The 54641-nt window shown below is 55.0% G+C and carries 68 protein-coding genes and 1 pseudogene (2 of these 69 cut by a window edge); 36 read left to right on the top strand and 33 right to left on the bottom strand.

Annotated features, from left to right (window positions below):
* The 5 genes from flhB to bglB form a co-directional block, all read left to right on the top strand.
* On the top strand, positions 1 to 12 hold the final stretch of the coding sequence (gene flhB / locus O1721_RS17680; RefSeq protein ID WP_006811100.1) for a flagellar biosynthesis protein FlhB. Its footprint begins 1137 nt before the window's first position; the window shows 12 of its 1149 coding nt (coding positions 1138-1149); its start codon lies beyond the left edge, outside the window; its stop codon occupies positions 10 to 12.
* Positions 5 to 2083, top strand: coding sequence for a flagellar biosynthesis protein FlhA (gene flhA, locus O1721_RS17675; RefSeq protein ID WP_479953253.1), 2079 nt, complete (start codon positions 5 to 7; stop codon positions 2081 to 2083). Before flhB ends, flhA begins: the two co-directional genes overlap by 8 nt.
* On the top strand, positions 2083 to 2475 hold the full coding sequence (flhE, locus tag O1721_RS17670) for a flagellar protein FlhE (RefSeq protein WP_023303901.1): 393 nt from the start codon (positions 2083 to 2085) through the stop codon (positions 2473 to 2475). The genes flhA and flhE overlap by 1 nt, the downstream gene beginning before the upstream one ends.
* A 260-nt stretch (positions 2476 to 2735) precedes the next feature.
* A complete protein-coding gene (locus O1721_RS17665; protein ID WP_023303900.1) occupies positions 2736 to 4319 on the top strand; it encodes an MFS transporter in 1584 nt (527 codons plus the stop codon).
* 4 nt (positions 4320 to 4323) lie between these two features.
* Positions 4324 to 5463 (top strand): beta-galactosidase BglB, encoded by a 1140-nt coding sequence (gene bglB / locus O1721_RS17660; RefSeq protein WP_032650070.1) that lies wholly within the window; start codon positions 4324 to 4326, stop codon positions 5461 to 5463.
* Between the two features lie 34 nt (positions 5464 to 5497).
* Here the strand turns inward: bglB and argS are convergent, their stop codons facing one another.
* The gene (gene argS / locus O1721_RS17655) at positions 5498 to 7231 is read right to left on the bottom strand and encodes an arginine--tRNA ligase (protein WP_032648767.1); all 1734 of its coding nucleotides are present in this window, start codon (positions 7229 to 7231) and stop codon (positions 5498 to 5500) included.
* A gap of 238 nt (positions 7232 to 7469) precedes the next feature.
* Between argS and O1721_RS17650 the strand changes: the two genes are divergently transcribed.
* Positions 7470 to 8030, top strand: coding sequence for a VOC family protein (locus O1721_RS17650; RefSeq protein ID WP_032648766.1), 561 nt, complete (start codon positions 7470 to 7472; stop codon positions 8028 to 8030).
* A gap of 78 nt (positions 8031 to 8108) precedes the next feature.
* A complete protein-coding gene (gene cutC / locus O1721_RS17645; RefSeq protein ID WP_017384404.1) occupies positions 8109 to 8852 on the top strand; it encodes a copper homeostasis protein CutC in 744 nt (247 codons plus the stop codon).
* Between the two features lie 174 nt (positions 8853 to 9026).
* On the opposite strand, the gene cmoB is transcribed toward cutC, so the two are convergent.
* The 5 genes from cmoB to O1721_RS17620 are packed head-to-tail and all read right to left on the bottom strand — an operon-like array spanning position 9027 to position 12607.
* Positions 9027 to 9998 carry a tRNA 5-methoxyuridine(34)/uridine 5-oxyacetic acid(34) synthase CmoB gene (cmoB, locus tag O1721_RS17640; RefSeq protein WP_032648765.1) on the bottom strand — a complete coding sequence of 324 codons (972 nt, stop codon included), beginning with the start codon at positions 9996 to 9998 and terminating at the stop codon, positions 9027 to 9029.
* Entirely contained in the window at positions 9995 to 10738 is a 744-nt protein-coding gene (gene cmoA / locus O1721_RS17635) for a carboxy-S-adenosyl-L-methionine synthase CmoA (RefSeq protein WP_003859735.1), read from the bottom strand. The genes cmoB and cmoA overlap by 4 nt, the downstream gene beginning before the upstream one ends.
* A gap of 40 nt (positions 10739 to 10778) precedes the next feature.
* Entirely contained in the window at positions 10779 to 11174 is a 396-nt protein-coding gene (locus O1721_RS17630; RefSeq protein WP_003859737.1) for an MAPEG family protein, read from the bottom strand.
* Between the two features lie 51 nt (positions 11175 to 11225).
* The gene (locus O1721_RS17625; protein WP_047719453.1) at positions 11226 to 12044 is read right to left on the bottom strand and encodes a DUF72 domain-containing protein; all 819 of its coding nucleotides are present in this window, start codon (positions 12042 to 12044) and stop codon (positions 11226 to 11228) included.
* On the bottom strand, positions 12041 to 12607 hold the full coding sequence (locus O1721_RS17620) for a hydrolase (RefSeq protein WP_032648699.1): 567 nt from the start codon (positions 12605 to 12607) through the stop codon (positions 12041 to 12043). Before O1721_RS17620 ends, O1721_RS17625 begins: the two co-directional genes overlap by 4 nt.
* Positions 12608 to 12869: 262 nt before the next feature.
* Here O1721_RS17620 and aspS point away from each other — a divergent pair, with 262 nt between their 5' ends.
* From aspS to ruvB, 6 genes are all read left to right on the top strand, one after another.
* A complete protein-coding gene (gene aspS, locus O1721_RS17615; protein WP_017384352.1) occupies positions 12870 to 14642 on the top strand; it encodes an aspartate--tRNA ligase in 1773 nt (590 codons plus the stop codon).
* A 1-nt stretch (position 14643) separates the two neighbouring features.
* The gene (nudB, locus tag O1721_RS17610; RefSeq protein ID WP_003859745.1) at positions 14644 to 15087 is read left to right on the top strand and encodes a dihydroneopterin triphosphate diphosphatase; all 444 of its coding nucleotides are present in this window, start codon (positions 14644 to 14646) and stop codon (positions 15085 to 15087) included.
* 27 nt (positions 15088 to 15114) lie between these two features.
* Positions 15115 to 15855, top strand: coding sequence for a YebC/PmpR family DNA-binding transcriptional regulator (locus O1721_RS17605; RefSeq protein ID WP_003859747.1), 741 nt, complete (start codon positions 15115 to 15117; stop codon positions 15853 to 15855).
* 34 nt (positions 15856 to 15889) lie between these two features.
* Entirely contained in the window at positions 15890 to 16411 is a 522-nt protein-coding gene (gene ruvC, locus O1721_RS17600; RefSeq protein ID WP_003859749.1) for a crossover junction endodeoxyribonuclease RuvC, read from the top strand.
* An 80-nt stretch (positions 16412 to 16491) separates the two neighbouring features.
* Positions 16492 to 17106 (top strand): Holliday junction branch migration protein RuvA, encoded by a 615-nt coding sequence (gene ruvA, locus O1721_RS17595; RefSeq protein ID WP_003859751.1) that lies wholly within the window; start codon positions 16492 to 16494, stop codon positions 17104 to 17106.
* 8 nt (positions 17107 to 17114) lie between these two features.
* Complete coding sequence (ruvB, locus tag O1721_RS17590) at positions 17115 to 18125, top strand: Holliday junction branch migration DNA helicase RuvB (protein WP_003859753.1); 1011 nt, start codon at positions 17115 to 17117, stop codon at positions 18123 to 18125.
* A 52-nt stretch (positions 18126 to 18177) separates the two neighbouring features.
* On the opposite strand, the gene znuB is transcribed toward ruvB, so the two are convergent.
* On the bottom strand, positions 18178 to 18963 hold the full coding sequence (gene znuB / locus O1721_RS17585; protein ID WP_015570280.1) for a zinc ABC transporter permease subunit ZnuB: 786 nt from the start codon (positions 18961 to 18963) through the stop codon (positions 18178 to 18180).
* Positions 18960 to 19715, bottom strand: a complete 756-nt coding sequence (gene znuC / locus O1721_RS17580; protein ID WP_023296807.1) for a zinc ABC transporter ATP-binding protein ZnuC — start codon at positions 19713 to 19715, stop codon at positions 18960 to 18962. The genes znuB and znuC overlap by 4 nt, the downstream gene beginning before the upstream one ends.
* Before the next feature lie 77 nt (positions 19716 to 19792).
* Here znuC and znuA point away from each other — a divergent pair, with 77 nt between their 5' ends.
* From znuA to lpxM, 3 genes are all read left to right on the top strand, one after another.
* Entirely contained in the window at positions 19793 to 20737 is a 945-nt protein-coding gene (znuA, locus tag O1721_RS17575) for a zinc ABC transporter substrate-binding protein ZnuA (protein ID WP_032650053.1), read from the top strand.
* 15 nt (positions 20738 to 20752) lie between these two features.
* The gene (mepM, locus tag O1721_RS17570) at positions 20753 to 22072 is read left to right on the top strand and encodes a murein DD-endopeptidase MepM (protein ID WP_003859762.1); all 1320 of its coding nucleotides are present in this window, start codon (positions 20753 to 20755) and stop codon (positions 22070 to 22072) included.
* A 117-nt stretch (positions 22073 to 22189) separates the two neighbouring features.
* A complete protein-coding gene (gene lpxM, locus O1721_RS17565; RefSeq protein WP_015570283.1) occupies positions 22190 to 23161 on the top strand; it encodes a lauroyl-Kdo(2)-lipid IV(A) myristoyltransferase in 972 nt (323 codons plus the stop codon).
* A 43-nt stretch (positions 23162 to 23204) separates the two neighbouring features.
* On the opposite strand, the gene pyk is transcribed toward lpxM, so the two are convergent.
* Positions 23205 to 24647, bottom strand: a complete 1443-nt coding sequence (gene pyk, locus O1721_RS17560; RefSeq protein ID WP_003859767.1) for a pyruvate kinase — start codon at positions 24645 to 24647, stop codon at positions 23205 to 23207.
* Positions 24648 to 24761: 114 nt separating this feature from the next.
* Positions 24762 to 25631 carry a MurR/RpiR family transcriptional regulator gene (locus O1721_RS17555; RefSeq protein ID WP_003859769.1) on the bottom strand — a complete coding sequence of 290 codons (870 nt, stop codon included), beginning with the start codon at positions 25629 to 25631 and terminating at the stop codon, positions 24762 to 24764.
* A 356-nt stretch (positions 25632 to 25987) separates the two neighbouring features.
* Between O1721_RS17555 and zwf the strand changes: the two genes are divergently transcribed.
* The 3 genes from zwf (at position 25988) to kdgA (ending at position 30189) form a co-directional block, all read left to right on the top strand.
* The gene (zwf, locus tag O1721_RS17550) at positions 25988 to 27463 is read left to right on the top strand and encodes a glucose-6-phosphate dehydrogenase (RefSeq protein WP_003859771.1); all 1476 of its coding nucleotides are present in this window, start codon (positions 25988 to 25990) and stop codon (positions 27461 to 27463) included.
* A 233-nt stretch (positions 27464 to 27696) separates the two neighbouring features.
* Positions 27697 to 29508: a phosphogluconate dehydratase gene (edd, locus tag O1721_RS17545; RefSeq protein WP_017384346.1), complete on the top strand. Its 1812-nt coding sequence runs from the start codon at positions 27697 to 27699 to the stop codon at positions 29506 to 29508.
* A gap of 39 nt (positions 29509 to 29547) precedes the next feature.
* Positions 29548 to 30189 carry a bifunctional 4-hydroxy-2-oxoglutarate aldolase/2-dehydro-3-deoxy-phosphogluconate aldolase gene (kdgA, locus tag O1721_RS17540; RefSeq protein WP_003859774.1) on the top strand — a complete coding sequence of 214 codons (642 nt, stop codon included), beginning with the start codon at positions 29548 to 29550 and terminating at the stop codon, positions 30187 to 30189.
* A gap of 74 nt (positions 30190 to 30263) precedes the next feature.
* On the opposite strand, the gene purT is transcribed toward kdgA, so the two are convergent.
* On the bottom strand, positions 30264 to 31442 hold the full coding sequence (gene purT, locus O1721_RS17535; RefSeq protein WP_032648694.1) for a formate-dependent phosphoribosylglycinamide formyltransferase: 1179 nt from the start codon (positions 31440 to 31442) through the stop codon (positions 30264 to 30266).
* A gap of 171 nt (positions 31443 to 31613) precedes the next feature.
* Between purT and O1721_RS17530 the strand changes: the two genes are divergently transcribed.
* Positions 31614 to 32264 (top strand): tellurite resistance TerB family protein, encoded by a 651-nt coding sequence (locus O1721_RS17530; protein WP_015570286.1) that lies wholly within the window; start codon positions 31614 to 31616, stop codon positions 32262 to 32264.
* A 75-nt stretch (positions 32265 to 32339) separates the two neighbouring features.
* Complete coding sequence (gene ptrB / locus O1721_RS17525; protein WP_032648692.1) at positions 32340 to 34415, top strand: oligopeptidase B; 2076 nt, start codon at positions 32340 to 32342, stop codon at positions 34413 to 34415.
* On the opposite strand, the gene exoX is transcribed toward ptrB, so the two are convergent.
* From exoX to O1721_RS17510, 3 genes are all read right to left on the bottom strand, one after another.
* On the bottom strand, positions 34397 to 35059 hold the full coding sequence (gene exoX / locus O1721_RS17520; protein ID WP_015570288.1) for an exodeoxyribonuclease X: 663 nt from the start codon (positions 35057 to 35059) through the stop codon (positions 34397 to 34399). The two genes, ptrB and exoX, sit on opposite strands and share 19 nt — an antisense overlap.
* Before the next feature lie 24 nt (positions 35060 to 35083).
* Positions 35084 to 35734 (bottom strand): carbon-nitrogen hydrolase family protein, encoded by a 651-nt coding sequence (locus O1721_RS17515; RefSeq protein WP_015570289.1) that lies wholly within the window; start codon positions 35732 to 35734, stop codon positions 35084 to 35086.
* Positions 35735 to 35845: 111 nt separating this feature from the next.
* Positions 35846 to 36076, bottom strand: coding sequence for a DNA polymerase III subunit theta (locus O1721_RS17510; RefSeq protein WP_003859784.1), 231 nt, complete (start codon positions 36074 to 36076; stop codon positions 35846 to 35848).
* Between the two features lie 137 nt (positions 36077 to 36213).
* Here O1721_RS17510 and yobA point away from each other — a divergent pair, with 137 nt between their 5' ends.
* The 3 genes from yobA to O1721_RS17495 are packed head-to-tail and all read left to right on the top strand — an operon-like array spanning position 36214 to position 37811.
* On the top strand, positions 36214 to 36585 hold the full coding sequence (yobA, locus tag O1721_RS17505) for a CopC domain-containing protein YobA (protein ID WP_032648690.1): 372 nt from the start codon (positions 36214 to 36216) through the stop codon (positions 36583 to 36585).
* A 1-nt stretch (position 36586) separates the two neighbouring features.
* Complete coding sequence (gene copD / locus O1721_RS17500; protein WP_017693249.1) at positions 36587 to 37456, top strand: copper homeostasis membrane protein CopD; 870 nt, start codon at positions 36587 to 36589, stop codon at positions 37454 to 37456.
* A 16-nt stretch (positions 37457 to 37472) separates the two neighbouring features.
* Complete coding sequence (locus tag O1721_RS17495) at positions 37473 to 37811, top strand: YebY family protein (protein WP_003859787.1); 339 nt, start codon at positions 37473 to 37475, stop codon at positions 37809 to 37811.
* 322 nt (positions 37812 to 38133) lie between these two features.
* On the opposite strand, the gene O1721_RS17490 is transcribed toward O1721_RS17495, so the two are convergent.
* The 19 genes and pseudogenes from O1721_RS17490 to O1721_RS17400 all read right to left on the bottom strand — a co-directional run bounded on the left by O1721_RS17490 (position 38134) and on the right by O1721_RS17400 (position 47442).
* On the bottom strand, positions 38134 to 39219 hold the full coding sequence (locus O1721_RS17490) for a tyrosine-type recombinase/integrase (protein ID WP_023300431.1): 1086 nt from the start codon (positions 39217 to 39219) through the stop codon (positions 38134 to 38136).
* The gene (locus tag O1721_RS17485) at positions 39188 to 39460 is read right to left on the bottom strand and encodes an excisionase (protein ID WP_023300430.1); all 273 of its coding nucleotides are present in this window, start codon (positions 39458 to 39460) and stop codon (positions 39188 to 39190) included. The genes O1721_RS17490 and O1721_RS17485 overlap by 32 nt, the downstream gene beginning before the upstream one ends.
* A gap of 159 nt (positions 39461 to 39619) precedes the next feature.
* Entirely contained in the window at positions 39620 to 40372 is a 753-nt protein-coding gene (locus tag O1721_RS17480; protein WP_032648687.1) for a methyltransferase, read from the bottom strand.
* Positions 40373 to 40421: 49 nt separating this feature from the next.
* Positions 40422 to 40634, bottom strand: coding sequence for a DUF4222 domain-containing protein (locus tag O1721_RS17475; protein ID WP_223259311.1), 213 nt, complete (start codon positions 40632 to 40634; stop codon positions 40422 to 40424).
* A gap of 26 nt (positions 40635 to 40660) precedes the next feature.
* Complete coding sequence (locus O1721_RS17470) at positions 40661 to 40876, bottom strand: TraR/DksA family transcriptional regulator (protein WP_032648685.1); 216 nt, start codon at positions 40874 to 40876, stop codon at positions 40661 to 40663.
* 91 nt (positions 40877 to 40967) lie between these two features.
* Positions 40968 to 41168: a hypothetical protein gene (locus O1721_RS17465; protein ID WP_032647498.1), complete on the bottom strand. Its 201-nt coding sequence runs from the start codon at positions 41166 to 41168 to the stop codon at positions 40968 to 40970.
* Entirely contained in the window at positions 41165 to 41440 is a 276-nt protein-coding gene (locus O1721_RS17460) for a DUF5405 family protein (protein ID WP_032647500.1), read from the bottom strand. The genes O1721_RS17465 and O1721_RS17460 overlap by 4 nt, the downstream gene beginning before the upstream one ends.
* The gene (locus O1721_RS17455; RefSeq protein WP_006176198.1) at positions 41434 to 41652 is read right to left on the bottom strand and encodes a hypothetical protein; all 219 of its coding nucleotides are present in this window, start codon (positions 41650 to 41652) and stop codon (positions 41434 to 41436) included. Before O1721_RS17455 ends, O1721_RS17460 begins: the two co-directional genes overlap by 7 nt.
* Entirely contained in the window at positions 41649 to 42200 is a 552-nt protein-coding gene (locus tag O1721_RS17450; protein ID WP_032647502.1) for a phage N-6-adenine-methyltransferase, read from the bottom strand. The genes O1721_RS17455 and O1721_RS17450 overlap by 4 nt, the downstream gene beginning before the upstream one ends.
* Positions 42197 to 42364, bottom strand: a complete 168-nt coding sequence (locus O1721_RS17445) for a hypothetical protein (protein ID WP_162875207.1) — start codon at positions 42362 to 42364, stop codon at positions 42197 to 42199. Before O1721_RS17445 ends, O1721_RS17450 begins: the two co-directional genes overlap by 4 nt.
* Positions 42365 to 42415: 51 nt before the next feature.
* Positions 42416 to 42520: pseudogene (locus O1721_RS17440) on the bottom strand (regulator); the annotation flags it as partial.
* Complete coding sequence (locus O1721_RS17435) at positions 42517 to 43197, bottom strand: lambda exonuclease family protein (protein ID WP_032648682.1); 681 nt, start codon at positions 43195 to 43197, stop codon at positions 42517 to 42519. The gene O1721_RS17435 and the pseudogene O1721_RS17440, both read right to left, overlap by 4 nt.
* Complete coding sequence (gene bet, locus O1721_RS17430; protein WP_032648679.1) at positions 43194 to 44039, bottom strand: phage recombination protein Bet; 846 nt, start codon at positions 44037 to 44039, stop codon at positions 43194 to 43196. The genes O1721_RS17435 and bet overlap by 4 nt, the downstream gene beginning before the upstream one ends.
* 18 nt (positions 44040 to 44057) lie before the next feature.
* Complete coding sequence (gamL, locus tag O1721_RS17425; RefSeq protein ID WP_032647507.1) at positions 44058 to 44342, bottom strand: host nuclease inhibitor GamL; 285 nt, start codon at positions 44340 to 44342, stop codon at positions 44058 to 44060.
* Positions 44343 to 44414: 72 nt separating this feature from the next.
* The gene (locus O1721_RS17420) at positions 44415 to 44624 is read right to left on the bottom strand and encodes a cell division protein FtsZ (protein ID WP_006809788.1); all 210 of its coding nucleotides are present in this window, start codon (positions 44622 to 44624) and stop codon (positions 44415 to 44417) included.
* Positions 44621 to 44779, bottom strand: coding sequence for a hypothetical protein (locus O1721_RS17415; RefSeq protein WP_017693159.1), 159 nt, complete (start codon positions 44777 to 44779; stop codon positions 44621 to 44623). Before O1721_RS17415 ends, O1721_RS17420 begins: the two co-directional genes overlap by 4 nt.
* Before the next feature lie 640 nt (positions 44780 to 45419).
* On the bottom strand, positions 45420 to 45608 hold the full coding sequence (locus O1721_RS17410) for a hypothetical protein (protein WP_048983716.1): 189 nt from the start codon (positions 45606 to 45608) through the stop codon (positions 45420 to 45422).
* A gap of 512 nt (positions 45609 to 46120) precedes the next feature.
* Positions 46121 to 46708, bottom strand: a complete 588-nt coding sequence (locus O1721_RS17405) for a hypothetical protein (RefSeq protein WP_032668793.1) — start codon at positions 46706 to 46708, stop codon at positions 46121 to 46123.
* Between the two features lie 11 nt (positions 46709 to 46719).
* Positions 46720 to 47442, bottom strand: coding sequence for a LexA family transcriptional regulator (locus O1721_RS17400; RefSeq protein WP_223825946.1), 723 nt, complete (start codon positions 47440 to 47442; stop codon positions 46720 to 46722).
* A gap of 68 nt (positions 47443 to 47510) precedes the next feature.
* On the opposite strand from O1721_RS17400, the gene O1721_RS17395 reads away from it, so the two are divergent.
* The 12 genes from O1721_RS17395 to O1721_RS17340 form a co-directional block, all read left to right on the top strand.
* Positions 47511 to 47738 carry a hypothetical protein gene (locus O1721_RS17395; RefSeq protein ID WP_032648669.1) on the top strand — a complete coding sequence of 76 codons (228 nt, stop codon included), beginning with the start codon at positions 47511 to 47513 and terminating at the stop codon, positions 47736 to 47738.
* Positions 47739 to 47767: 29 nt separating this feature from the next.
* Positions 47768 to 48310, top strand: a complete 543-nt coding sequence (locus tag O1721_RS17390) for a toxin YdaT domain-containing protein (protein ID WP_032648667.1) — start codon at positions 47768 to 47770, stop codon at positions 48308 to 48310.
* Positions 48311 to 48395: 85 nt separating this feature from the next.
* Entirely contained in the window at positions 48396 to 49304 is a 909-nt protein-coding gene (locus O1721_RS17385; RefSeq protein ID WP_032648664.1) for a replication protein, read from the top strand.
* On the top strand, positions 49301 to 49990 hold the full coding sequence (locus O1721_RS17380; protein WP_032648661.1) for a replication protein P: 690 nt from the start codon (positions 49301 to 49303) through the stop codon (positions 49988 to 49990). The genes O1721_RS17385 and O1721_RS17380 overlap by 4 nt, the downstream gene beginning before the upstream one ends.
* A 249-nt stretch (positions 49991 to 50239) precedes the next feature.
* Positions 50240 to 51142, top strand: a complete 903-nt coding sequence (locus O1721_RS17375) for an endonuclease/exonuclease/phosphatase family protein (protein WP_123912596.1) — start codon at positions 50240 to 50242, stop codon at positions 51140 to 51142.
* Entirely contained in the window at positions 51143 to 51631 is a 489-nt protein-coding gene (locus O1721_RS17370) for a hypothetical protein (protein ID WP_032648657.1), read from the top strand.
* Between the two features lie 412 nt (positions 51632 to 52043).
* Positions 52044 to 52499, top strand: a complete 456-nt coding sequence (locus tag O1721_RS17365) for a YbcN family protein (protein ID WP_032648655.1) — start codon at positions 52044 to 52046, stop codon at positions 52497 to 52499.
* Positions 52499 to 52669 carry a NinE family protein gene (locus tag O1721_RS17360; RefSeq protein WP_032648654.1) on the top strand — a complete coding sequence of 57 codons (171 nt, stop codon included), beginning with the start codon at positions 52499 to 52501 and terminating at the stop codon, positions 52667 to 52669. Before O1721_RS17365 ends, O1721_RS17360 begins: the two co-directional genes overlap by 1 nt.
* Positions 52662 to 52952, top strand: coding sequence for a DUF1364 domain-containing protein (locus O1721_RS17355; protein ID WP_032648651.1), 291 nt, complete (start codon positions 52662 to 52664; stop codon positions 52950 to 52952). The genes O1721_RS17360 and O1721_RS17355 overlap by 8 nt, the downstream gene beginning before the upstream one ends.
* Positions 52949 to 53311: a crossover junction endodeoxyribonuclease RusA gene (gene rusA / locus O1721_RS17350; protein ID WP_032648649.1), complete on the top strand. Its 363-nt coding sequence runs from the start codon at positions 52949 to 52951 to the stop codon at positions 53309 to 53311. Before O1721_RS17355 ends, rusA begins: the two co-directional genes overlap by 4 nt.
* Before the next feature lie 109 nt (positions 53312 to 53420).
* Positions 53421 to 54110, top strand: coding sequence for a bacteriophage antitermination protein Q (locus O1721_RS17345; protein WP_032648648.1), 690 nt, complete (start codon positions 53421 to 53423; stop codon positions 54108 to 54110).
* Positions 54111 to 54524: 414 nt separating this feature from the next.
* On the top strand, positions 54525 to 54641 hold the start of the coding sequence (locus tag O1721_RS17340; RefSeq protein WP_122008274.1) for a phage holin family protein. The gene runs 189 nt beyond the window's last position; only the first 117 of its 306 coding nucleotides appear in the window; its start codon is at positions 54525 to 54527; the stop codon falls past the right edge of the window.

Here is a 54641-nt window from a genome sequence, read left to right as displayed (position 1 = left end):
ACTGATGGCTAATCTGGTGGCAATGTTGCGCCTGCCCGGCAACCTGAAATCGACGCAATGGCAGATCCTTGCCGGACCGATTCTGATCCTGCTAATTCTGTCGATGATGGTGCTGCCGTTACCGGCATTTATCCTCGACCTGCTTTTCACCTTCAACATTGCGTTGTCCATCATGGTGTTGCTGGTGGCGATGTTCACCCAGCGCACGCTGGAGTTCGCCGCGTTTCCAACGATCCTGCTGTTCACCACGCTGCTGCGCCTGGCGCTGAACGTTGCCTCCACGCGTATCATCCTGATGGAAGGGCACACCGGCGCGGCGGCGGCGGGCAAGGTGGCCGAAGCCTTCGGTCACTTCCTGGTGGGCGGCAACTTCGCCATCGGTATCGTGGTGTTCGTCATTCTGGTGATTATCAACTTCATGGTTATCACTAAAGGGGCGGGGCGTATCGCTGAAGTGGGCGCGCGCTTCGTGCTCGACGGGATGCCGGGCAAGCAGATGGCCATCGACGCCGACCTGAATGCCGGGCTGATCGCGGAAGATGAAGCGAAAAAACGCCGTGCCGAAGTGACCCAGGAGGCAGATTTCTATGGCTCCATGGACGGTGCGAGTAAGTTTGTGCGCGGTGACGCCATCGCGGGCATTCTGATCATGGTGATTAACGTCGTCGGCGGCCTGCTCGTCGGCGTGCTGCAACACGGCATGGACATGGGCCACGCGGCGGAAAGCTATACGCTGCTGACCATTGGTGACGGTCTGGTGGCGCAGATCCCGGCGCTGGTGATCTCCACCGCGGCGGGCGTGATTGTGACTCGCGTCAGCACCGATCAGGACGTGGGCGAGCAGATGGTGGGGCAGTTGTTCAGCAACCCGCGCGTTATGCTGCTCTCCGCGGCGGTGCTGGGCCTGCTCGGTATGGTGCCAGGCATGCCAAACCTGGTATTCCTGCTGTTCACCGCTGCGCTGCTGGGGCTTGCCTGGTGGATGCGTGGCCGTGAAACGCAGCCTAAAGCAGAGCCAGCGCCGGTCAAAATGCCTGAGAACACCCAGGCGGTGGAGGCCACCTGGAACGACGTACAGCTCGAAGATTCGCTGGGGATGGAAGTGGGGTACCGCCTGATCCCGATGGTGGATTTCCAGCAGGATGGTGAGCTGCTTGGCCGTATCCGCAGCATTCGTAAAAAATTCGCCCAGGATATGGGCTTCCTGCCGCCGGTGGTCCACATCCGGGACAATATGGATCTCCCGCCCGCGCGCTACCGCATCCTGATGAAAGGGGTGGAAATCGGCAGCGGTGATGCGTACCCCGGCCGCTGGCTGGCGATTAACCCGGGCACCGCCGCAGGCACGTTGCCGGGTGAGCAGACGACCGACCCGGCCTTTGGTCTGGCGGCAATCTGGATTGAGAGCGCCCTGAAAGAGCAGGCCCAGATTCAGGGTTACACGGTCGTTGAGGCCAGTACCGTGGTGGCAACGCACCTCAACCACCTGATTGGCCAGTTCTCCGCGGAACTGTTTGGACGTCAGGAGGCGCAGCAGCTGCTCGACCGCGTAACGCAGGAGATGCCGAAGCTGACCGAAGATTTGGTGCCGGGCGTACTGACCTTAACCACCCTGCACAAAGTGCTGCAAAATCTGCTCGATGAGAAGGTGCCCATTCGCGATATGCGTACCATCCTTGAGACGCTGGCCGAACATGCGCCGCTGCAAAGCGATCCGCACGAACTGACGGCGGTGGTGCGCGTGGCGCTTGGACGCGCCATTACCCAGCAATGGTTCCCGGGAACCGGCGAAGTGCAGGTCATTGGCCTGGACACGCCGCTGGAACGTCTGCTGCTTCAGGCGTTGCAGGGCGGTGGCGGGCTGGAGCCGGGTCTGGCGGACAGGTTACTGGCGCAAACCCAGGAGGCGCTGGCGCGTCAGGAGATGCTGGGCGCGCCGCCGGTGCTGCTGGTGAATCACGCGCTGCGTCCGTTGCTGTCGCGCTTCCTGCGCCGGAGCCTGAACCAGCTGGTAGTGCTGTCGAATATGGAGCTGTCCGATAACCGCAATATTCGCATGACGGCGACCATAGGAGGGAAATAATGCGTAAGTGGCTGTGGATCTTACTTTTCCCGCTGGCGGCGCAGGCCGCAGGCGAGGGGGCATGGCAGGCCAGCAGTATCGGCTTGACGCTCAACCATCGGGGGGAGTCGATCTCCTCCCGTCCGCTGTCCGCCTCTGAGCCCGTGTCCGGGCAGATGACGCTGGTGGCCTGGAATTACACCCTGACGGGACCCACACCGGCCGGGTTGCGGGTGCGGCTGTGCTCGCTGACCCGCTGCGCGGAAATCGAGGGTCAACGTGGCACTACCCAGGCCTTCAACGGGGTGTCTGCTCAGGAGCCTTTACGCTTTATCTGGGAAGTGCCAGGCGGTGGACGTCTCATCCCGGCGCTGAAGGTTCAGCGCAACGAGGTGCTCGTCAACTACCGCTAACTGCCCGCCTTTTCGCCAGTCTCCAGGCATTTCTGAAGGCTGGCTCGCAAAAATGACCTTCCCTTTTGATACAAAAGAAACGCTGTTTTATAAATCAGTGACACGCGTATTGACACTCTTTGCGTTTTTGCCATTCACCACTTTGTGATGGCAGAAACAGAAAGGTATCAACAGGTCGATACTTTTACTGTAGCCGTGTAAAAACTCCCGGACGAGGTTGCTTACAGGGAGTCTCCCAAAACTGATTAGGGTTGACGGCAATGAAAACACGTAAAATTGGACTCGCAAATTATTTTGCTTACGGGTCAGGGGACTTCCTCGGGGCGGGGACTACCGCCCTGACGGCCGCCTGGCTTTTGTATTTTTATACCACCTTCTGTGGACTCACACCGATTGAAGCAACCTTTATCTTCGCTGCCGCAAGGGTGCTGGATGCGGTTGTCAGCCCGTTAATGGGCTTTTTAACCGATAACTTTGGCACCACCTGGCTGGGCAAGCGCTTTGGCCGTCGTAAGTTCTTCATCCTGCTCGGTATTCCCTGCGTTTTCAGCTACTCGCTGATGTGGGTAGGGGACATGAGTTTCTGGTACTACCTGCTGACCTATCTGATCTTTGATATCGTCTACACCATGATCCTGGTGCCATACGAAACGCTGGTGCCGGAGATGACGGACGATTTCAAACAGAAAACCAAATTCTCCGGGGCGCGAATCTCTATGGCGCAGATGTCCGCCATTCTGGCCTCCTTCCTGCCGGGGATCCTGCTCACGCATTTCGGCAAAGACAACGCGATCTCCTTCTTCTATGCAAGCCTGGTCTTCTCCGTACTCTGCGCGCTGATGCTTACTTTCGTCTGGTTCTTCACCTGGGAGCGTCCGCGCGAAGAGTGGTCTGAAGCGGCTCTGCGTGCCGAGGAAGAGAAGAAAAAGCTGACCCTGGGCCAGAGCCTGAACCGTCTTTTTGTCGAATTAAGTTCGACGCTGCGCATCAAGATTTTCCGCCAGCATCTGGGGATGTACCTTGGCGGCTACATCGCCCAGGACGTCTTTAATGCGGTGTTCACCTATTACGTGGTATTTGTGCTGATGCAGGAGGCGTCAATGGCGTCCAACCTGCTGGGCACGATGGCCATCTTCCAGTTCCTCGCCGTGATCGGCATGATCCCGCTGTGCATTCGCTTCGGACCTGCGCCGTCTTACCGCATGGTGGTCGTGCTGTTTGGTCTGGCCTCGCTCTCTTACGCGGTGCTTTATTACGCGGGCCTGAGCGACGTTTACGCTCTGCTGCTGCTGATCTCTGCGGTTGCCGGTCTTGGCCGCGGGGGTATCAACTACGTACCGTGGAATACCTACACCTACATTGCTGACGTGGACGAAGTGATCACCGGTCAGCGTCGCGAAGGGATCTTCGCGGGCATCATGACGCTGACCCGTAAAGCGTCTCAGGCCGGTGCGGTGATGCTGGTGGGGATCGTGATGCAGATGTCGGGCTTTGTCAGCGGGCAAAAAGTGCAACCTGCGGAAGTGAGCCACACCATTCTGATGATCCTGAGCGTTGGCACTATTCTGGTGCTGTTCTGCGGCTTCCTTGTCTCCCTGCGCTTCAAACTCAATTTGCAGACTCACAGCACCCTGCGTGAAGAGACCGCGAAAATGCGCGAGTCCGGCCATGCGATGCCAGAGGCGGTGACCCCGCAGGCCCGCGCTACCGTGGAGATGCTGGCGGGAATGCCGTATGAATCCCTGTGGGGCAACAACAACATCGGTTATCTGAATCGCAATAAGCCGGTGGCCCCTTCGCTGAAGGATCGCGCGGTACTGAATTCGACATACAACAGAGGTTAAGATGATGACAGTTTGGCCTGTCAAACATAGCCCGTTACTGCGTCAGCCTGAGCGCTTTATCGCCAGGGATGAGCTGAAATCGCTGATTCAAAAGGTGACGCATAACCTGGTCAATATCCACGACAAAACGGGTGAGTTTTTGCTGCGGCTGGACGACGGGCGCGTGATCGACACCAAAGGCTGGGCCGGATGGGAATGGACCCACGGCGTCGGTTTATACGGTATCTGGCAGTATTACTGCCAGACCGGTGACGAAGGCATGCGCGAGATTATCGACAGCTGGTTTGCTGACCGTTTCGCTGAAGGCGCAACCACCAAAAACGTGAATACCATGTCGCCGTTCCTGACGCTGGCGTATCGCTACGAAGAGACCAAAAACCCTGCCTGGCTGCCGTGGCTGGAAAGCTGGGCGGAATGGGCGATGAATGAGATGCCGCGCACCGAACATGGCGGCATGCAGCACATCACCCTGGCGGAAGAGAACCATCAGCAGATGTGGGATGACACGCTGATGATGACGGTGCTGCCGCTGGCGAAAATCGGCAAGCTGCTGAACAAGCCGGAGTACGTCGAGGAGGCGATCTATCAGTTCCTGCTCCACGTACAGAACCTGATGGATCGGGAGACCGGACTGTGGTTCCACGGCTGGAATTACGACGGCAATCACAACTTTGCCCGGGCTCGCTGGGCGCGCGGCAACAGCTGGCTGACCATCGTGATCCCGGATTTCCTCGAGCTGGTGGATCTGCCGGAAAACAACGCCGTTCGTCGCTATCTGGTGCAGGTACTGAACGCGCAGATCGCCGCACTGGCAAAATGTCAGGACGAGAGCGGATTGTGGCATACGCTGCTGGACGATCCTGATTCTTATCTGGAGGCGTCGGCCACGGCAGGGTTTGCTTACGGCATTCTGAAAGCCGTGCGCAAGCGTTATGTCGGCGCAGAGTACGCAGAGGTGGCGGAGAAAGCGATTCGCGGCATCGTGCAAAACATCTCGCCGGAAGGGGAGCTGCTGCAAACGTCCTTCGGGACGGGGATGGGCAGCGATCTGGCGTTTTACCGCCAGATACCGCTGACCTCAATGCCGTATGGACAGGCCATGGCGATTCTGTGTCTGACGGAATATTTGCGGAAATATTTCTGATAATAAAAAACCCGGCGCTCGCCGGGTTTCTTTTTTACATACGTTCTACGGTTTCGATACCCAGGGTATCCAGACCCAGCTTCAGGGTCTTCGCCGTCAGCTGCGCCAGCTTCAGGCGGCTGTGGCGCACCGCTTCGCTCTCGGCAGAGAGGATAGGGCAGTGTTCGTAGAAGCCAGAGAACAGACCGGCCAGATCGTACAGGTATGCACACATAACGTGCGGCGTACCGTCGCGCGCGACCACGGAGAGCGTCTCTTCGAACTGAAGCAGGCGGGCAGCCAGCTGTGCTTCACGATCTTCGGTAATAGACACCGTGGCGTTTGCCAGCACGCTTTCGTCGATATTGGCTTTACGGAAGACGGAGAGTACGCGGGTGTAAGCGTACTGCATGTATGGCGCCGTGTTGCCTTCAAACGCCAGCATGTTGTCCCAGTCGAAGATATAGTCGGTGGTACGGTTCTTGGAGAGATCCGCGTATTTCACCGCGCCGATCCCCACCGCGTTAGCCAGTTTTTCCAGCTCGTCTGCTGGCATATCCGGGTTCTTCTCGGCCACCAGGCGACGGGCGCGTTCCAGCGCTTCATCCAGCAGATCGGAAAGCTTCACGGTGCCGCCCGCACGGGTTTTGAACGGCTTACCGTCTTTACCCAGCATCATGCCGAACATGTGGTGTTCCAGCGGCACGGAATCCGGCACATAACCCGCTTTACGCACGATAGTCCACGCCTGCATCAGGTGCTGGTGCTGGCGGGAGTCGATGTAGTACAGCACGCGGTCCGCATGCAGGGTTTCGTAACGGTATTTCGCACAGGCGATGTCGGTGGTGGTGTAGAGATAGCCGCCATCCTTTTTCTGGACGATCACGCCCATCGGTTCGCCTTCCTTATTTTTATACTCATCAAGGAACACTACCGTTGCGCCTTCGCTTTCCACCGCCAGATGTTTAGCTTTCAGATCTGCCACAATGCCTGGCAGCATCGGGTTATACAGGCTTTCACCCATCACGTCGTCACGGGTCAGGGTCACGTTCAGACGGTTATAGGTAAGCTGGTTCTGGGACATGGTAATGTCCACCAGCTTGCGCCACATCTCGAGGAAGTACGGGTCGCCACCTTGAAGTTTTACTACGTAGCTGCGCGCGCGCTCGGCGAAGGCTTCATCTTCGTCATAGTGCTTTTTGGCTTCACGGTAGAAACCTTCCAGGTCCGCCAGCGCCATTTCGCCTGCGTTTTCCTGCTGCTGCTTTTCCAGATACGCGATCAGCATGCCGAACTGCGTGCCCCAGTCGCCTACGTGGTTAGCGCGGATCACCTTGTGACCAAGGAACTCCAGGGTACGTACCGCCGCGTCACCGATGATGGTGGAGCGCAGGTGACCGACGTGCATCTCTTTCGCCACGTTTGGCGCGGAGTAGTCAACCACCACGGTCTGGGCTTCTGGCTGAGCCACGCCCAGACGGTCAGACTTCAGCGCCGCGTCAACGTGGCTTGCCAGGAACGCAGGCTCAAGGAAAATGTTGATAAAGCCTGGACCGGCGATTTCGGTTTTGCTGGCGATGCCGGTGAGATCCAGATGCGTCAGTACCTGCTCAGCGAGCTGTCGCGGCGGCATGCCCAGTTTTTTAGCCACTGCCATCACGCCATTAGCCTGATAGTCGCCAAACTGTACTTTCGCTGACTGACGAACCTGTGGTTCGCAATCCGCAGGCGCACCTGCGGCAATCAGTGCCTGACTGACTTTTTCTGAGAGAAGAGCCTGAATATTCACCTGGATACCTTACGTTTTTGATGCGGGTAAAAAACACCCACGCCAGTTTAAGAATTTAGGGCGGGAGTATACTGCAAATGCCTGCGGGCGTCAGCCCTGCGGGGGGCGAAGATCGCTCAGAATCCAGGCGAAGACGGTATGCATAATCATGCAGTCGAAAAAACCGTGATTCTGCGGTTGGTCGACAGAGGGCAACAGAGTAAATTAGCGGCTTTGCGACACGAAACGAGACTGACCTATGGCGAACTGGCACACCATTGACGAACTGCATGATATTTCCGCAGATTTACCGCGCTTCACTCAGGCGTTCACAGAACTTGCCACCCGTCTCGGGCTGGATATCGCGCCGCTTGAGGCCGATCACATCTCTTTGCGCTGCCACCAGAATGCCACCGCCGAACGCTGGCGGCGTGGCTTTGAGCAGTGTGGAGAACTGCTGTCGGAGAATATCATTAACGGTCGCCCGATCTGCCTGTTCAAACTTCACGCGCCGGTAACGGTGGCGCACTGGCAATTCACCGTTGTGGAACTGCCCTGGCCAGGAGAGAAGCGTTATCCGCACGAAGGCTGGGAGCATATCGAAATTGTTCTGCCTGGGGAGCCCGAGACGCTGAACGCCCGTTCGCTGGCGCTGCTTTCCGACGAGGGGTTAAGCCAGCCGGGTATTTTCGTCAAGACCAGCTCGCCAAAAGGGGAGCGCGAACGCTTACCGAACCCTACGCTTGCCGTAACGGACGGCAACGTGACGGTGAAATTCCATCCCTGGACTATCGAGCAGATCGTCGCCAGCGAAGCGTAAGCATTGTGAGCGTCGATCCAGACACCAGTCGGGCAACGTGCCACGATGGTACGTTGAGTGAAATTTAAGGAGGATGACATGGCGCTGCTGGAAATTTGTTGTTACAGCGTGGAGTGTGCCGTCACTGCGCAACGGCAGGGGGCCGATCGCATCGAGCTTTGCGCGGCACCGAAAGAAGGAGGATTAACCCCGTCCTTTGGCGTGCTGAAATCAGCCCGTCAGGCCATCACTATTCCGGTGCACCCGATTATTCGCCCGCGCGGCGGTGATTTTTGTTATACGGCGGGTGAGTTCAGTGCCATGCTTGAGGATATCGCCCTCGTCCGTGATTCCGGTTTTCCGGGGCTGGTGATCGGTGTGCTGGACGTAGACGGCAACATCGATCTTCCGCGTATGCGTCAGGTCATGCGCGCCGCCCGGGGGATGGCGGTCACTTTTCATCGTGCGTTCGATATGTGTCAGGATCCGATACAAGCCTTTGATACGCTGGCAGAACTGGGCGTGGCGCGCGTTCTGACGTCGGGCCAGCAGTCCTCGGCTGAAAAAGGACTGAAATTAATTACGGAACTAAAAGCACATTCCGGTGTTCCAATAATCATGGCGGGCGCAGGAGTACGCGCCAGCAATCTGGAACTGTTTTTAAACGCAGGGGTGGAAGAGCTGCACAGCTCGGCGGGTAAATGGATACCTTCACCCATGCGTTATCGCAATACAGGGTTGTCAATGTCGACGGATGCTGAAGCGGATGAGTACTCGCGCTACGGTGTGGATGGAGAGTCGGTTGCGGTAATGAAATCGTTGATTGAACGTCATCACGTGTAGCAACGTACCGATTTTTACCGCGCATCATGTCGCCCAATATGATGCTTGCTTGTACCAGGCCCCTGCAAATTACACAGGGGCCTTTTTTTCTTTTTTGCCCGGTGGCGCTGCGCTTACCGGGCCTACGAAATCACGCGTAGGCCGGGTAAGGCGCAGCCGCCACCCGGCTAAAGGCTACGGCTTGGTCGCAATCAATACCGCACGCATCGGGGCCGGATAGCCTTCGACGGTTTTACTGTGATCGTCCGGGTCGAGGAATTGCTCCAGCGATTCGGTGATCATCCAGTCGGTGCGGCGCTGTTCCTCAACCGACGTCACGCACACATCGGCGATGCGTACATCGACAAACCCACATTTCTCCAGCCAGTTCTTCAGCGCCAGCGCGGAAGGGATGAAGTAAACGTTGCGCATCTGCGCATAGCGATCGCCCGGCACCAGAACGGCATGTTCATCGCCTTCGATGACCAGCGTTTCCAGCACCAGTTCGCCGCCGCTGACCAGCTGATCTTTCAACTGCCAGAGATGCTCCAGCGGGGAACGACGGTGGTACAGCACGCCCATCGAGAAAACGGTATCAAACGCTTTCAGGGCAGGGAGTTGCTCGATACCCAGCGGCAGCAGGTGCGCACGCTGGTCGTTACCCAGCAGCTTACGCACCGCTTCAAACTGGCACAGGAACAGCTGCATCGGATCGATACCGACGGCCAGATGCGCGCCTGCGCCGATCATGCGCCACATGTGATAGCCGCTACCGCAGCCCACGTCCAGAATGGTGCGCCCGGTCAGGTCGGATAAATGCGGCAGAACGCGATCCCACTTCCAGTCAGAGCGCCACTCGGTGTTGATATTTACACCGTACAGCGAGAACGGCCCTTTGCGCCACGGCATCAGGTTACGCATCAGCGTTTCGATGCGGTTGATCTGCCCGGCCGGGAGCGGCTCTTCGCTCTCCGCCGTCACGCTGTGCAGTAAATCCAGACGATGAGGCGTCAGTTCAGGCAGAAACTCCACGGCGTTGGACCACTGCTTCAACAGACCATGCTGCTGATCGCGCTGCCAGGTGGCAATTTGCGCAGGCAGGGTTTCCAGCCAGTGGGAAAGGTGGTTTTTGGCAATCAGCTGATAGAAATTACCGAACTCGATCATGCTGCGTCTCCGGCTTTAAGCGCCACCAGAGAACCAAAGTTAAAGCACTGGAACCACAGTTCGCTGTGTTCAAATCCGGCTTTGCGCAGGCGCGCTTTATGGGTTTCTACGGAATCCGTCAGCATGACGTTTTCAAGCATGCTGCGCTTCTGGCTGATCTCCAGCTCGCTGTAGCCATTTGCACGCTTGAAATCATGGTGCATGTTGAACAGCAGTTCGCCCACGCTGGCGTCTTCAAAGCTGAATTTCTCAGACAACACCAGCGCGCCGCCCGGGTTCAGGCCCTGATAAATTTTATCCAGCAACCGCTGACGATCGTCCGGTACCAGGAACTGAAGGGTAAAGTTCAGTACCACCATCGAGGCGTTCTGGATGTCGATATCGCGGATATCGCCTTCTACCACCTCCACAGGCGTAGGGGCTTTATACGCATCAATGTGGCGACGGCAGCGTTCAACCATAGCCGGTGAGTTATCGACAGCCACAATCTTGCAGCCTTCGTGATGAACGTTACGACGAATGGACAGCGTTGCCGCTCCCAGCGAACAGCCCAGGTCATAGACCTGCGTGCCGGGTTGAACAAAACGCTCCGCCAGCATGCCGATCATGGAGATAATATTGGAATAACCGGGAACAGAGCGCTGGATCATATCCGGGAAGACTTCGGCTACCCGTTCATCAAAGGTCCAGTCGCCCAGGCTGGCGATAGGCGCGGAAAAAAGCGTGTCGCGATCTGACATAACGTAAAAATCCGGGAAAAATAAAGGGGCATATTGTGCGCTAATGGAAGGAGAAAACCAACTCCCACGGCATATACCAAAGGTTAGCCAGCACCATCAGCAAAAGCGAGCACCAGGTCGCGCTCATGCCGGAACGACGCCAGCGGATCAGGCGGTGGTGAAAACCATAATAATGCATCAAACGCCCTGCTATCAGCAGTAGCCCACAGACGTGCACCATCCAGGTTTCTGCGCCATCCATCTCCATTAACAGCAGCAAAATTAACGCGACGGGAATGTACTCGACCGCGTTGCCGTGAATGCGGATTGCGCTTTGTAGCTCAGAAAATCCCCCGTCACCGTACGAGACGCGGTACTGCATTCTCAGGCGCACAACATCAAATGAAAACTTAATCAGCAGTAATGCACCTAACACCGCATACAGCGCGCTGACCATACTAACTCCCTGTTTTTGGCAGATGGCACGTCTCTATGATAGGGGGTGATTTCAGAAAAGAGAAGATTGTTGTGGGATGGACGGCGCGGGGCCAACCGACGGAACTGCCTGCTGCAAGGCCTGCCAGAGAGCATCGACCAGTTCAGGCGCCTGTGCGATATCCGGCGTATGTAAAAAAAGGTACGGCGTGGTGGTGTGCTCCCATTTCGCCAGCGTTTGCAGCCAGACGGCGAACATCTCCTCATTTTGCTGCATGTTATCGCTGCCGATAAACCGGACCATCGGGTTCTGTGCCGTTACGATCGCGTGGACGGACACTTTAGGTTTTTTGCGCTGGGCATCAACAACGGCTTCGCTGTGCGGGATTGCGCTATGTACGGGGCGGCTGTCGAGGATCACGCGGTTGACCGATCGTTCATGCAGGCCGCGATTGAGCGCTTTCTCCGCGTCGCCCTTGGCAAAGAATTCCGGATGCCTTACTTCTACGCCGTAGGTGAAGCCATGCGGCAGGGCGTCGAGAAACTGCCAGAGGGCAGGCAGGTCGCGCGGGCCAAACGTGGCGGGAAGCTGGAGCCAGTACTGGCCAATACGGTTGGCCAGAGGCGACATCCGGGTGAAAAACTCGTGGGTTAAATCATCGCAGTTGCGCAGCGCGGCGTTGTGGGAGATGGTCGCCGGGAATTTAAAGCAAAAGCGGAAGTCGTCGCTGGTTTGCTCGCGCCAGCGTTCGACGATCTCCGCGCGGGGCAGAGCGTACAGCGTGGTATTGCCCTCCACGCAGTTAAAGTGTCGGGCATACTCTTCAAGGCTGGTAATACCCAGGCGCACCCATTTCGGGTGCGACCACTGGGGCAGGCCCACGTACATCATAGCGCGCTGAGGATCTCATCCGTGCTGCGCACGCGACCGATACGCGGGAAGATATGGGTCATGCTGCCCTGGTGCTGATCCGCAGAGGCTGCGCTGCACGCATCTTCCGCGATCACCAGGTTAAAGCCCAGCTCCCAGGCGTTACGGGCGGTGGATTCCACACCGATGTTGGTGGAGATCCCGCACAGAATAATCGTGTCGATCCCGCGACGGCGCAGCTGGAGCTCCAGGTCGGTGCCGTAGAATGCGCCCCACTGGCGTTTGGTGACTTCTATATCGCTGTCGCGTTTACCGAGCGAGACAGGATATGTCCACCAGTTGTCCGGCAGCGCCTGCGCCGGGGCCTTGGCATCAACCGGCTGCTTTAACGCTTCGGCGAAATCAGCGGACCAGCCGACGCGCACCATAACAACAGGCGAGCCGCTGGCGCGGCATTTTTCTGCCAGGCGCGCAGCGCGGCTGACCACATCGTCAGCGGTGTGCGGACCACCGGCAAAAGGCAGAATGCCTTCCTGTAAATCAATGACCACAAGGGCGGTTTTGGTGGCATAAAGTGTAAACATCGTCACTCCCGTCAAATGATTGCTTTTCTACACCTTACGACGTGATGGCCTGTTATCGGTCGGATAATTTTGTTAATTTTTGTGAGAATAGGCAATAAGAGTTCAGCAAACGCGCGTCAGGCCGTGCTTCGCTCTTATCGTGCGGCAGAATTTCCAGTATAATAGCCGCCTTTTTTCATCCAGTTGTGACATACAGAAAGCTGCGACATCGTAGCCTGCGAGACAGGCGACAATCAGCCTGCGGCTAATTAAGGGATATCTCATGCGTACAGAATATTGCGGGCAGCTGCGTCAGTCCCACGTCGGGCAGCAGGTCACCCTGTGTGGTTGGGTCAATCGTCGTCGCGATCTTGGTAGCCTTATCTTTATTGATATGCGTGACCGCGAAGGTATCGTTCAGGTGTTCTTCGATCCGGATCGCGCTGATGCGTTGAAGCTGGCTTCTGAGCTGCGCAATGAGTTCTGCATTCAGGTGACGGGCACCGTGCGTGCGCGTGACGAGAAAAACGTCAACGCCGACATGGCGACCGGCGCTATCGAAGTGCTGGCGTCCGATCTGACGATCATCAACCGCGCGGAAGCGTTGCCGCTGGACTCCAACCACGTCAACACCGAAGAAGCGCGTCTGAAATACCGCTACCTGGATCTGCGTCGTCCGGAAATGGCTCAGCGCCTGAAAACCCGTGCGAAAATCACCAGCCTGGTGCGCCGTTTTATGGATGACCACGGTTTCCTTGATATCGAAACCCCGATGCTGACCAAAGCCACGCCGGAAGGCGCGCGCGACTACCTGGTGCCATCCCGCGTCCATAAAGGCAAATTCTACGCGCTGCCGCAGTCACCACAGCTTTTCAAACAGCTGCTGATGATGTCCGGCTTCGATCGCTACTATCAGATCGTGAAATGCTTCCGCGACGAAGACCTGCGCGCTGACCGTCAGCCAGAATTTACCCAGATCGATGTGGAAACCTCCTTCATGACCGCTGAGCAGGTGCGTGAGGTGATGGAAGCCCTGGTGCGTAGCCTGTGGAACGACGTGAAAGGCGTTGAGCTGGGCGATTTCCCTGTCATGACCTTCGCGGAAGCCGAGCGTCGCTACGGTTCCGACAAACCAGACCTGCGTAACCCGATGGAGCTGGTGGACGTGGCAGACCTGGTGAAAGCCGTTGAGTTCGCGGTCTTTGCTGGCCCGGCTAACGATCCGAAAGGCCGCGTGGCTGCCCTGCGCGTTCCGGGCGGTGCTGCCCTTAGCCGTAAGCAGATTGACGACTACGGCAACTTCATCAAGATCTACGGCGCGAAAGGTCTGGCCTATATTAAAGTGACCGAGCGTGCAAAAGGTCTGGAAGGCATCACCAGCCCGGTGGCGAAATTCCTGAATGCGGACATCGTGGAAGCGATCCTTGAGCGCACCGGCGCGCAGGACGGCGACATGATCTTCTTCGGCGCAGACAACAAGAAAGTGGTTGCGGATGCGATGGGCGCGCTGCGTCTGAAGCTTGGCAAAGACCTGAACCTGACCGACGAAAGCAAATGGGCGCCGCTGTGGGTAATCGACTTCCCGATGTTTGAAGACGACGGTGAAGGCGGCCTGACCGCGATGCACCACCCGTTCACCTCGCCAAAAGAGATGACGGCGGCAGAGCTGAAAGCGGCGCCGGAAGACGCGGTGGCAAACGCCTACGATATGGTCATCAACGGCTACGAAGTGGGCGGCGGTTCCGTGCGTATTCACAGCGGTGAAATGCAGCAGACCGTGTTCGGCATTCTGGGCATTAACGAGCAGGAGCAGCGCGAGAAGTTTGGCTTCCTGCTGGACGCCCTGAAGTACGGTACCCCTCCGCACGCGGGTCTGGCCTTCGGTCTTGACCGTCTGACCATGCTGCTGACCGGCACCGACAACATCCGTGATGTGATCGCCTTCCCGAAAACCACCGCAGCGGCGTGTCTGATGACTGAAGCGCCAAGCTTTGCCAACCCGGCCGCGCTGGCTGAGCTGGGCATTGAGGTGGTGAAGAAGGAAGAGAAAAACTGATATGGCATATAAGCGTCCCGTTTCGGTTCTGGTGGTCATTTATGCAGAAGACACGAAGCGGGTGCTGATGTTGCAGCGGCGCGACGATCCGGATTTCTGGCAGTCGGTTACCGGCAGCCTGGAAGAGGGAGAGACCGCGCCGCAGGCCGCCGCGCGTGAAGTAAAGGAAGAGGTCGCCATTGACGTTGCTTACGAGCAACTGACCCTGAAGGACTGTCAGCGCACGGTGGAGTTTGAAATTTTTAGCCATTTACGTCATCGCTATGCACCGGGCATTGAGCGCAATACGGAATCGTGGTTCTGCCTTGCGCTTCCCCATGAGCGGGAGATCGTGTTCACGGAACACCTGACCTACCGCTGGGTGGATGCGGCGGATGCCGCCGCACTGACCAAGTCGTGGAGCAACCGGCAGGCGATTGAAGAATTTGTAATTAACGCTGCCTGAGAAGGCGCGATTTTTGGAGAACTTTTTATGGCAGGTCATAGTAAGTGGGCCAACACCAAACACCGCAAAGCGGCACAGGATGCCAAACGCGGTAAAATATTTACCAAAATCATTCGTGAGCTGGTGACAGCGGCGCGTCTAGGCGGCGGCGATCCGGCCTCTAACCCACGTCTGCGCGCAGCGGTGGATAAAGCCCTGTCCAACAACATGACGCGTGACACCCTGAACCGTGCCATCGCACGTGGCGTGGGCGGTGATGAAGACGCGAACATGGAAACCATCATTTATGAAGGTTACGGTCCTGGCGGTACGGCGGTGATGGTTGAGTGTCTGTCCGACAACCGTAATCGTACCGTTGCGGAAGTGCGTCACGCGTTCACCAAAACCGGCGGCAACCTGGGCACTGACGGTTCTGTAGCGTACCTGTTCAGCAAAAAAGGCGTCATCTCCTTCGAGAAAGGCGACGAAGATGCGATCATGGAAGCGGCGCTGGAAGCCGGTGCGGAAGACGTGGTGACCTATGACGACGGTGCTATTGATGTTTACACCGCATGGGAAGAGATGGGTGCCGTGCGCGATGCGCTGGAAGCGGCTGGCCTGAAGGCGGATAACGCTGAAGTCTCCATGATCCCGTCTACCAAAGCGGACATGGATGCGGAAACCGCACCGAAACTGCTGCGTCTGATCGACATGCTCGAAGACTGCGACGACGTGCAGGAAGTGTATCACAACGGTGAAATCTCTGATGAGGTTGCAGCGACTCTCTGATGAGAGCCTGTAAACCGTTTACGGGAGACGCGTGATGTCGATTATTCTCGGGATTGACCCCGGCTCACGCGTCACCGGCTATGGCGTTATCCGTCAGGTGGGACGCCAGCTAACCTACCTCGGCAGCGGCTGTATTCGCACCAAAGTGGACGATCTGCCGTCGCGCCTGAAGCTCATCTATGCGGGCGTGTCGGAGATCATCACCCAGTTCCAGCCGGACTATTTCGCCATCGAGCAGGTCTTTATGGCGAAAAACGCTGACTCGGCGTTAAAGCTCGGTCAGGCGCGCGGCGTGGCGATTGTTGCCGCCGTGAACCAGGATCTGCCGGTGTTTGAGTACGCGGCCCGTCAGGTTAAGCAGACGGTGGTGGGCATTGGTAGCGCGGAGAAAAGCCAGGTGCAGCACATGGTGCGTACCCTGCTGAAGCTCCCTGCGAACCCGCAGGCCGACGCCGCGGATGCGCTGGCCATTGCGATTACCCACTGTCACGTCAGCCAGAATGCGATGCAAATGAGCGAGTCGCGGCTCAATCTGGCGCGAGGCAGGTTACGATAATGACAAATCAGGCTGGATGTTTATCCAGCCTTTTTTTATTATGTCGGCAGTTAATTTCTTCCAGAACGCAGGAGCGTCACGTGATAGGCAGACTCAGAGGCATCATCATTGAAAAACAACCCCCGTTAGTACTGCTGGAAGTGGGTGGCGTGGGCTATGAAGTCCATATGCCAATGACCTGCTTCTATGAGCTGCCGGAGGCGGGCAAAGAGGCGGTTGTCTTTACCCAGTTTGTGGTGCGTGAAGACGCTCAGCTGCTGTACGGCTTCAATAACAAACAGGAACGCACCCTGTTCCGCGAATTGATTAAAACCAACGGCGTCGGGCCGAAGCTGGCCCTGGCGATTCTGTCCGGTATGTCAGCGCCACAGTTTGTGAACGCCGTTGAGCGTGAAGATCCGGCTGCGTTAATTAAACTTCCTGGCATCGGGAAGAAAACCGCCGAGCGCCTGATTGTCGAGATGAAGGACCGCTTCAAAGGTCTGCATGGCGATCTGTTCACGCCGGCAGCCGATCTGGTGCTGACTTCCCCGGGCGCGCCTGCATCTGATGATGATGCCGAGCAGGAAGCGGTTGCCGCGCTGGTGGCGCTGGGCTATAAACCTCAGGAGGCCAGCCGGATGGTGAGCAAAATTGCTAAACCGGATGCCAGCAGTGAAACTCTGATTCGTGAAGCGCTGCGCGCTGCATTGTGAGGTAAAGGATGATTGAAGCAGACCGCCTGGTATCGGCAGGCACCATTCAGCCAGATGACGTGGTGGATCGCGCGATCCGTCCCAAACTGCTGGATGAGTACATCGGCCAGCCGCAGGTTCGTTCTCAGATGGAGATTTTCATCCAGGCGGCAAAGCTGCGCGGCGATGCGCTCGATCACCTGCTGATTTTTGGTCCGCCGGGGTTAGGTAAAACCACCCTGGCGAATATCGTCGCCAATGAAATGGGCGTTAACCTGCGTACCACCTCCGGCCCGGTACTGGAGAAAGCAGGGGACCTGGCGGCGATGCTGACCAACCTCGAACCGCATGACGTGCTGTTTATCGATGAGATCCACCGTCTTTCACCGGTGGTGGAGGAAGTGCTCTATCCGGCAATGGAGGATTACCAGCTGGATATCATGATCGGTGAAGGTCCGGCCGCGCGCTCGATCAAAATCGATCTGCCACCGTTTACCCTGATTGGCGCCACGACCCGCGCCGGCTCGCTGACCTCTCCACTACGCGACCGTTTTGGTATCGTGCAGCGTCTGGAGTTTTATCAGGTGCCCGACCTTCAGCATATTGTAGGGCGCAGCGCGCGCTACATGGGGCTGGATATGAGCGAAGAGGGGGCGTTTGAAGTGGCGAAGCGCTCCCGCGGTACGCCGCGTATCGCCAACCGCCTGCTGCGCCGGGTGCGTGACTTTGCCGAGGTGAAGCACGACGGCACCATATCGGCCGAGATCGCCGCCCAGGCGCTGGATATGCTGAATGTCGATGCCGAAGGTTTTGACTACATGGACCGTAAGCTGCTGCTGGCGGTGCTGGATAAGTTCTTTGGCGGGCCAGTAGGGCTGGATAACCTGGCGGCGGCAATTGGCGAAGAGCGTGAGACTATCGAGGACGTGCTGGAGCCGTATCTGATCCAGCAGGGCTTCTTGCAGCGTACCCCGCGTGGTCGTATGGCAACGGTGCGGGCGTGGAATCATTTCGGCATTACGCCGCCCGCGATGCCGTAAGCAGCGATAAATTGTAGCCCCGGTAAGCGAAGCGCCACCGGGGACATGCTGACTACTGCGCGGTCTTTTTCATCATACTGAAAATAAACAACACCGCCGCGCACAGTACCACCGACGGCCCCGCTGGCGTGTCATAAAACGCCGAGAAGGTTAACCCGCCCGTCACCGCAATCATTCCGATAATCACCGCGATACCGGCCATTTGCTCCGGCGTTCGCGCAAAACGGCGCGCAGTGGCGGCAGGAATTATCAGCAGCGACGTGATGATCAGCGCGCCAACAAATTTCATCGCCACGCCGATGGTTAACGCCGTCACCAGCATCAACAGCAGCTTCACGCGCTGAAGCTTCACGCCATCAACAAAGGCCAGATCCGGACTGACGGTCATAGCCAGTAAATTCCGCCACTGCCACAGCAGGATCCCGAGCACCACTGCCACGCCAATGGCAATAGAAATCAGATCTTCGGGCGTGACGGCCAGCAGATCGCCAAACAGGTAGGCCATCAGGTCCACGCGGATGTTTGACATCAGGCTCACCACCACCAGGCCCAGCGACAGGGCGCTGTGCGCCATAATGCCGAGCAGGGTATCAATTGCCAGATGAGGACGTTTTTCCAGCCAGACCAGACCGGCAGCCAGCAGCAGCGTGACGACAATCACCGCATAAAACGGGTTCACGTCCAGTAACAAACCAAACGCCACACCCAGCAATGAAGCATGGGCCAGCGTATCGCCGAAATAGGACATTCTGCGCCAGACGACAAACGAGCCGAGTGGACCCGCGGCGCAGGCAAGCATAATCCCGGCCAGCCAGCCGGGCAGTAACAGTTCAATCATGAGTGTCCATTTCCCCGACGCAGGACAATTCGTCCCTGTAAATCATGGCGGTGATTGTGATTATGACGATAGATGCCCAGCTGTTCGGCGCCGCGATGGCCAAACATAGAGATAAATTCCGGATGCATTGACACCACTTCCGGCGTGCCGGAACAACAAATGTGATGGTTCAGGCACAGCACTTCGTCGGTTTTGGCCATCACCAGGTGCAGATCATGGGACACCATCAGCACCGCGCAGTTTAGCTCCCGACGGAGCTGGTCAATCAGATCGTACAGCGCAACCTGACCGTTGACGTCAACACCCTGCGTCGGCTCGTCCAGGACCAGCAGCTGAGGGCTGCTGAGCAGGGCGCGGGCAAGTAATACGCGCTGGGTTTCACCGCCCGACAGCTTTTGCAAGGGCGCCTCAACAAGATGTCCCGCCTGAACGCGTTTCAGCGCCGGGAGGATATCCGCTTTACGCGTACCGGGACGGAGGCGCAGGAAGCGGCTCACCGTCAGGGGCAGGGTGGCATCGAGGTGTAATTTTTGCGGCACATAGCCGATACGCAACTTGTCTTGGCGGACGATAACACCTGCGTCAGGGGCTACCAGGCCTAATACGACGCGTACCAGCGTCGACTTGCCTGCACCGTTAGGGCCGAGCAGCGTGAGTATTTTGCCGGGCTTCAGATTCAGCGACACCTCAGAAAGGACGCGGCGCTGGCCGAATGAGACCGAAACATTTTCAAGAGAAACTAAAGTCGTCATGTCAATTTAAGCTTGCAGAAGTCATCGAATGTTATAATATCACATTCCACGCATTCATTACGATGATTAGTCGCATTATGTTACAGAAAAATACGCTTCTTTTCGCAGCTTTATCCGCTGCTCTTTGGGGTACAACAGCACAAGATGTTAACGCCGCCGTTGTCGCTTCGCTTAAACCGCTTGGATTTATCGCCTCTGCCATCGCGGATGGGGTCACTGAGACCCAGGTTCTGCTGCCTGATGGTGCTTCCGAGCATGATTATTCCCTGCGTCCATCTGATGTAAAACGCTTACAGAACGCGGACTTAGTCGTCTGGATTGGTCCTGAGATGGAAGCGTTCATGCAGAAGTCAGCCAGTCAGCTTCCCGCTGAGAAACAGGTGACGATTGCCGGGCTGTCCGGCGTGAAACCGTTACTCATGAAAGGAGCTGAGGACGAGGGTGACGAACACGACCACGACCATGCTCACGGTGAAAAAGGTGACGACCATCACCATCACGGCGAATACAACATGCATCTCTGGCTCTCCCCAGAGATAGCGCGGCTTACAGCGGTTGCAATCCACGACAAATTAGTGGAACTTATGCCGCAAAGTCGAATCAAACTCGACGCCAACCTGAAGGATTTTGAGGCTCAATTAGCCGCAACCGACAAACAGGTGGGTAACGAGCTCGCACCGCTTAAAGGAAAAGGGTACTTCGTTTTTCATGATGCCTACGGGTATTACGAGAAACATTACGGTCTGACCCCGCTGGGGCATTTTACCGTCAACCCTGAAATTCAGCCTGGTGCGCAGCGTTTACATGAAATCAGAACACAGTTGGTTGAGCAAAAAGCGACATGCGTTTTTGCTGAGCCACAGTTCAGGCCAGCGGTCGTAGAAGCCGTGGCCAGGGGAACATCCGTGCGCATGGGAACCCTTGACCCGCTAGGTACGAACATCCAGTTGAGCAAGGCGAGCTATTCGCAGTTCCTCAGCCAACTGGCGAATCAGTATGCGACCTGCCTGAAAGGAGATTAACGAGGAAGTGAATACGTGCAACAGATAGCCCGCTCTGTCGCCCTGGCATTTAACAATCTGCCTCGACCCCACCGCGTTATGCTGGGGTCGCTTACAGTTCTCACATTAGCGGTCGCCGTCTGGCGGCCCTATGTTTACCACCCGAGTTCCGCCCCAATCATTAAAACCATCGAACTAGAGAAGAGCGAGATCCGCTCTCTGCTGCCTGAGGCCAGCGAGCCTATCGATCAGGCCGCTCAGGAAGATGAAGCGATTCCCCAGGATGAGCTGGATGACAAGATCCAGAATGAAGCCGGCATTCATGAATATGTTGTTTCTACTGGCGATACGCTGAGCAGCGTCCTGAACCAGTACGGTATCGACATGGGCAACATCAGCCAGCTCGCCGCATCCGATAAAGAGCTGCGTAACCTGAAAATTGGTCAGCAGCTTTCCTGGACCCTAACGCCCGACGGCGATCTGCAACGTCTGACCTGGGAGATGTCCCGTCGCGAAACCCGCACCTACGATCGCACTGCAAACGGTTTCAAAATGACCAGCGAATTGCAGCAGGGCGACTGGGTTAACAGCGTCATGAAAGGAACCGTCGGCGGCAGCTTTGTTTCCAGCGCACGCGATGCCGGCCTGACCAGCGCTGAAATCAGCTCGGTGATCAAAGCCATGCAGTGGCAGATGGATTTCCGCAAACTGAAAAAAGGCGATCAGTTCTCTGTCCTGATGTCCCGCGAAATGCTGGATGGTAAGCGCGAGCAGAGCCAGCTGGTGGGTGTTCGTCTGCGTTCAGACGGCAAAGACTACTACGCTATTCGCGCGGAAGACGGTAAGTTCTATGACCGCAGCGGTACGGGTCTGGCAAAAGGCTTCCTGCGTTTCCCAACGGCGAAACAGTTCCGCGTCTCCTCCAACTTTAACCCGCGTCGTCTGAACCCGGTAACTGGCCGCGTAGCGCCGCACCGTGGCGTTGACTTCGCCATGCCGCAGGGCACGCCAGTGCTGGCGGTAGGGGATGGTGAAGTGGTCATGGCGAAACGCAGCGGTGCTGCTGGCTACTACGTTGCTATTCGTCACGGTCGTACGTACACCACCCGCTACATGCACCTGCGTAAACTGCTGGTCAAACCGGGCCAGAAAGTGAAACGTGGCGATCGCATCGCGCTGTCCGGTAACACCGGCCGGTCGACGGGTCCGCACCTGCACTACGAAGTGTGGATCAACCAGCAGGCAGTTAACCCGCTGACGGCGAAACTGCCGCGCACCGAAGGGCTGACCGGCAAAGATCGCAAAGATTACCTGGCGCAGGTGAAAGAGGTGATGCCGCAGCTGCGCTTCGACTAAGCTCTCCTGATTTAAAAAGCCGGCGTCAGTATGCGCCGGCTTTTTCTTTTGTGCGCGGGCGGCAGCCTCGCTACACTATCCGAATATATTTTTGCGTCACCAGACCCTGGAACCCGCATGGAAACCAAAAAAAACAATATTGAGTACATTCCCGAGTTTGAAAAATCTTTTCGCCACCCGCGTAACTGGGGCGCCTGGCTTGGCGTATACGCGTTTGCTGGCATGGCGTTGCTACCTGCTTCCCTCCGCGATCCGGTGCTCGGCAAAGTGGGGCGCCTGGCAGGGCGCTTAGGTAAAAGCGCACGCCGCCGCGCGCAAATAAATCTGTTGTACTGTTTTCCGGATAAAAGCGACGCCGAACGCGAAGCAATCATTGATGACATGTATACCACCGCGCCACAGGCCATGGCGATGATGGCGGAACTGGCGCTGAAAGGGCCGGAGAAGATCGTCGAACGCGTTGACTGGAAAGGGCTGGAGATCATCGACGAGATGCGTCGCAATGATGAAAAGGTGATTTTCCTGGTGCCGCACGGCTGGGGGGTAGACATTCCGGCGATGTTAATGGCGTCGCAGGGCCAGAAAATGGCGGCGATGTTCCATAATCAGGGAAACAAAATCTACGACTTCGTCTGGAATACCGTGCGCCGTCGCTTTGGCGGGCGTTTGCACGCTCGAAACGATGGCATTAAGCCTTTCATTCAGTCGGTACGTCAGGGTTACTGGGGCTACTATCTGCCCGATCAGGACCACGGCCCGGAACACAGCGAGTTTGTCGATTTCTTCGCAACCTATAAAGCCACGCTACCCGCGATTGGTCGCCTGATGAAAGTCTGCCGCGCCCGCGTGATCCCACTGTTCCCGGTTTATGACGGTAAAACGCATCGCCTGAGCATTGAGGTACGTCCGCCGATGGACGATCTGCTGACCGCAGACGATCACACCATCGCACGCCGCATGAATGAAGAGGTGGAAGTGCTGGTGGGGCCGCATAAGGAGCAATATACGTGGATCCTGAAGCTGCTCAAAACGCGTAAACCTGGCGAAACAGAGCCGTACAAGCGTAAAGAGCTTTTCCCGAAGAAATAGGAAACCTTCACCCCTCTCCCCTTAGGGGAGAGGGGATCGGAGCTTACTCTACGGTCAGTACGCGGGTGGTATTGGTTGAGCCGATGGTGCTCATCACATCACCCTGCGTCACGATAACGATATCACCGGATACCAGATAACCTTTGTCGCGCAGCAGGTTCACGGCATCGTGCGCGGCGGCCACGCCGTCGTTGGTGCTGTCGAAGTATACTGGCGTCACGCCGCGATACAGCGCCGTCAGGTTCAGCGTACGCTCGTGACGGGACATGGCGAAGATCGGCAGACCGGAGCTGATACGGGACGTCATTAACGCGGTACGGCCAGATTCGGTCATGGTGATGATCGCCGTGACCCCTTTCAGGTGGTTGGCTGCGTACATCGCGGACATCGCAATCGCTTCTTCCACATTGTCGAACTGGATATCCAGGCGGTGCTTGGAGACGTTAATGCTTGGGATCTTCTCCGCACCCAGGCAGACGCGCGCCATGGCGGCCACGGTTTCCGCCGGATACTGGCCCGCTGCGGTTTCCGCTGACAGCATCACCGCATCGGTACCATCCAGCACGGCGTTCGCCACGTCCATGACTTCCGCACGGGTTGGCATTGGGTTGGTGATCATGGATTCCATCATCTGGGTGGCGGTGATCACCGCGCGGTTCAGCTGACGCGCGCGACGGATCAGCGCTTTCTGGATACCGACCAGTTCAGGGTCGCCAATTTCCACGCCCAGGTCACCACGGGCAACCATCACCACGTCAGACGCCAGGATCACGTCGTCCATCGCGTCCTGATCGCAGACCGCTTCAGCGCGTTCCACTTTCGCAACGATTTTCGCATCGCAGCCTGCATCGCGCGCCAGGCGGCGAGCATAGTTCAGATCTTCGCCGCAGCGCGGGAAGGAGACGGCCAGGTAATCCACGCCGATCTGCGCTGCGGTCACGATATCCGCTTTGTCTTTATCGGTCAGCGCTTCGGCAGACAGTCCACCGCCGAGTTTGTTGATGCCTTTGTTGTTGGAGAGCGGGCCGCCGACGGTCACTTCGGTGAATACCTTCATACCCTGAACTTCCAGCACTTTCAGCTGTACGCGTCCGTCGTCCAGCAGCAGGATGTCGCCAGGCACAACGTCAGCAGGCAGACCTTTGTAGTCGATACCCACTTTTTCCTTATCGCCTTCGCCTTTACTCAGGTTGGCATCCAGCAGGAATTTATCGCCGATGTTGAGGAAGACTTTGCCTTCTTTAAAGGTCGATACGCGGATTTTTGGACCTTGCAGGTCACCGAGGATAGCAACATGGCGGCCCAGTTTAGCTGCGATTTCACGCACTTTGTCGGCACGTAATTTATGGTCTTCTGGCGTACCGTGAGAGAAGTTCATGCGCACCACGTTGGCACCCGCGGCGATAATCTTTTCGAGGTTATTATCGCGGTCGGTGGCCGGGCCTAAGGTGGTGACGATCTTGGTTCTGCGAAGCCTTCTGGACATGTAATACTCCGTTGACTGAAACAACTTTGGTGTTGCGTGAACATAGAATCGGCCTTCATCTATCGCAAGGCAGTAGCGAGGGGACCGAATGCCGTAAATCGTACATCGTAGTTATTAGGGAACATCGCTCTTTATAAGCAATTCTTTATCAAAACGCGATTCTTTCAGGGCTTCCTTGACCCGCTTCAAGTTATCCCGGAATTTTGCGCCCCGGCGTAAGGTAAAACCGGTCGCCAGCACGTCGATGACCGTCAACTGCGCCAGGCGGGAGACCATCGGCATGTACATGTCGGTGTCCTCCGGTACGTCCAGGGTAATGGCGAGCGTCGCTTCCCGGGCCAGCGGCGTACCTGCCGTCGTCAGGGCGATGACCATCGCATCGTTGTCACGCGCGAGCTGCGCCAGCTCCACCTGGCTCTTGGTGCGGCCCGTATGGGAGATGAGTACCACGACATCATCTTCACTACAATTCATACAGCTCATGCGTTGCAGCACAATGTCATCGGAGTAAATCACCGGCACGTTAAAGCGAAAGAACTTATTCATGGCGTCATGCGCCACGGCGGCGGACGAGCCAAGGCCAAAGAAGGCAATCCGTTTGGCCTGCGTGAGAAGATCGACCGCGCGATTCACTGAACTCATGTCCAGAGACTGGCGAACGTGGTCGAGCGTGGCCATAGCCGATTCAAATATTTTTGCGGTGTAAGCATCAACGCTGTCGTCTTCATCTACATTGCGATTAACATACGGGGTGCCGTTTGCCAGACTTTGGGCCAGATGCAGTTTAAAATCAGGAAAGCCGCGCGTGTCCAGACTACGACAGAATCGATTGACCGTCGGTTCGCTGACGCCCGATTCCTGTGCCAGAGCGGCGATGCTTGAATGAATCGCCTGAGCGGGCGCGGCGAGAATAACTTCAGCCACTTTGCGCTCGGATTTGCTAAGGTGTTCCAGTTGAAACTGGATTTTTTCCAGCATGTTCATTGTTAACAAGACGCTCATGAGGGCATAAACGATTTCATAAAGAGATGAAATCTTGATTCGATTTAGCCGATATTACCCCCGGGACTCCCGAAAGGGTAATCGTCGACAAGAAATGTTGTTGTTTTTTTTCATTACTTGATCGACGTCGGGTTTTGCTCTGACCCTGTTGCGCAAAGAATCGACGTTTGTTGCGTCATCAGACGGGCGTTATGGCCCGGGTGACGAAAAATTACCGTATCGCACGCGACGTTAAGCGCTAATAGTTTCAGGAAACGCGTAAAAGCAGTACAGTGCATTGTAATAAAATTACAACGATACCTGGCAGAGTACCAGGCGATCTAACTGAGGAGAATGACATGGCGGTAACGCAAACAGCCCAGGCATGTGACCTGGTCATTTTCGGCGCTAAAGGCGATCTTGCACGCCGAAAATTGCTGCCTTCCCTGTATCAGCTCGAAAAAGCGGGCCAGATCCATCCCGATACCCGGATCCTTGGGGTAGGACGCGCAGACTGGGATAAGGAGGCTTATACCAAAGTCGTGCGCGAGGCGCTCGAAACGTTCATGAAAGAGAAAATCGATGAAAGCCTTTGGGATAAGCTGAGCGGGCGTCTCGATTTCTGCAACCTGGACGTCAACGATGTAGGCGCCTTTACCCGTCTGGGTGAAATGCTTGACCAGGAAAATCGTGTCACTATTAACTATTTCGCCATGCCGCCAAGCACCTTCGGCGCCATCTGCAAAGGTCTGGGCGAGGCGAAGCTGAACGCCAAACCGGCGCGCGTGGTGATGGAGAAACCGCTGGGTACGTCGCTGGCGACCTCGCGTGAAATCAACGACCAGGTGGGCGAGTTCTTTGAGGAGTGTCAGGTTTACCGTATTGACCACTATCTGGGCAAAGAGACGGTACTGAACCTGCTGGCGCTGCGTTTTGCCAACTCCCTGTTCGTGAACAACTGGGACAACCGCACTATCGACCACGTGGAAATTACCGTGGCGGAAGAGGTGGGCATCGAAGGCCGTTGGGGCTACTTCGACCAGGCCGGCCAGATGCGGGACATGATCCAGAACCACCTGCTGCAAATTCTGTGCATGATTGCCATGTCTCCACCGTCAGATCTGACGGCCGACAGCATTCGTGATGCCAAAGTGAAAGTGCTGAAATCACTGCGCCGTATTGACCGCTCCAACGTGCGTGAGAAAACCGTGCGCGGCCAGTACACCGCAGGTTTTGCCCAGGGGAAAAAAGTTCCTGGCTATCTGGAAGAAGAGGGCGCGAACAAGTCCAGCAACACCGAGACGTTTGTGGCGATCCGCGTGGATATCGACGACTGGCGCTGGGCCGGTGTGCCGTTCTACCTGCGTACCGGTAAACGTCTGCCAGCAAAATGCTCCGAAGTGGTGGTCTACTTCAAAAATCCGGAACTGAACCTGTTCAAAGAATCCTGGCAGGAACTGCCGCAGAACAAACTGACCATCCGTCTGCAACCGGACGAGGGTGTGGATATTCAGATCCTCAACAAAGTGCCGGGCCTTGATCACAAACACAACCTGCAAACTACTAAGCTGGACCTGAGCTACTCTGAAACCTTCAACCAGACGCATCTCGCCGATGCTTACGAGCGTCTGCTGCTGGAAACCATGCGTGGTATCCAGGCGCTGTTCGTCCGCCGCGATGAAGTGGAAGAGGCGTGGAAGTGGGTCGACTCCATCACTGAAGCGTGGGCAGCCGATCAGGACGCGCCAAAACCGTATCAGGCGGGAACCTGGGGACCTGTCGCCTCCGTTGCGATGATCACCCGTGATGGCCGCTCCTGGAACGAGTTTGAATAACCACCTTCTCTAGCCCAAAGGTGTTATTTTACCGGTAACATGATCTAACACAGCAAGTGGCATAATTTTTATCTTTTAAGCTCCGCGTGGATTCACCCGCGGAGCTTTTTTTATTACACTCCCTTCAGACATTTTGCCCCTGTGCTCCGGATATCAGGCGTTTCAGCGTTGTTAACAACCGTCAGAAACTGTGTAAACTCCCGAGCCTGGACAGATAAATTAGAGGAGCTTTTATGAATCCGACATTGTTACGCGTAACACAACGCATCGTTGAACGCTCGAAAGAGACCCGTGCTGCCTACCTTGCCCGCATCGAACAGGCGAAGAGTGAAACTGTCCATCGCTCTCAGCTGGCCTGCGGGAATCTGGCCCACGGCTTTGCGGCCTGCCAGCCTGGTGATAAAGACGCGCTGAAAAGCATGTTGCGTAACAATATCGCCATCATTACCTCCTATAACGACATGCTTTCAGCCCACCAGCCGTATGAGGCCTACCCGGCTATCATCCGCAATGCGCTGCACAGCGTGAACGCGGTGGGCCAGGTTGCAGGCGGCGTGCCGGCCATGTGTGATGGCGTAACCCAAGGCCAGGACGGTATGGAGCTGTCCTTGCTGAGCCGCGAAGTGATCGCCATGTCGGCGGCAGTGGGCCTCTCTCACAACATGTTTGATGGCGCGCTCTATCTGGGCGTGTGCGACAAAATCGTCCCGGGGCTGGTGATGGCCGCGCTGTCGTTTGGCCATCTGCCAGCGATTTTTGTGCCGTCAGGCCCGATGGCTAGCGGTCTGCCAAACAAGGAAAAAGTCCGTATCCGCCAGCTGTATGCCGAAGGAAAAGCGGACCGTCAGGCACTGCTGGAAGCGGAAGCCGCGTCCTATCATGCGCCGGGCACCTGTACGTTCTACGGTACGGCCAACACCAACCAGATGGTGGTGGAGTTTATGGGTATGCAGCTGCCGGGCTCGTCGTTCATCCAGCCGGATGCGCCACTGCGTAAAGCGCTGACCGAAGCCGCAGCCCGTCAGGTGACGCGCCTGACCGGTAACGGCAACGAGTGGATGCCAATGGGCAAAATGGTGGATGAAAAAGTCATCGTAAACGGGATTGTCGCCCTGCTGGCGACCGGCGGTTCAACCAACCATACCATGCACCTTGTCGCGATGGCGCGCGCGGCGGGCATTCTGATCAACTGGGATGACTTCTCCGATATCTCCTCCGTGGTACCGCTGATGGCGCGTCTGTACCCGAACGGTCCGGCGGACATCAACCACTTCCAGGCCGCGGGCGGCGTGCCGGTGCTGATGCGCGAGCTGCTGAAAGGCGGCCTGCTGCATGAGGATGTCAACACGGTGGCGGGCTTTGGTCTGCATCGCTATACCCTTGAACCCTGGCTGAACAACGGTGAGCTGGACTGGCGCGAAGGGGCGAGCGACTCGCTCGATCCTCAGGTTATCGCAACCTTCGAACAGCCGTTCTCTCCTCACGGCGGCACCAAAGTGCTGAGCGGTAACCTTGGACGTGCCGTGATGAAAACCTCTGCCGTGCCGGAAGAGAATCAGGTTATCGAAGCCCCGGCGGTGGTGTTTGAAAGCCAGCACGACGTTTTACCTGCCTTTGACGCGGGTCTGCTTGATAAAGACTGCGTGGTCGTGGTGCGTCATCAGGGACCAAAAGCGAACGGGATGCCAGAATTACATAAACTTATGCCGCCGCTTGGTGTATTATTGGACCGCCGTTTCAAAATTGCGCTGGTAACCGATGGACGCCTCTCGGGGGCATCCGGTAAAGTGCCTTCAGCGATTCATGTCACCCCGGAAGCCTACGACGGCGGCCTGCTGGCGAAAGTGCGTGATGGTGACATGATCCGCGTTAACGGTCAGACAGGCGAGTTAACCCTGCTGGTGGATGAAGCAGAGCTGGCGGCGCGTCAGCCACATATTCCTGACCTGAGCGCGTCACGCGTGGGTACCGGACGCGAAATGTTTGGTGCGTTGCGTGAGAAACTCTCCGGTGCGGAGCAGGGCGCAACCTGTATTACGTTTTAAGACGACTTGATTTTAACGATCTGGCGAGAGAAAACTCTGATGAAAAACTGGAAAACAAGTGCAGAAGCAATCCTGACCACTGGCCCTGTCGTGCCGGTTATTGTGGTAAACAAACTGGAGCACGCTGTCCCAATGGCGAAGGCGCTGGTTGCGGGTGGCGTTCGTGTTCTGGAAGTGACCCTGCGTACCGCCTGTGCGATGGATGCGATCCGTGCTATCGCCAAAGAAGTGCCGGAAGCGATCATTGGTGCCGGTACGGTTCTGAATGCGCAGCAGCTGGCGGAAGTGACCGAAGCGGGCGCACAGTTTGCCATCAGCCCGGGGCTGACTGAGCCGCTACTGAAAGCCGCAACCGAAGGTTCTATTCCGCTGATCCCGGGTATCAGCACCGTTTCTGAACTGATGCTGGGCATGGACTACGGCCTGAAAGAGTTCAAATTCTTCCCGGCTGAAGCGAACGGCGGCACCAAAGCGTTGCAGGCCATTGCGGGCCCATTCTCCCAGGTGCGTTTCTGCCCAACGGGCGGCATCTCTCCGGCCAACTACCGTGACTATCTGGCGCTGAAAAGCGTGCTGTGCATCGGCGGCTCCTGGCTGGTTCCGGCGGATGCGCTGGAAGCAGGCGACTGGGATCGCATCACTAAACTGGCTCGCGAAGCGGTAGAAGGCGCGAAACAGTAAGTTTGTTTGCCGGGTGTCGGCTGCGCCTAACCCGGCCAGCCAGACAGTTAAAACGGGCCTTTCGGCCCGTTTTTTTATCCTGCTACGCTGACGTTCGCAGCCGCTCTTTTTGCTCTCGCGACGGCTTCGTCCACATTTTTCCCGGTCGCTAATGCCACGCCCAGACGACGGCTTCCGTCGATCTCCGGTTTGCCGAACAGCCGGACCTGCAAGCCTGCGCCAACCGCACCTTCGACGTTATCAAAGGTGACATTCTGGCTGGTCAGCTGCGGCAGGATCACCGCCGAGGCTGCCGGGCCGTACTGACGGATGCCGCCAACCGGCAGACCGAGGAAAGCGCGTACATGCAGCGCGAACTCAGAGAGATCCTGTGAAATCAGCGTAACCATCCCGGTATCGTGCGGACGAGGGGAGACTTCGCTGAAGATCACCTCGTCGCCGCAAACAAACAATTCCACGCCGAACAGGCCGTAGCCGCCCAGCGCCAGCACCGTCTTGCGGGCGATCTCCTGTGCGCGTGCCAGCGCCAGCGCGCTCATCTGCTGCGGCTGCCAGGATTCGCGATAATCGCCGTCTTCCTGCCGATGACCAATCGGGTCGCAGAAATAAACGCCATCCACGGCGCTGACGGTGAGCAGGGTAATTTCAAAATCAAACTTCACCACGCCTTCCACGATGACGCGCCCGGCCCCGGCTCGGCCGCCCTGCTGGGCATAGTCCCAGGCGTTGTCCAGCGTGCTGCTGTCGCGGATAAAGCTCTGCCCTTTGCCGGAGGAGCTCATTACCGGCTTAATGATGCACGGGTAGCCAATCTCCTCTACGGCCTGGAGAAACGCAGCTTTATCCCCGGCAAAACGGTAGCTGGAGGTCGGGAGCTGTAATTCTTCTGCCGCCAGGCGACGAATGCCTTCCCGGTTCATGGTCAGTTTTGCCGCAGTGGCGCAGGGCACCACGCGCTGGCCTTCCTGTTCAAGGGCAATCAACATCTCAGTGGCAATGGCCTCAATTTCAGGTACCACGAAATCCGGTTTTTCGTCGGCAATTAACCCCCGCAGCGCATTACCGTCAAGCATATCGATGACGTGCGAGCGATGCGCGACGTGCATGGCGGGCGCATTCGCGTAACGGTCCACCGCAATCACTTCCACACCTAAACGCTGGCATTCAATGGCCACTTCTTTACCCAGTTCACCCGATCCCAACAGCATGACGCGCGTCGCGGCGGGACGCAGCGCGGTTCCTAAACGAGTCATAAAAATCCCCCTGAAAAAGATGCGGGCAGTATAAACGAAAACGTTTGCGTCTGTCTTGTATGGGGATAACCGGACAGCAGGGAAATTTGCGCTTCTTTAGTACTGACAGACATTTCCTGACACCCGCTCGCTTAGGCTGTGAAGGTTACGCACTGTTACGTGAGGAAAAATATGTCAGGCTGGATGAATCAACTGCAATCCCTGTTGGGACAAAAAGGCTCGTCGTCCGGCGAGCAGGGTCTGAGCAAGCTGCTGGTGCCGGGTGCGCTCGGCGGGCTGGCCGGTTTGCTGGTTGCCAATAAATCATCGCGGAAACTGCTTACCAAATATGGTACCGGCGCGCTGCTGGCGGGCGGAGGGGCTATTGCAGGCTCCGTCTTATGGAACAAATACAAAGACAAGGTGCGCAGCGCGCATCAGGATGAACCGCAGTACGGGAAGCAGGTATCGCCGTTAGATTTACGCACCGAGCGGTTGATCCTCGCCCTGGTCTTTGCGGCCAAGAGCGACGGGCATATTGATGCCAGTGAACGTGCCGCAATTGAACAGCAGATGCGGGAAGCGGGCGTTGAGGAACAGGGCAGGGCGCTGGTGGCGCAGGCCATCGAACAGCCGCTTGATCCGCAGCGTCTGGCGCAAAGCGTGAAAAACGAAGAAGAGGCGCTGGAACTCTATTTTCTGAGCTGTGCCGCCATCGATATCGATCACTTTATGGAGCGCAGCTACCTGAACGCCCTGGGCGATGCGCTGAAGATCCCACAGGACGTTCGTGAGGGAATTGAGCAGGATATTCAGCAGCAGAAGCAGACCCTCGTGGGCTAGAAGGCCATGTTTCGCTTGCATCATACGCGTGTTTTGCCAACCTTATAGGATGTAAAACGAAAAAGTAAGAATGCCATGCCTCCAAAAGCCCGACGTACTCCTTATGCGATCACCACGCATGGCGATACGCGTATAGATAACTACTACTGGCTGCGGGACGATTCTCGTTCCCGGCCAGAGGTGCTGGACTATCTGCACGAGGAAAACGACTATGGCCGCCAGGTCATGGCCAGCCAGCAGGCGCTTCAGGATCAACTTCTGAAGGAAATGGTGCAGCGTATCCCCCAGCGTGATGTCTCTGCCCCGTGGTGCAAGAACGGTTATCGCTATCGCCATATTTATGAGCCGGGAAACGAATATCCCATCTACCAGCGCCAGTCTGTGCTGAGCGCCGAGTGGGATGAATGGGAGATCCTGCTGGATGCCAACAAACGTGCTGCCCACAGTGAGTTTTATACGCTGGGCGGCATGTCCATTTCCCCCGATAACGCCATTATGGCGCTGGCTGAGGATTACCTTTCCCGCCGCCAGTACGGTTTGCGTTTCCGCAATCTTGAAACGGGAAACTGGTATCCCGAAATGCTGGATAATGTCTCCCCCGATTTCGTCTGGGGTAACGATTCAGAAACGGTCTACTACGTTAAAAAGCATGTCTCAACGCTGCTGCCTTATCAGGTCTGGCGTCATACGGTGGGGACCGATTCCGCCGACGATGAACTGGTGTATGAGGAAAAAGACGAGACGTTCTATGTCAGCCTGCACAAAACGTCGTCTCGCCACTACGTGATCATTTTCCTCTCCAGCGCCACCACCTCAGAAGTGCTGCTGCTGGATGCAGAGCTGCCGGATGCGCAGCCTCTGTGCTTCCTGCCGCGCCGTAAAGATCATGAGTACAGCCTGGATCACTTCCAGCACAGCTTTTACCTGCGTTCGAACCGCGAGGGCAAAAACTTTGGCCTTTATAAAACCAAAGTGCGCGATGAACGCAAATGGGAAGTGTTAATTCCCGCGCGCGATCAGGTGATGCTGGAGGGGTTCACCCTGTTTACCGACTGGCTGGTGGTGGAAGAGCGTCAGCGCGGACTGACCAGTATCCGCCAAATCAACCGCAAAACCCGCGAAGTGGTGGGCATTGCGTTCGATGACCCGGCTTACGTAACGTGGATCGGCTTTAACCCGGAACCGGAATCGTCCCGCCTGCGGTACGGCTATTCGTCGATGACCACCCCGGATACGTTGTTTGAACTGGATATGGACACCGGGCAGCGTCAGGTGATTAAACAGGCTGAGGTCCGGGGTTTTGAGTCGGAAAATTATCGCAGTGAGCGCCTGTGGGTGACCGCACGCGACGGCGTTGAAGTCCCAGTGTCGCTCGTCTATCACAAGGCGCACTTCAACAAAGGTAAAAAACCCATCCTCGTCTATGGCTATGGCTCCTATGGATCCAGCATGGACGCCGATTTCAGCAGCAGCAGGCTGAGCCTGCTCGACCGCGGTTTTGTTTATGCGATTGCCCATATTCGCGGCGGCGGCGAGCTGGGTCAGCACTGGTATGAAGACGGAAAATTTCTCAAAAAGAAAAATACCTTTAATGACTACCTTGATGTTTGCGATGCGCTGATCGCGCAGGGTTATGGCGATCCGCAGCTCTGCTTTGGCATGGGGGGCAGCGCCGGGGGCATGCTTATGGGCGCCGTGATCAACCAGCGGCCTGAACTGTTTAAAGGCGTTATCGCCCAGGTGCCGTTTGTGGACGTGGTGACGACCATGCTGGATGAGTCCATTCCGCTGACCACCGGGGAGTTTGAGGAGTGGGGGAACCCGCAGGATGAAACCTATTATCGCTACATGAAAGAGTACAGCCCGTACGATAACGTCGAGGCGAAAGCCTATCCGCATATGCTGGTGACCACCGGCCTGCACGATTCCCAGGTACAGTACTGGGAGCCCGCGAAATGGGTGGCGAAGTTGCGTGAGCTGAAAACTGACGATAATTTGCTGCTGCTGTGTACCGATATGGACTCGGGGCACGGAGGGAAATCAGGGCGATTTAAATCCTATGAAGGGGTGGCGCTGGAGTACGCCTTTTTGATTGGCCTGGCGCAGGATACGCTGCCAGGCCGGGCGGGGACTCAGGCTTCGCCTAAATAATGCTTCAGCGTCAGGCGCAGTTCCGGGCTCATTCTGTCGAGGTTGTTGTACAGCCAGCGCAGATAGCCCGGATCTTTGTCCGCCACTTCCGATACTGGCTTCCCGCGATATTTTCCGAACGTAAAGGTGGTCAGTAGCGCGGGGCGCCCGGTAATGGTCGCCATATCGTCTGGCGTCCAGCCGGAAGTATTCATGATATCAATCAGGAGCGCTGCGGTGATGTAGCAGTCGTAAAGAGCGCGGTGATGATGCAGCCCTTCCGGCGTCCGCACGCTGAGTTTACGCGACTTATACAGCGCCATATTGCTGTATTTGATCCCCGGCCACAGACGGCGTGCCAGCTTCATAGTGCAAATCCATTCGCCGGGCATCTCCGGCAGCACGCGGCGGTCAAAGCTGGCGTTATGGGCCACATACCACTGGCTACCGTGGTAAAGAGGGATGATCTCTTCAATCCACGGCTTATCCGCCACCATCGATTCCGTAATACGATGTATCGCCATCGCCTGCGCACTGATGGGACGATCCGGGCGCACCAGATGGCTCATGGGGTTGACTATCTTTCCGTCAATCACGTCGACAGAAGCGACTTCCACAATTCCACCCTGCAAATCACAGGTTTCGGTATCGATAACGCGCAGCATTGATCGCTCCTGATCCAAAAATGCCTAGCCTAATGGAATGATATCGCCTTGCCAACCCTGTTGGCCTAAAGAACCGGTTAGCAGCAGTTCTCCCTTATCGGCACGTACGATCAGCTGACCTTTTTCATCCCATAACGCGCTACCGCCGCGCGCGTTCGCCATTAATACCGCGATGGCGTACTTGTGCGCGAAGCGTTGTAACGAACCGATGGATTGCCGCCAGCGATGCTCGCCCACGGCCAGGCTGCTGGTGAACAGCGTTGCCTCCGGGTCCAGTTCCGGGGCGTCAGCCTGGTTATCCACGATGGTTAACCGTTTATCGCCAGGAATAACACCCGCACCGTTGCCCTGCGGATAACGCCGAATGGTCGACAGGTTAGGGGTGAAAAGCGCGAGTCCTTTCTGGGGCTGGCCGTGTTGCTGGAGCGTAATACCAGCAATCACCGTGATGAAACGTGACTGGGCGGCGTGAAGGAGGGGGGCAAGCTGCAAATCGTCAGGGGGTGGGGGTAAGGATGTTCCGCCTGGACCGGTAAGCGAAAGCTCCGGAAAGACGATCAAATCGCACCCATGCCAGGCAGCCTCGGCAATAAAGTGCAGGTGATGTTTTACGTGCTCATCAACACAGTTGTGCCGCGGGGCATACTGAGCCGCGGCAATATTCCATCGTGACATCGTGACTTCCTTATACACTAAGTCGCTGGGATTTTAAGATTACACCTAAATTTATCAGGGTTTTCTTATCCTGCCACATAACGCGTAAGGAAGTGTAACGAGACGTTAAGCTTATTTAACTTTAGGTTCGTACGGCAGGCGCGAGAGATTGACGGAGGCGAGGCGATGCGCAATGAGACGTTCGCGAAACCAGTCGCGCAGATGCGCGGGTTGTTCACGCTCTACCACTTCAGCCACGACGGGCATGTTGTAACGCTCTTTGAATGCGACCCCCGCGGCGGCGAGATCGACATTCACTTTGTCCATCTCGTCCTGAGGAAGGGCGGCCAGATTAACGTTCATTTCCTTCTCCTTTTTCTGCGGCGGCAACGTTACCGCGATTGTTCAACGATGACAAGGGAGCAAAGGATGTTCCTCGACTCGTTAATTATACAGAGTTATTCTTTAGCATTCAGGCATAACGAAAAGGAATGATTGTGATGCATTTTACCCCTTCCCGTGTCGCGTGCGCGCTGGCATTTCTGCTCTCTTCAGCCATCACGCCCTCAGTTCTGGCCCATGCGCATCTTAAGCAGCAATCCCCGCAGGAAAATACCGTTGCGGTGGCACCAGAGGTCATTACCCTGAACTTCTCGGAAGGCATTGAGCCTGCCTTCAGCGGCGTGGTGGTGACGGACGCACAGCAGCACAAGATCCAGACCGGCGCGTTGAAGCGTGACGAGAAGGATAACGCAAAGCTGATTGTTCCTCTTGAGAAACCGTTGACGTCCGGCACCTACACGGTGGACTGGCATGTGGTCTCCGTGGATGGCCACAAAACCAAAGGCAGCTATCACTTTAGCGTGAAATAGCATGCTGACCCTGAGCTACGTCGCGTTACGCTTTATCCATTTTGCTGCGCTGATGCTGCTTTTCGGCAACGCGCTTTACAGCGTCTGGTTTGCGCCGTCTTCGTTGCAGCGCCTCATGACCCGGCGTTTCCAGCGGCAGCAGAAACTCGCGGCCTTAATCAGCCTGATAGCGGCTCTGCTGATGTTTGGCCTGCAAAGTGGGTTGATGGGCAACGGCTGGGGCGATGTCATTCGTCCGGCGGTCTGGCGCAGCGTGCTGGGAACGCAATTTGGCGGCGTCTGGTTGTGGCAAATGGTGCTGGCCGCTGTGACGGCGGGCGCTGCATGGCTTACCCCGCAAAAAGGCTCACGGCTGTTACTGCTCGCGATGGGGCAGCTGGTGCTGCTGGCGGGCGTGGGACATGCCGCGATGAACGGTGGCGCACCGGGAGCGTTGCATCGTCTCAACCATGCGCTTCACCTGCTCTGCGCCGCGACCTGGGTGGGTGGTTTACTGCCGCTGCTGTTTTGTATGCGTCTGGCGAAAGGCCGCTGGCAGCCAGCCGCTATCTTTACCATGATGCGCTTCTCCCGCGTGGGGCATTACGCCGTGGCAGGCGTGCTGCTGACCGGGATAATCAATACGCTCTTTATTGTTGGCATAAACGTGCCGTGGCAGGCGCCTTATGTCCAGCTGTTGTTGTTCAAATGTGCGCTGGTCATGATGATGGTGGCAATTGCGCTGGCGAATCGGTATTTTCTTGTGCCACGCTTTCGCCCGGAGGCCGGGCGGGAACAACAGATTTTTATCAGGATGACACAGGCAGAGGTGGTGCTGGGCGCGCTGGTACTGGCCGCCGTCAGCCTGTTCGCGACCTGGGAACCCTTCTGACAAGGTTAAATAACATATGAAAAAGACACTGCTTTCTCTTTTACTTCTCACCTGTGCCAGCAGTGCGTTAGCCGCGCCGCAGGTCATCACTGTCAGCCGGTTTGAAGTGGGTAAGGACAACTGGGCATTTAATCGTGAAGAAGTCATGCTTACCTGCCGTCCCGGTAACGCGCTGTATGTCATCAATCCCAGTACGCTCGTGCAGTATCCGTTAAATGACGTGGCGGAGCAGCAGGTTGCCAGCGGGAAAAGTAACGGACAGCCTGTCAGCGTGATCCAGGTAGATGACCCGGCAAACCCCGGGCAGAAGAAGAGTCTGGCACCGTTTATTGAGCGCGCTGAAAAGCTCTGCTAGCCGTCAGGTTTCCAGTAAAAAAAAACCGCAGGTGCTTGTAAAAGCTCTGCGGTTTTTCACATTTAGTGATGTTCTGACGCTTTTTTTCAGACCACTTTTACTGTGGACTGGAAAACCTGACGTCGTCATCTATTCTTAAAGGGCAAGGCGATTGAGCCTGCATTAATGCCAACTTTTAGCGCACGGCTCTCTCCCAAGAGCCATTTCCCTGGACCGAATACAGGAATCGTATTCGGTCTCTTTTTATCTATTTGTTTTTCAAGGTTTTTTTCGGTATTAACACGAAATCCCCCGAAAATTACTCGAATATTCCATATCCTGTCTAAACCATAACATACTCTGCACCACGTGCGTCCAGGTATTTTTTGGTCATTGTTAAATTTTTGTGGCCGAGTAAGCGCTGAGCAAATTCCTCCCCACGCTCCTTTTCATATAGCCTGCTCGCAAGGCTTCTGATCTCATGGAAAGGCGGTGGGTTAGGTCCGAATTTTAACCCGGTCGAATCCCTTATCTCCGCGAACGCCTGGGTGAGACCGTCAGGAGTTAGCGGGCCCGGCTTTCTTCCCCCGCGGCGAACCGGCGAGTAGAGCATGAAGTCGGAAGGGTTGTTCACCCGGCATCGATCAATGACATCCTGCAACACAAGCCCGGCGACGTCCAGCCTCAAATCAAGGGGAAGTGCCAGTTTGTGACCTGTTTTCTCCTGCGTAACGAAAAGCCTACCATCTTTAATATCACTGAACCTGAACAGTGAGATATCCTCCCGCCGCTGGCCGGTGACCAATGCCAGATCGCATGCGTTTGGCGCCCATTCAGAATGAGTTAACGCAGCCTGGCGGATGACGGTAAATTGTTCGAGCAGCAAGCGTTCTCGCTTAACTTTCGGTGTCGGCGTTCGCGTCGGCTCGGCCGGGTTCCTGTCGACATGTCCTTCTACGATAGCCTCCCTGAAGATGTCCATCAGCACAGACCTGAGCCCGGAAGCCATGCTCTTTTTATCACAGAGAATGTACGCTTCAAGGAATGAGGCGATGTCCTTTGTCGTGACAGAAGCGAGGGGAATTTTGCCGAACTCTTCCTTAATGGTGGCGATCTGGTTTCGCCTGACCTTCATCGTGTTTGGTTTCAGCTCGCGCCGCTCGAGAATTACCTCGTAACGCTCAAGCCATGCAGCCACTGTGAAAGTGGGCACGTCTTTTATGCGATCCAGGAGAGAAGAGGGAAGATAATTCTGGTCGATGTAGTTGTTGGCCTCAATGGCCTGGGCTACAGCATCCTTGCGATCAATCCGGCCAAGAGAAATCTCCTGCCCGGTCACCGGATTGCGCCAGCTGTAAAGTCTGTCTCTTTTACGATAGGTCAGGTTACGGGGCAGGTTAGCGTCGTAACGTACTGGCCTTTTCGCCATGAGTCAGTCTCTCCAGTAAGGTGCCGCCGGACGGCAGTTTGGTGTGTTTCGGTTTAGCGCGCAGATTCTTCTTGCGCGGATCCACGTAGATAGCGTCAGGCTGAACTTTATATTCCTTTCCGTGCAGCTCAGGCGCGGGATAAATTCGCCCCTCCCGCGTCCATCTACGCAGAGTAGAAAGGGAGGGCGGAGTCGTGTAGACCTCAGCAGCCCATTCCTGCAAATTGAGAAGCTTAGCCATGAGAACTCCTTAGCCACCTGGCATTATATGCGAGGCCGCGTTGACGTGTTGATTAATCGAAATCAGGTAAAAAGAAGCTCGGCGCGGGGCCGGGCAAAAGGGATCACGAGGTGGCGCTTTCGCACCCAATAGCCAGCTCATAACTGGCTATCAGTTGCGTCAGCCTGGAATGACCACGATGACGGTATTCACCATTGTTCCAGATGATTTAAATGCACCTTCAGGCAGTTCTTCGATGTGGCCGCCGCGATCCACGATGAGCTGGCGGAAATCGGTTGTCAGCTTGTTGCTGCGAAACGTCACAGATGAAGCCATTACCGATACCAGCAGGCCGCCCGGCTTAAGGAATTTCAGTGCATGAGAAACGTGCTTGATGTCCGCCTGTCGTCCGAAAGGAGGATTCATAACAATGCGATCGAAAGATGCCATGGGCTCAACAGAAAGGAAGTCTATGGGGTCACCAATTTTCGCGTTTTTGATATTCATACTGTGAAGGTGAGCATTATTTTCTGGCATCAGTTCGAACATATCGACTTTAACGTCCAAAGCTGATTGTTGAGCGGCCAGCGCTAAGGCTCCCTTACCAGCACTTGGCTCAAGAACCCGCATGCCGTTTTGAATATCTGCCAATTCTATTACTCGTTCGGCTACAGCTGGCGGGGTCGGGAAGAACTCAAAATCATCCTTTGGTACAACGACGTCACCGGTGAGAATAATTTGCTCGATGCGATCTGAGGCATCGGTATCAAAAATGTGCGCTTTGGCTTTGCGGTTCCATTTTCCTCCAGCCGCCTCCAGCACTTTGTTTGTTCTGGTGTAGAGGTTGCGATCAAGCTGACCGGTAAGGAAGAGTTGCGGGCCATTACACTCTGCCGCGCTCAGTACGTTCAGAACTTCATTATCTACTCGCATTCGTTAATCTCCGGGCGTAAAAAAAGCCCTGATGGGCCTATGTCGATGTTCACGCAGCACGCTGGGCGCGCAGCAATTTAATATGCTCGCTCGTCTCCAGTTCGGCGCGTATCTGTGCCGACTCACGGTGATCGAGATGCTCAAAATCATTGTTAAAACGGTCGATTGAAGCGGTGTTGATCCGGCCCTGTCGCCAGTATCGGACTATCTGTGGTGTGCAACTGTGGATGATGACGGGCCAACCGTGCTGGTCAGCGTAAATCTGACCTCATTGAATGAGTGCAAACATCACGCACCTCGCTGCTTCTTCCTCAATTCGATAACACCCTGGCAGTCCGCGCACGTCTGGCAGCCGGGTACGGCAGCGCGCCGCGGTTCGGGAATTGGTTCGTCGCATTCTTCACAACGTTCAGCTGATACGGCGTTACGGTCGATGCGGTGAGCGGAAAGGGCAGCGTTACGCTGAAGCTCTTCAATCTCTGCTGCTGTGTCGATGATGTCCATGGTCAATGCTCCCGGAACTGTCGGTTAATTCGGTTGAAGGTGAACGCCAGCAATAAAAAGGGAGCCTTAAGCTCCCGGGTAATTAGTGCTTTCATGCTGCACCACCATCCCAACCGACCAGAAATGCACAGTTCTTCTTGTGCTCGTTATAAGACCAAACAACTTCGTCATCGCCACGGAAAACATTCACCTCCACGGTAGTTTTATACTTCGCCACTGCACCGCATTTGCATTTAGCAGAGGTGTTTTTGCTTTTGGCTGACACGCCACCCACCCTTGGGTACTTGCTCATAATCCTACCGCCTTACCCAGCCTTTCGCTGAGTTGCTGAATGTGGTCACGCAGTTCTGTCAGCGTCTGCGCTTCAGAATCCAGAATTTCCTTGTGCATTAATTCCCGCACCAGATGCTCGAACTTGCTGAAATAACCCAGCCGCGAAAGCACTTCCTGCCCGGCTGATTTACCTTCCTTGGCAATCTTCTTCTCATTCAAGATCAGGTCATGTGCCGAGCCGGTGACGACATATTTGTCGCCTAATTCAATGCGTAGTGATTTGGTCACGATTCAACTCCGAAGCGGCGATTAAGCCGCCCTGTGTATACGACGAACTCCAGGAGGCTAACTCCCAGAGCTTCAATTTTCTTGTGATGCTTGTTGATGATGGGAGGCACTGTTTCGTTCCAGTTAGGCTTTGGCTTCTTGCGCATGGCCTGCTGGATTTCTTCTGTGCAGCGTCGGCAGGCCGCGCGGATGGCGTTGTCTGTTTCTGGTGTCATGCGGCCTCCCGGCGGGAGAGAAGTTTCGCCCCGAAAGCCATAAGCTCGTCCCGGTCTACAGTTGCGAAGTGGCAGTGTGTACGCGGATACGGTCGCCAGATGATGAGCATCGACCCTTTGTTATTTCCCGATACCGGCTTACCGGTGACCGGGTTGATAAATGCCAGCCGCCCCGCGGTGATGAAGCGAACCTCGCTGGCGGTCTGGATCGCTTCTTTGAACCAGCCAACCGAAGTGTCTGCCGGAACCAGCATGACCGTCCCAATCTGATTGGCGCTCTCGGCGGCGGCCTTTTTAACGAACGGTGTGATGTCGCTGTATGGTGGGTTCAGCCAGACGTAGCCGGTAACATTCAGGTAATCAGCCCATGGCGTTTCCAGCGTGTTCTGCTCGGCGGTGATGAACTTCCTGCTCAGCGCGTTATGCGGCGCTGCGGCGGCATCCAACTGGAAACAGAACTCAGCATCAAGGGAAGCGAAAAGGGCTGGTGGAGTGCGCCAGAGGTCTCGCTGATCCGCTGGCGTGTTGCTGCCGGTGTAATCGGTCATGATTCCTCCCGCTCCGGATCGTTTACATCCCAGCCATTACGCTCAATATTGGTTTGCAGCCGCTTATCTCCGACCTCTTCAATGCAGCGGCCGGTAATCTCAGCGACTTCAGCGTTTGAGTGTCGCCACAGCAGCTCCAGCTCTTCGAGAGACCACGCTTTCATAGCACTGACTCCATTTCGTCGATGTACAGGCCCTGAGCAATCAGTCGGCGACGTTACCGGACGGCCCCGCGTCTGAATCATCCAGATAACACGCTCACGTAGTCCAGAGAATTGCCCGGTTCGCCCGGGCCTGCGGTAGAAGGGAGTGCGTTTCATTTCCACTGCTCCCCGAACGCGAAGCCTATTACCGCCAGTGCCTCGTCCATCTTCTCGATAAACTCCGGCACCATTTCGTTGAAGTCGGTCATGTACTGCGGATCCCGTTCAACGACGACATGGTGAATGCCTTCTCGCTTCATTCGTGGGTCGTAATTGGCAAAGAACCAGGCGTCTTTCCCGGTAACCCACATGCTGTACTGCACCTGGGTCATGTAGGCAGACTTGATGGCTTCGAAACCGCCAAGGCGGAATTTCATGAAATCGCGGGAGGTGAACGGGCATTTCAATTCGAGGCCGAAATCGTTACTGCAAAGGCCGTCAGGGGAGCACGCGGTGCGCATGCTCTCGTCACGGAACAAGATCGGAGACTCCGTGACTTTCACGTCGGTGGTGAACTCGAAGAGGGTGCGGGCGTCTTCTTCATACTGCTTCCCCCAGGCCAGCGCCTTGGCGTTAACCTCTGGCGCCACGCCGGTGCATACCTCGGCGAGTAGGGTGTGGAAGTAGGACATCTTCATGCCCGTCCATTTGGTGCCAGAGCGCGGCTTGGAAATGACGTTATGCACTTCAGAGGCGGTTATGACGCCGAGGCGCAGCCGGTGCCACGCCTCATCGCCCTGCTGGATAGTGGTTACGTCAATGCCGGTCCGGGCCAGGATAATTTCTGGTGTCATGCTGCCGCCTTAGCTCTTTTCTGAAGGAAGCCAAACCCTTTCTGTGCCTCTTCTTCAGTGAGCTCTGACGCCTCAAGAATTTGCCGTTTGAAGATGTCGCTGCACAGTGGAAGGAAGTCTTTCTCCCAGTCTTTATCCAGGGTCGTCAAGAGATCGGTTATCGCCTGAAGCGTTTCTTCGCTTGCTGCTGGTGGAAGCGCTTCTGTGGTGCTGCGCGGCGTGACGTCACGGATATCTACGTCCAGTGATTTGCCTTCCATTTCTTCTGCGGTAGGCTGCTGTCCAATCTCAGGCCAGGCCTTACGCAACGCCTGGGCTTCTGCGCATTTCGCCAGCTGTCCATACGGGCGCTTTTTCCACATCGCATTCGGCGCCGTGGTGTCGCGGCCGCCGGTGGCGTAGTTTTCAATCCAGTATTCTTTGGCGCTGAACTCGACGATCTCGCCGCTGGGCATGCGCTTGTAGACGGTGTATTTGCACCACTGAGGGAAGGTCACCTCGACACCAGTAAGAGTCTGAGTTACATCGGGTCCGAACTCAGGCTCCCGGGCCCCGGCATAATCGCCAGAACGGTCTGCCTGAATGCGGTAAAGCCCGATTCCTGGCATGACCACGTCGCGCCATTCGCTTTTACCCGTTCTTGAGTCTTTGACGCTCATCGGCACGAGGTGAACAGGCTTCAGCAACGGATCCAACTGGCGGGCACGGCAGTAATCGAGCGCCATCATTACCGATTCGTCTTTGGCGCCAGGGTAGATACTGTTCTTCAGCGCGCTCCAGGTAGCGACGTCGATACCTTTTTCCGCCAGCGCACTCGCCGTGATTGTTAATTCGTTTGCCATCGTTAATCCCCTCAAAAATTAAAACGGGCAGCCGGTACGGTGTTCCCAGTCGTATTCCGCCTGGGCGTAAGCAACTGCCGAAATGAAATCGTTGTAGGCCTCACCAGCTTTATCGCTGCGAAGTCCTTCGTATGGGCTGAAGTCAATCGGGACTGAGAAGTGGAAGAGGCCGGACGGCTCTTTTGGCATCATGTCGATAATTTGCTGCGCCCGGTCGTCGATCCACTTCTCCTTCTCGTCGTCGAGCTGTTGCTCAACCCAGCGCCGTTCTTCGATGCGGTCGTAAGTGAGATACGCGTTCATGGCTGAACTCCTGAAATTTGGATGTGCAGATCCCGCCCGCATTGAGCCAGGCCGATCGGTTGAATAGGGTGATTAGTGCTGGATAGGGTTGCCGTGACCGTCCAGAAGAACGTCAATCACGCAGTCACTGAGGCGTATGATTTCTGCATCAGTGTGCAGGTAGACCCATTTACGCTCCTGAATGACTGCTGAGACGCGATAGGTGCGGCCTTCATGCATTGCCATCATGCCGGGCGTGACGCACTGGCGTATGAGCGGGGTGGTGCCGTAGTGATTGATCATACCTTCACCTCAACCTGTTCCAGGAGGCCAGCGATATGCATCTGCCAGCGGTTCAGCACCAGTTTTTCCCGCGGTGCCGATAGCGACGTCAGTTGCCACTCGTTATCGTTGAGCTTTTTGGCGGTGTACTGCTTGCCGTTGTGGGTGACTGTCATGATGCCCCCCGGGCGCGAAGCATTGCGTCAGCTATCTGGTACGCTTCGGTTGCTGTGCGGTCATCGCTACACAACCAGTCAGGATTCGCTAATCGACCCTGCATAGCCTTGGCCGCGAAGTAGTCGCGCAAGGTTAAGCCTCGACCTCCAAAATCTTCGCTATCCCATGAGTTAATTTCAGGAGTGCATACGCCTGATTGTGGAAACGCTGGACCGCCTGTTTTGTTGCTCATAAATCCTCTTGGCCTTATCGCGGCGAACGGAACGGTTAATACAAGACTTCTGCGCTAATTGGCGGTGGATGGCCGCCGGTTGTCATAACTCAAGCTCACTCGTTGGAATGAGCTGAGGTATGGCCGATAAAAAACCCGCCGGAGCGGGTCATGACATCTTCTGTAGTGCTGATGTGCGTGGGTAGTAAAACTTCGGTTTCGCCGTCGACCCTTCCTTCGGATCAACTTTTACGGTGTAACGCGTTTGTTTTTTGTATTCCCACACTTCCGTAATCACTCCAGTTTTCGTCTTCCAGCTGCCCGCGGCCTGGCTTGACCACGTAACAACATCTCCTTTCTTAAACTCCATCGCCTTACCCTCTGTAGTTACCCGCTGACGGGCGTAAAAAAGGCCGCCACTGGCAGCCTTAATCAATTTCTTCAACCGTGATTTTGCAAACGATGGCGTACCGCTTAACCGGGTCACCATCTGCGTCCTCTGGGCGTGCATATGAATCGCGTGTCATCAGATAACTGATGATGTCGCCAACCTCTGACATGTCAGGACGCTTCGTAAACAGAGCATCAGCACCAATAATTGCTATTGTCTCTTTCATACTTCACATCATATGATTTGCCCGCTGATGCGGGAGAAATGCTTTGGTGGTGTAGTGCCTGTCGCACAGGTAGAGCGTTTGCCGCGTGCTAATAGCAGCCTTCACCACACCCCAAAAAATTCCCTGTATTGGTCAGCGCCAACTTCCTGCCAGTGTTGCCCGTTCTCACGCCGTTCTCGCTCTCGCGCGGGGATACTCTCTCACCGACCGGATCGCACCCGGTGATACAGCACGTTTACGTGTAGGGGTCTTAACAGATCATTGACGCTGTAAATCTGCATGTTGTTAAAAAGCAGGCGACTTGCTGTCCGCCGCTGGCTAACTTCGCTCAGCTGTCGATGTTTCGTTTCGATGGGTTGATAATGTACTAATAGTTCATTTATGAAAAGTACCAAAAGTACATTTTATGTGAATGGAAAGTTCATATGAGATTATCTTTATGAACTTTAAGGAGAAATATTTCTGAGTTTTTTAATAATAGAGGTGGGTAGTATTGGAGGTGGTTAGATTTATTAGAGGTTCGTCACATCAACAAGTCTTGTGCGACCATTGAAAGTTGCGAAAAGACCGCCGTCTGGCTCAACAACTGAAAGTTCAGCGTATCGAAGGAAATCAGTTTTGATCACAGACATCAGCACCTCTCCAGTATCGATGTTTATTACCTCAATCCGGTTCGCGTAAAAATCATCTTTGTTTTTGCTGCCAGCAAACGATAGAGCTATGTAGCGGCCAAATTCAGATATGGCTGAACTAATGAGGTGAGTGGAAGTTTCTATCTTGAATAGCTCCTTTCCGGCGTTATCCATGACTATGGCTGCTGCCATGTTGTTGTCTTTGCCAGTATGGACAGAAAATAAGAAGCGTCCGTTAACAGCTATGCATTGAGGTTTGGGAGAGAGCTTCCCGCCAAGCTTAACCATAAACATGAATTTTTCATTCTTCATAACCGCCAGCGTGTCATCTCTGAGGTTACTCTCATCACGTTTAAAAGCCCCAAGTTGCCAGCGTTTATCGTGGCTTAATTTGCATGTGATAAGGTGATCGCCAAGCTCGTACAAGACGCTGCCATCACTCAGATCTGTAACCTTATTTGCTTCCATGCTTATCTTCCTCAGCTATGAAATCTGTATGCCCTTGACTGGCTTACCAGCACCTTCGCACAGATGCGGAGAGAAGAAAATTCACCATCTTCGATGTACCAGGTTTCATATTTTTTATTGTCTGAAATCACGGCTAATTTTTTGTGCTGCTTTTGAAGGCGCTTTATATAGAGATCATTGTCCAGAACGAAGATGTATATGCCGTCACCGTCAAAGCAGTCGATGCTGACGTCAACGAATATCTGGTCTCGCGGCTCGAACGTGCCAGACATCGAATCGCCATTAACGGCAATCATTTTTATGTGGTCAGCTGGGCGACCGCCAAAGACGGATCGAGCCTCTTCGGTTGAATACTCAATGGATCTGATGGTTTCAATGAATTCATCTCGCACGAGAACTCCCTGCCCAGCACTAGCCTGAATGTCAAAAACGTCTACACGGAAAGAATCGTCCCTCATCACCATATGCCCTTCAGATATGCCATCTGCTGCACTGTCGCCTAACAGGTAAGACGAGGATGTGCCAATTATAGCCGCCAGCTCCTGCAGCTTCCCTCGTCTTGGAATAGATTCCCCATTGAACCACTTGCTTACTGCCTTTGGAGTTAGCTTCATTCGCTTTGAAATTTCAGCCTGACGTCCATGAGCAGGTAAACCAGCTTTATCACAGGCCAGCGCTAGCCGTTGGGAAAACTCTATACGCGCTTTCTCTTCTTGAACCATAGGTTCAATCATAATATCACTTGCGTGAACTATCAGTTCCGACATAATATGTACTTACAGTTCAATTTGAGGGTTAACAAATGCAACCTAAAAACCTTGGCGACATCATCAAGCAAATCCGTGTACCGGTGGTGGCGAAGGCTTGCGGGCGAACGCCACGCGCGATTTACAAATGGATTAATAGCGGTTGCCTGCCACGCACCGATTACACCGGCGAAACAGGCTATGCCTCCAAAATCGCAGCTGCATCTGGTGGTCAGTATACAGAGAACCAGATCCTTGAAATCAGTAAACCAAAAGCCGCTTAACGGCGGCCCTAACCACGAAAGGGAAAGCAATGCATTCACTTGCGTATCAACACAATACCGGAATACACCCGGGAGCGATGATAAACCGCGCTCAACCTAAGGCGGCGCCAGACCACGAAAAGATCCGCGATGCGGTCCGCGCATGGTCGTCGGCGCTGGACAATCAGGACGTGGTGTCAGCGCTGATCATCAACGAATACCGGGAGCAGGGCGGGACCGCCATAAGCTTTCCGGAAGACATCAGCCGGGCGCGGCAGAAGCTATTTCGCTTTCTGGATAACCGCTTCGACTCTGAGCAGTACCGCGAGAACGTGCGCCAGCTGACGCCAGCAATCATGGCCGTCCTGCCTCTGGAGTATCGCCATCGACTTCTTCCCGAGGACAGTTTCATGTCCCGCTTAGCTCGACTTGAGAAGGAAACGAGCGAGGCGAAAGTGGCCGTTGCGATGAACGCCCCGCGTCACCAGAAGCTCAAGGAACTCAGTGAGGGGATTGTAGAGATGTTCCGTGTCGACCCGGACCTGACCGCGCCGCTGATGGCCATGGTCACTTCAATGCTGGGGGTTATGTGAGAACTACAGAAATGGCGAAAGCCGGTCTGCGCGAACAGAACCGACTTTCTGGTGCAAATCGTTTGGACTCTTTGCAGGAGTAAGTATGTCAAACACCGCTGAAATTATCAATTTCCCAAACAAAACCGAACAACCGGGAGGTCGTATGGCCGACCTGTCGAACGGGTATACCAAGGTCGCTAACGAGATCCAACAGCTTAAGCCTCGCCTGAGACTGTCAGGCCGGGAATGGCAATGTTTTGAGGCGGTGATCTGGCTTACCTACGGCTGGAACAAGAAACAGGACCGAGTGACAAATACGGTTATTGCCGAGCTTACGGGCCTGAGCGATACCCATGTATCGGACGCGCTTAAGTCTCTCGCAGAACGCAAAATCATCTTTTCACAGAAGCAGGGCATGATGAAAATCGTCGGTGTAAACACTGACCTTTCAGCCTGGATTTTAGACAAACCGGAAACGGGAAGAAAATTCCCGAAAACGGGAAAATCCTTCCCGAAATCAGGAATAACCTTCCCGAAAACGGTAGACACCCAATACAAGAACAAGAACAGTATTAAAAGATCTTCGTCCGAGAATTCTGACGAATCCTCTGACGCACGTCTGAAGAAATTTTTGTCAACTCATCCTGAAGCTGCGGTCTACACACCATCCGGTGCGAAGTGGGGCTCTGCTGAAGACCTCGAGACAGCTAAGTGGATTTCCTCCAGGGTGAAGCTGATTAACCCAACCTGCAAAGCCCCGGACATGACCTCCTGGTCTAACACCGTTCGCCTGATGCGCCAGATAGACAACCGGTCGCACCAGGACATCTGCGCGCTGTATGACTGGGCAAGCAAACACCACTTCTGGCAGACCAACATCCTGAGCCCGGAAAGCCTGCGTAAGCAGTGGGACAAGCTGACAATGCAGCGCAACGCCGGAAGTGAACAGCGTGCCGCCAAGCCGGATCTGGACTTCAACAACACTGACTGGGCTTATGGGGTGATCCGATGAAATCTCTTGCAGAGCAGATGCGTAACCACGACCGCGAGCAGATGAGCCGCATGGCCCATAACCTGCCAGAGCAGTACCAGGAGCGTGCGCCGGTCGAGCAGGTGGCTCAGGTATTCAACGGGCTGTTCAACCAACTGCGTGCCGCGTTCCCGGCCAGCATGGCGAACTTCCGCACCCAGGACGACCTGAACGAATTCCGCCGTCAGTGGCTGCTGGCGTTTCAGGAGAACGGGATCCACTCAATGGCTCAGGTCGATGCCGGTATGCGAATTGCCCGCCGCCAGGAACGCCCATTCCTGCCATCGCCGGGTCAGTTCGTCGCATGGTGCAAACAGAGTGGCGGGGTGCTGGGCGTCACCGTTGACCAGGTGATCGCCGAATACTGGGACTGGCGTAACCGTTCGTTCGAGTTCACTTCCAGTGAGCAATTCCCCTGGTCGCAGCCGGTCATGTACCACATCTGCGTTGAACTGCGCCACCGCAGCACAGAGCGCCAGTTAACTCATGGTGAGCTGGCGCGCGACGCAGGTGATCTGCTGGACATGTGGGAGAAGCGCGTCACCGAGGGTAAGCCTGTGCCGCCGGTACGCAGGGCAATAGCAGCACCGGCGGCCCAGCACGGTCCGACGCCTATCCAACTGCTTCAGGCGAAGTACAACCGCAACAAGTCGAACGGGATGGTGTGACATGAGCGCCACTATCCGAAGTCAGTGGAGATAGTTATGACTTTTTCACGGAGATAGTTCACTTGCATGCTGAGAAAAGACGTTATACTCTTCAATCTAATTTTAGAGCTATGTAATGTAACAATTAGCGAATGCCACTGTGAACGTCAAGGAACATATTACTTTCGGAGAATACATTAATTTAGAATGTTTTTTTCCGTTTTATAACTATTGATATTACATACACTTTATATTTTGTTGGAGGATTTCTTGGAATTTCATTTTGCATTTTGGAATTGTGCAATTTCACCTCCAGGTGTAAAAAATAAGTGCGCGATTGATGATGTTTCTGAGGCTGTGGAAATCATTTCAGCCCTTTTTAAAACAAATAAAATATCTCTTTTAGCTTTGTGCGAAGTGAATAATGAATCATTTTCATGTATAAAAAAATCCCTTGACTCTATGGGCTTATGCTTAGCAGCTGAATTTATGCCTGACAAAACAGATAATGGTGCAGAGTTTGACATCGGGTACTTTTTTGATCCACAAAAAGTATTTGTCGAAAAAGGTGTGGCTCATACTGCAAGGCTAGGAACTTCCAGTGTAAAGGTAGCGCAACAGTTATTGCTAGTTATTAATGAAGATTTATCTAACGTTATCAATATTTTTATATCACATTGGCCTAGCCGGCTTAGGAAAATAGCTGACGATTTTAGGGAGGAATGTTCGAAAGGATTGCGGTTAAATATTGAAAATTACATTAATAATGGAAGGCAAGTGATATTGATGGGAGATTATAATGATGAGCCTTACTCCCAAAGTTTATTTAAAAATATCCATGCAACAAACGATCGGGCTTTGGTGCTTTCGGATCCCACATACTGGTTATACAATCCTTTTTGGAAAGCCCTATCAGCAAGAACACCTTTTACATTTGATGAAGATCAACATGATTTAGGAACTTGTTACAGTAAAGCAGGCAACCGCAACAATTGGTCAACGTTCGACCAAATTATCTTTTCTGGACATTTTTTACATACAGGGCCGTGGTATCTCAAGGAGTCAGAAACCGGAGTTGTTTTGACCGACAAACTCCGTGCTGCCATAATGGATAATAAGAATTTCATCGACCACATGCCAGTGATTGGATGTATTTCTAAGAGAGGGGTCTAAATGTTTCATTTTAAAGAACTTATAAAAACAGGCATGGATCATGCAAGCCAAGTTGAGGCAAACCGTCAAAGTGTCGAGAGTGTTTTTGCTTCACTAAATAGTGAGCTATCAGCAGAGACGAATGGTCTTTTCACTATCGTAAGGCATGAAAATAAAATTAGCCCTCTTATGGAATTAGCCAGGAGTTACACCATGATGGATCAAGGTGGAGAACTAGCTCTTGAAAATAAAGGCCGTTCCGGTACATTAAATGTCCTTCTTAAAAGCGGCTTGAATGCCTCAATAGCACGTTGGGAGCAAGATCCTGACGGATACCCCTTTACTATTGAGTTCCTTGGAGAGAGAACTGATTGCTGGGATCAAGAGGCATTAGTTAAGGCTTTGGGGAAAATAATTGTTTCAGGGCAGTTATGGCTTAAGGTCAAGGAATTGCAGAAAAAAAATACACGAAAATCGCAAGACTCTTCACCCGGGATTGGGTTGGAATAAGATGATGCCGAAAAATAGACTAGTTCAGTTGAGTGTCTATTTAATACTGTTGAGATATCAAATAGCACTCTAACTGTTTGCAAGCGCAGTTTTGCAAAATTTGTTTACAGGGGTAGGGTAAGTGACTGACGCATACGCATATTACGTCAAAATTGAGCATGACTTTGGTTACTTCTTGGATCCAAAACATTATGCTCCTTTGTTGAGCGTAAATGATGAGTCGGCAAGATTAATTTTGATTTTCGAAAATCATCCCGCCATAATTAAGCTATCGGAGCCTGAACAACTTCGATGACTTCTGCGCATTTAAGGGGACTTAAATGCGACCACAATCTGAACTCCTCACCTTGTCACAGATGCAGAAATGCACCTGCGATTTTCTGCATTCTGCGGTTTCCATGAAGGAGGCCGTATGACCCTGCCAGTAGACGGCATCAAACTCCATCGCGGCAACTTCGCGGCCATAGGTCAGCAGATTCAGCCATTGCTGGATGCCGGGCAATGCTTCCGCCTTCAGGTTAAGCCGTGGCGAGAGAAACGCAGTCTGTCGCAGAACGCGCTCAGCCACATGTGGTACAAGGAAATCAGCGATTACCTCATCGCCCGCGGCAAGACCTTCGCTACGCCTGAGTGGGTCAAAGACGCGATGAAGCACACCTATCTCGGCTATGAGAGCAAAGACCGGGTAGACGTCGTGTCAGGAGAGGTGACCACGGTTCAATCTCTCCGCCATACGTCAGAACTGGAAACCGGCGAGATGTACATCTTTCTGTGCAAAGTCGAAGCCTGGGCGATGAACATCGGCTGTCACCTAACCATTCCGCAGAGCTGTGAATACCAACAGCTGCGCGATAAGCAGGAGGCCTGATGTCAACTCCACTTTCCCGCGTCATCACGAACGAAATCTTCCGCGTTCCGGCGCGCCGCAAACGTAAGGCCGCGGTTAAGCCGTCCGACATCCCGATACTGAAAGACTACACCGCCCGCCTGGTGGATCAGAAATGGCTGCGTCTCGCGGCAAGGAGGGCGCATGGCTAATTTATGCAAAGCGGCACGCGGCCGAGAATGTCAGGTGCGGATCCCCGGCGTATGCAATGGAGATCCTGAAACCTCAGTACTGGCTCACATACGTCTTGCTGGCCTTTGCGGGACCGGAATCAAGCCGCCTGACCTGATCGCCACCATCGCATGCAGCAGTTGCCACGACGAGATTGATCGCCGTACCCGCCTGGTCGATGCGGAATATGCAAAGGAGTGCGCGCTGGAAGGCATGGCTCGCACGCAGGTCATCTGGCTTAAAGAGGGACTCGTAAAAGCATGAATGAATATCGCATCAGCCTCCCATGGCCGCCGAGCAACAACTGCTACTACCGGCATAACCGCGGGCGCACGCACATCAGCACAGAAGGGCAGGCGTACCGAGACAGTGTCGCCAGAATCATCAAAGACTCAATGCTGGATATCGGCCTGGCTACACCCGTGAAAATACGCATTGAGTGCCATATGCCGGATCGCCGCCGCCGCGACCTGGACAATCTACAAAAGGCCGCGTTCGACGCCCTGACGAAATCCGGGTTCTGGCTCGATGACCAGCAGGTCGACTACTACAGCGTGAAGAGGATGCCAATCGTCAAAGGCGGCAGGCTTGAACTGACCATCACCGAACTGGAGGTCGAATGAACCACACAGACTTCCTGCGGTACCAGGCAGAAAGCGTTAAGCGCGCCAGCATGCCGCCAGTAGCAAAGCACAGCCGGACCAAAACCAATCAGGCACAGAAGGAAGCCGCATGAACAGTCAGCAACTGGAATACGTACGTCAGCAGCTCATTGTGGCGACCGCAGATCTGAGTGGGGCGACAAAAGGGCAGCTGGTAGCTTTCGCCGAGAATGCGCAATTCACCGCGACGGCGCGCAGCCGGGCCAGGAAGAAAATCACTGACCCGGTAACCGGCCGGAAAGTTAACCCTGACGGCCCGGCGATGAGCGGCAGCCAGTCTCGCGCTAAGGGATCATCAATCGCGCTGGTGGGCCCGGTTGAGTTCGTGACCGCATCATGGCGCCGCGCTGTCCTGTCGCTGGAAGACCACCAGAAAGCTTGGCTGCTGTGGAACTACAGCGAGAATATCCGCATCGAATACCAGGTGGCGATCACCCAGTGGGCATGGGCTGAGTTCCGAGAGCAGCTCGGCGCGAAGAAGGTGGCCGGCAAGACGCTGGAGCGTCTGAAGAAACTTATCTGGCTGGCGGCGCAGGACGTCAAAGCGGAGCTGGCGGGAAAGGATGTGTATCAGCACCAGGACCTGGCGGCTCTGTGCGGTGTTAAACCTGATAACTGGTGCCATAACTACGCCGACTACTGGCGGGCCATGTGCGCCATCTTTAAACGACTTGATGACGACTCTCTTCGTTGCACTGTGAGAACACGATCACAACAAAAGGCGACTTTTTCGAAGCAGGGTATTGCAAAAGTCAATTAAATAGCATACATTTCATGTAAATCTGATATCGTCGCCATAGCTTTGATTGTCGACAAAGAATTAAGAGCCTCGCCATCGTGCGGGGCTTTTTATTTGAACAAAAGAGATATCCCAAGTTTTACCAAGAAGACGAAAATAGCGATATCGATAATCATGTGAATAATTCGATCCGCTAAGTCCGGATTCTTGTTGATTCTGTACCTACCACGTCTACGTCTGCCCATTTTTCTCTCCTTTAGGGGATGTATCGGCAGTGATGTAAAGAAACTTTATTCAAAGGCTCCCTCATGTGGGCCGTTTTTATTTCAGGCTCCGGGAACCATCATCGACACGCCTACTTGTTAAATCGTCCCGAGGGTCTGATCCCTTACTACAAACAGCACCCCGTTTTTCGGAGGTGATATGGCTAAACGTATGCAAGATAAAGAAAGCATTGCCGGAGTGTCATGGCTGATTGTCCTTGCTCTGTCATGCTGGGGCGGTCTGGTCCGATACCTTATTGACGTTAAGCAGAACAAAGCCACCTGGAGT

This window comes from Enterobacter cloacae complex sp. HYC033_NIDB, assembly GCF_056673335.1.
The sequence above is the reverse complement of the archived record's forward strand: the minus strand, read 5'-3'. Positions and strand labels throughout refer to the sequence as shown.

Bases quoted from the DNA above. Each gene is read 5' to 3' on its own strand.
- O1721_RS17400 (WP_223825946.1), bottom strand. From the start codon at position 47,442: ATGATTGAACCTATGGTTCAAGAAGAGAAAGCGCGTATAGAGTTTTCC.
- O1721_RS17395 (WP_032648669.1), top strand. From the start codon at position 47,511: ATGCAACCTAAAAACCTTGGCGACATCATCAAGCAAATCCGTGTACCG.
- cmoB (WP_032648765.1), bottom strand. From the start codon at position 9,998: ATGATCGAGTTCGGTAATTTCTATCAGCTGATTGCCAAAAACCACCTT.
- O1721_RS17555 (WP_003859769.1), bottom strand. From the start codon at position 25,631: ATGAACATGCTGGAAAAAATCCAGTTTCAACTGGAACACCTTAGCAAA.
- bet (WP_032648679.1), bottom strand. From the start codon at position 44,039: ATGGCAAACGAATTAACAATCACGGCGAGTGCGCTGGCGGAAAAAGGT.
- znuC (WP_023296807.1), bottom strand. From the start codon at position 19,715: ATGACGACTTTAGTTTCTCTTGAAAATGTTTCGGTCTCATTCGGCCAG.
- O1721_RS17620 (WP_032648699.1), bottom strand. From the start codon at position 12,607: ATGTTTACACTTTATGCCACCAAAACCGCCCTTGTGGTCATTGATTTA.
- nudB (WP_003859745.1), top strand. From the start codon at position 14,644: ATGGCATATAAGCGTCCCGTTTCGGTTCTGGTGGTCATTTATGCAGAA.
- O1721_RS17630 (WP_003859737.1), bottom strand. From the start codon at position 11,174: ATGGTCAGCGCGCTGTATGCGGTGTTAGGTGCATTACTGCTGATTAAG.
- O1721_RS17530 (WP_015570286.1), top strand. From the start codon at position 31,614: ATGTCAGGCTGGATGAATCAACTGCAATCCCTGTTGGGACAAAAAGGC.
- O1721_RS17415 (WP_017693159.1), bottom strand. From the start codon at position 44,779: ATGACAGTCACCCACAACGGCAAGCAGTACACCGCCAAAAAGCTCAAC.
- cutC (WP_017384404.1), top strand. From the start codon at position 8,109: ATGGCGCTGCTGGAAATTTGTTGTTACAGCGTGGAGTGTGCCGTCACT.
- O1721_RS17435 (WP_032648682.1), bottom strand. From the start codon at position 43,197: ATGACACCAGAAATTATCCTGGCCCGGACCGGCATTGACGTAACCACT.
- O1721_RS17420 (WP_006809788.1), bottom strand. From the start codon at position 44,624: ATGATCAATCACTACGGCACCACCCCGCTCATACGCCAGTGCGTCACG.
- O1721_RS17510 (WP_003859784.1), bottom strand. From the start codon at position 36,076: ATGAACGTTAATCTGGCCGCCCTTCCTCAGGACGAGATGGACAAAGTG.
- O1721_RS17390 (WP_032648667.1), top strand. From the start codon at position 47,768: ATGCATTCACTTGCGTATCAACACAATACCGGAATACACCCGGGAGCG.
- O1721_RS17485 (WP_023300430.1), bottom strand. From the start codon at position 39,460: ATGGCTAAGCTTCTCAATTTGCAGGAATGGGCTGCTGAGGTCTACACG.
- O1721_RS17410 (WP_048983716.1), bottom strand. From the start codon at position 45,608: ATGAAAGAGACAATAGCAATTATTGGTGCTGATGCTCTGTTTACGAAG.
- flhA (WP_479953253.1), top strand. From the start codon at position 5: ATGGCTAATCTGGTGGCAATGTTGCGCCTGCCCGGCAACCTGAAATCG.
- O1721_RS17625 (WP_047719453.1), bottom strand. From the start codon at position 12,044: ATGATGTACGTGGGCCTGCCCCAGTGGTCGCACCCGAAATGGGTGCGC.
- copD (WP_017693249.1), top strand. From the start codon at position 36,587: ATGCTGACCCTGAGCTACGTCGCGTTACGCTTTATCCATTTTGCTGCG.
- O1721_RS17380 (WP_032648661.1), top strand. From the start codon at position 49,301: ATGAAATCTCTTGCAGAGCAGATGCGTAACCACGACCGCGAGCAGATG.
- O1721_RS17650 (WP_032648766.1), top strand. From the start codon at position 7,470: ATGGCGAACTGGCACACCATTGACGAACTGCATGATATTTCCGCAGAT.
- ruvC (WP_003859749.1), top strand. From the start codon at position 15,890: ATGTCGATTATTCTCGGGATTGACCCCGGCTCACGCGTCACCGGCTAT.
- rusA (WP_032648649.1), top strand. From the start codon at position 52,949: ATGAATGAATATCGCATCAGCCTCCCATGGCCGCCGAGCAACAACTGC.
- exoX (WP_015570288.1), bottom strand. From the start codon at position 35,059: ATGCTGCGCGTTATCGATACCGAAACCTGTGATTTGCAGGGTGGAATT.
- O1721_RS17665 (WP_023303900.1), top strand. From the start codon at position 2,736: ATGAAAACACGTAAAATTGGACTCGCAAATTATTTTGCTTACGGGTCA.
- O1721_RS17605 (WP_003859747.1), top strand. From the start codon at position 15,115: ATGGCAGGTCATAGTAAGTGGGCCAACACCAAACACCGCAAAGCGGCA.
- lpxM (WP_015570283.1), top strand. From the start codon at position 22,190: ATGGAAACCAAAAAAAACAATATTGAGTACATTCCCGAGTTTGAAAAA.
- purT (WP_032648694.1), bottom strand. From the start codon at position 31,442: ATGACTCGTTTAGGAACCGCGCTGCGTCCCGCCGCGACGCGCGTCATG.
- O1721_RS17370 (WP_032648657.1), top strand. From the start codon at position 51,143: ATGTTTCATTTTAAAGAACTTATAAAAACAGGCATGGATCATGCAAGC.
- znuA (WP_032650053.1), top strand. From the start codon at position 19,793: ATGTTACAGAAAAATACGCTTCTTTTCGCAGCTTTATCCGCTGCTCTT.
- cmoA (WP_003859735.1), bottom strand. From the start codon at position 10,738: ATGTCAGATCGCGACACGCTTTTTTCCGCGCCTATCGCCAGCCTGGGC.
- O1721_RS17465 (WP_032647498.1), bottom strand. From the start codon at position 41,168: ATGAGCAAGTACCCAAGGGTGGGTGGCGTGTCAGCCAAAAGCAAAAAC.
- ruvB (WP_003859753.1), top strand. From the start codon at position 17,115: ATGATTGAAGCAGACCGCCTGGTATCGGCAGGCACCATTCAGCCAGAT.
- O1721_RS17360 (WP_032648654.1), top strand. From the start codon at position 52,499: ATGTCAACTCCACTTTCCCGCGTCATCACGAACGAAATCTTCCGCGTT.
- O1721_RS17490 (WP_023300431.1), bottom strand. From the start codon at position 39,219: ATGGCGAAAAGGCCAGTACGTTACGACGCTAACCTGCCCCGTAACCTG.
- ptrB (WP_032648692.1), top strand. From the start codon at position 32,340: ATGCCTCCAAAAGCCCGACGTACTCCTTATGCGATCACCACGCATGGC.
- O1721_RS17480 (WP_032648687.1), bottom strand. From the start codon at position 40,372: ATGCGAGTAGATAATGAAGTTCTGAACGTACTGAGCGCGGCAGAGTGT.
- bglB (WP_032650070.1), top strand. From the start codon at position 4,324: ATGACAGTTTGGCCTGTCAAACATAGCCCGTTACTGCGTCAGCCTGAG.
- O1721_RS17515 (WP_015570289.1), bottom strand. From the start codon at position 35,734: ATGTCACGATGGAATATTGCCGCGGCTCAGTATGCCCCGCGGCACAAC.
- O1721_RS17385 (WP_032648664.1), top strand. From the start codon at position 48,396: ATGTCAAACACCGCTGAAATTATCAATTTCCCAAACAAAACCGAACAA.
- edd (WP_017384346.1), top strand. From the start codon at position 27,697: ATGAATCCGACATTGTTACGCGTAACACAACGCATCGTTGAACGCTCG.
- kdgA (WP_003859774.1), top strand. From the start codon at position 29,548: ATGAAAAACTGGAAAACAAGTGCAGAAGCAATCCTGACCACTGGCCCT.
- O1721_RS17365 (WP_032648655.1), top strand. From the start codon at position 52,044: ATGACCCTGCCAGTAGACGGCATCAAACTCCATCGCGGCAACTTCGCG.
- O1721_RS17355 (WP_032648651.1), top strand. From the start codon at position 52,662: ATGGCTAATTTATGCAAAGCGGCACGCGGCCGAGAATGTCAGGTGCGG.
- znuB (WP_015570280.1), bottom strand. From the start codon at position 18,963: ATGATTGAACTGTTACTGCCCGGCTGGCTGGCCGGGATTATGCTTGCC.
- zwf (WP_003859771.1), top strand. From the start codon at position 25,988: ATGGCGGTAACGCAAACAGCCCAGGCATGTGACCTGGTCATTTTCGGC.
- O1721_RS17495 (WP_003859787.1), top strand. From the start codon at position 37,473: ATGAAAAAGACACTGCTTTCTCTTTTACTTCTCACCTGTGCCAGCAGT.
- aspS (WP_017384352.1), top strand. From the start codon at position 12,870: ATGCGTACAGAATATTGCGGGCAGCTGCGTCAGTCCCACGTCGGGCAG.
- pyk (WP_003859767.1), bottom strand. From the start codon at position 24,647: ATGTCCAGAAGGCTTCGCAGAACCAAGATCGTCACCACCTTAGGCCCG.
- yobA (WP_032648690.1), top strand. From the start codon at position 36,214: ATGCATTTTACCCCTTCCCGTGTCGCGTGCGCGCTGGCATTTCTGCTC.
- O1721_RS17455 (WP_006176198.1), bottom strand. From the start codon at position 41,652: ATGACACCAGAAACAGACAACGCCATCCGCGCGGCCTGCCGACGCTGC.
- flhE (WP_023303901.1), top strand. From the start codon at position 2,083: ATGCGTAAGTGGCTGTGGATCTTACTTTTCCCGCTGGCGGCGCAGGCC.
- O1721_RS17345 (WP_032648648.1), top strand. From the start codon at position 53,421: ATGAACAGTCAGCAACTGGAATACGTACGTCAGCAGCTCATTGTGGCG.
- O1721_RS17450 (WP_032647502.1), bottom strand. From the start codon at position 42,200: ATGACCGATTACACCGGCAGCAACACGCCAGCGGATCAGCGAGACCTC.
- gamL (WP_032647507.1), bottom strand. From the start codon at position 44,342: ATGAACGCGTATCTCACTTACGACCGCATCGAAGAACGGCGCTGGGTT.
- O1721_RS17470 (WP_032648685.1), bottom strand. From the start codon at position 40,876: ATGGACATCATCGACACAGCAGCAGAGATTGAAGAGCTTCAGCGTAAC.
- O1721_RS17445 (WP_162875207.1), bottom strand. From the start codon at position 42,364: ATGAAAGCGTGGTCTCTCGAAGAGCTGGAGCTGCTGTGGCGACACTCA.
- O1721_RS17405 (WP_032668793.1), bottom strand. From the start codon at position 46,708: ATGGAAGCAAATAAGGTTACAGATCTGAGTGATGGCAGCGTCTTGTAC.